Annotated in this window: 37 protein-coding genes (1 of these 37 cut by a window edge); 20 read left to right on the top strand and 17 right to left on the bottom strand. The window is 70.7% G+C overall.

Going from position 1 to position 40,476, the window contains the following annotated elements:
- The first annotated feature begins 303 nt into the window (after positions 1 to 303).
- The 3 genes from tauA to AC07RM_RS34415 are packed head-to-tail and all read left to right on the top strand — an operon-like array spanning position 304 to position 3,006.
- Entirely contained in the window at positions 304 to 1,320 is a 1,017-nt protein-coding gene (tauA, locus tag AC07RM_RS34425) for a taurine ABC transporter substrate-binding protein (protein ID WP_093340345.1), read from the top strand.
- 26 nt (positions 1,321 to 1,346) lie between these two features.
- Entirely contained in the window at positions 1,347 to 2,135 is a 789-nt protein-coding gene (locus tag AC07RM_RS34420; protein WP_057595008.1) for a taurine ABC transporter ATP-binding protein, read from the top strand.
- A complete protein-coding gene (locus AC07RM_RS34415; protein WP_495337345.1) occupies positions 2,128 to 3,006 on the top strand; it encodes an ABC transporter permease subunit in 879 nt (292 codons plus the stop codon). The genes AC07RM_RS34420 and AC07RM_RS34415 overlap by 8 nt, the downstream gene beginning before the upstream one ends.
- On the opposite strand, the gene AC07RM_RS34410 is transcribed toward AC07RM_RS34415, so the two are convergent.
- Entirely contained in the window at positions 2,924 to 3,949 is a 1,026-nt protein-coding gene (locus AC07RM_RS34410; protein WP_495337344.1) for a LysR family transcriptional regulator, read from the bottom strand. The two genes, AC07RM_RS34415 and AC07RM_RS34410, sit on opposite strands and share 83 nt — an antisense overlap.
- A 182-nt stretch (positions 3,950 to 4,131) precedes the next feature.
- Between AC07RM_RS34410 and AC07RM_RS34405 the strand changes: the two genes are divergently transcribed.
- The 4 genes from AC07RM_RS34405 (at position 4,132) to AC07RM_RS34390 (ending at position 9,056) form a co-directional block, all read left to right on the top strand.
- Positions 4,132 to 5,175: an SAM-dependent methyltransferase gene (locus AC07RM_RS34405; RefSeq protein WP_093341227.1), complete on the top strand. Its 1,044-nt coding sequence runs from the start codon at positions 4,132 to 4,134 to the stop codon at positions 5,173 to 5,175.
- A gap of 10 nt (positions 5,176 to 5,185) precedes the next feature.
- On the top strand, positions 5,186 to 5,992 hold the full coding sequence (locus AC07RM_RS34400; RefSeq protein ID WP_495337343.1) for a DUF1295 domain-containing protein: 807 nt from the start codon (positions 5,186 to 5,188) through the stop codon (positions 5,990 to 5,992).
- Entirely contained in the window at positions 5,989 to 6,654 is a 666-nt protein-coding gene (locus AC07RM_RS34395; protein WP_495337342.1) for a DUF6134 family protein, read from the top strand. The genes AC07RM_RS34400 and AC07RM_RS34395 overlap by 4 nt, the downstream gene beginning before the upstream one ends.
- Before the next feature lie 413 nt (positions 6,655 to 7,067).
- Positions 7,068 to 9,056: a DUF2891 family protein gene (locus AC07RM_RS34390; protein WP_495337340.1), complete on the top strand. Its 1,989-nt coding sequence runs from the start codon at positions 7,068 to 7,070 to the stop codon at positions 9,054 to 9,056.
- A 13-nt stretch (positions 9,057 to 9,069) separates the two neighbouring features.
- Here the strand turns inward: AC07RM_RS34390 and AC07RM_RS34385 are convergent, their stop codons facing one another.
- Entirely contained in the window at positions 9,070 to 10,401 is a 1,332-nt protein-coding gene (locus AC07RM_RS34385) for an amidohydrolase (protein ID WP_495337339.1), read from the bottom strand.
- 123 nt (positions 10,402 to 10,524) lie between these two features.
- Between AC07RM_RS34385 and AC07RM_RS34380 the strand changes: the two genes are divergently transcribed.
- Positions 10,525 to 11,424 (top strand): LysR family transcriptional regulator, encoded by a 900-nt coding sequence (locus AC07RM_RS34380; RefSeq protein WP_495337338.1) that lies wholly within the window; start codon positions 10,525 to 10,527, stop codon positions 11,422 to 11,424.
- Here AC07RM_RS34380 and AC07RM_RS34375 read toward each other — a convergent pair.
- On the bottom strand, positions 11,421 to 12,320 hold the full coding sequence (locus tag AC07RM_RS34375; RefSeq protein ID WP_495337337.1) for a LysR family transcriptional regulator: 900 nt from the start codon (positions 12,318 to 12,320) through the stop codon (positions 11,421 to 11,423). The genes AC07RM_RS34380 and AC07RM_RS34375 overlap by 4 nt on opposite strands.
- A gap of 175 nt (positions 12,321 to 12,495) precedes the next feature.
- On the opposite strand from AC07RM_RS34375, the gene AC07RM_RS34370 reads away from it, so the two are divergent.
- Together AC07RM_RS34370 and AC07RM_RS34365 are read left to right on the top strand one after the other, a co-directional pair.
- Positions 12,496 to 13,830: an aspartate aminotransferase family protein gene (locus AC07RM_RS34370; protein ID WP_093340332.1), complete on the top strand. Its 1,335-nt coding sequence runs from the start codon at positions 12,496 to 12,498 to the stop codon at positions 13,828 to 13,830.
- 16 nt (positions 13,831 to 13,846) lie between these two features.
- Positions 13,847 to 14,749, top strand: a complete 903-nt coding sequence (locus tag AC07RM_RS34365) for a transporter substrate-binding domain-containing protein (protein ID WP_495337335.1) — start codon at positions 13,847 to 13,849, stop codon at positions 14,747 to 14,749.
- On the opposite strand, the gene AC07RM_RS34360 is transcribed toward AC07RM_RS34365, so the two are convergent.
- Positions 14,728 to 15,708 (bottom strand): AraC-like ligand-binding domain-containing protein, encoded by a 981-nt coding sequence (locus AC07RM_RS34360; RefSeq protein ID WP_495337333.1) that lies wholly within the window; start codon positions 15,706 to 15,708, stop codon positions 14,728 to 14,730. The two genes, AC07RM_RS34365 and AC07RM_RS34360, sit on opposite strands and share 22 nt — an antisense overlap.
- Before the next feature lie 163 nt (positions 15,709 to 15,871).
- On the opposite strand from AC07RM_RS34360, the gene AC07RM_RS34355 reads away from it, so the two are divergent.
- Together AC07RM_RS34355 and AC07RM_RS34350 are read left to right on the top strand one after the other, a co-directional pair.
- Positions 15,872 to 16,225, top strand: coding sequence for a DUF6616 family protein (locus AC07RM_RS34355; protein WP_495337331.1), 354 nt, complete (start codon positions 15,872 to 15,874; stop codon positions 16,223 to 16,225).
- A complete protein-coding gene (locus AC07RM_RS34350) occupies positions 16,222 to 16,902 on the top strand; it encodes a DJ-1/PfpI family protein (protein ID WP_495337329.1) in 681 nt (226 codons plus the stop codon). The genes AC07RM_RS34355 and AC07RM_RS34350 overlap by 4 nt, the downstream gene beginning before the upstream one ends.
- Before the next feature lie 36 nt (positions 16,903 to 16,938).
- On the opposite strand, the gene AC07RM_RS34345 is transcribed toward AC07RM_RS34350, so the two are convergent.
- From AC07RM_RS34345 to AC07RM_RS34335, 3 genes are all read right to left on the bottom strand, one after another.
- Complete coding sequence (locus tag AC07RM_RS34345; protein WP_495337327.1) at positions 16,939 to 18,057, bottom strand: class II histone deacetylase; 1,119 nt, start codon at positions 18,055 to 18,057, stop codon at positions 16,939 to 16,941.
- 90 nt (positions 18,058 to 18,147) lie between these two features.
- The gene (locus AC07RM_RS34340) at positions 18,148 to 19,467 is read right to left on the bottom strand and encodes an MFS transporter (RefSeq protein WP_093340324.1); all 1,320 of its coding nucleotides are present in this window, start codon (positions 19,465 to 19,467) and stop codon (positions 18,148 to 18,150) included.
- A 76-nt stretch (positions 19,468 to 19,543) separates the two neighbouring features.
- Positions 19,544 to 21,193, bottom strand: coding sequence for a GMC family oxidoreductase (locus AC07RM_RS34335; protein ID WP_495337326.1), 1,650 nt, complete (start codon positions 21,191 to 21,193; stop codon positions 19,544 to 19,546).
- Positions 21,194 to 21,288: 95 nt separating this feature from the next.
- Here AC07RM_RS34335 and AC07RM_RS34330 point away from each other — a divergent pair, with 95 nt between their 5' ends.
- Both AC07RM_RS34330 and AC07RM_RS34325 read left to right on the top strand, forming a co-directional pair.
- Complete coding sequence (locus tag AC07RM_RS34330) at positions 21,289 to 22,101, top strand: IclR family transcriptional regulator (protein WP_093340321.1); 813 nt, start codon at positions 21,289 to 21,291, stop codon at positions 22,099 to 22,101.
- 93 nt (positions 22,102 to 22,194) lie between these two features.
- The gene (locus tag AC07RM_RS34325) at positions 22,195 to 22,683 is read left to right on the top strand and encodes a DUF4124 domain-containing protein (protein ID WP_495337325.1); all 489 of its coding nucleotides are present in this window, start codon (positions 22,195 to 22,197) and stop codon (positions 22,681 to 22,683) included.
- A gap of 10 nt (positions 22,684 to 22,693) precedes the next feature.
- Here AC07RM_RS34325 and AC07RM_RS34320 read toward each other — a convergent pair whose 3' ends face one another.
- Positions 22,694 to 23,662, bottom strand: coding sequence for a DUF2272 domain-containing protein (locus AC07RM_RS34320; RefSeq protein ID WP_495337324.1), 969 nt, complete (start codon positions 23,660 to 23,662; stop codon positions 22,694 to 22,696).
- Between the two features lie 157 nt (positions 23,663 to 23,819).
- Here AC07RM_RS34320 and AC07RM_RS34315 point away from each other — a divergent pair, with 157 nt between their 5' ends.
- Complete coding sequence (locus tag AC07RM_RS34315) at positions 23,820 to 24,410, top strand: NADPH-dependent FMN reductase (RefSeq protein WP_093340313.1); 591 nt, start codon at positions 23,820 to 23,822, stop codon at positions 24,408 to 24,410.
- 21 nt (positions 24,411 to 24,431) lie between these two features.
- A complete protein-coding gene (locus tag AC07RM_RS34310; RefSeq protein WP_490879998.1) occupies positions 24,432 to 24,821 on the top strand; it encodes a VOC family protein in 390 nt (129 codons plus the stop codon).
- Here AC07RM_RS34310 and AC07RM_RS34305 read toward each other — a convergent pair.
- Entirely contained in the window at positions 24,808 to 25,809 is a 1,002-nt protein-coding gene (locus AC07RM_RS34305) for an AraC-like ligand-binding domain-containing protein (RefSeq protein WP_495337323.1), read from the bottom strand. The two genes, AC07RM_RS34310 and AC07RM_RS34305, sit on opposite strands and share 14 nt — an antisense overlap.
- A gap of 174 nt (positions 25,810 to 25,983) precedes the next feature.
- Between AC07RM_RS34305 and AC07RM_RS34300 the strand changes: the two genes are divergently transcribed.
- Together AC07RM_RS34300 and AC07RM_RS34295 are read left to right on the top strand one after the other, a co-directional pair.
- Positions 25,984 to 27,240 (top strand): acyl-CoA dehydrogenase family protein, encoded by a 1,257-nt coding sequence (locus AC07RM_RS34300; RefSeq protein WP_495337322.1) that lies wholly within the window; start codon positions 25,984 to 25,986, stop codon positions 27,238 to 27,240.
- Positions 27,241 to 27,313: 73 nt separating this feature from the next.
- Positions 27,314 to 28,552, top strand: coding sequence for a DUF2252 domain-containing protein (locus AC07RM_RS34295; RefSeq protein WP_495337321.1), 1,239 nt, complete (start codon positions 27,314 to 27,316; stop codon positions 28,550 to 28,552).
- Here AC07RM_RS34295 and AC07RM_RS34290 read toward each other — a convergent pair.
- The 8 genes from AC07RM_RS34290 to AC07RM_RS34255 all read right to left on the bottom strand — a co-directional run bounded on the left by AC07RM_RS34290 (position 28,515) and on the right by AC07RM_RS34255 (position 37,933).
- Positions 28,515 to 29,309: a sulfite exporter TauE/SafE family protein gene (locus tag AC07RM_RS34290; RefSeq protein WP_057594980.1), complete on the bottom strand. Its 795-nt coding sequence runs from the start codon at positions 29,307 to 29,309 to the stop codon at positions 28,515 to 28,517. The genes AC07RM_RS34295 and AC07RM_RS34290 overlap by 38 nt on opposite strands.
- Positions 29,306 to 30,823: an AMP-binding protein gene (locus tag AC07RM_RS34285; RefSeq protein ID WP_495337320.1), complete on the bottom strand. Its 1,518-nt coding sequence runs from the start codon at positions 30,821 to 30,823 to the stop codon at positions 29,306 to 29,308. Before AC07RM_RS34285 ends, AC07RM_RS34290 begins: the two co-directional genes overlap by 4 nt.
- 2 nt (positions 30,824 to 30,825) lie before the next feature.
- Positions 30,826 to 32,274 (bottom strand): acylating sulfoacetaldehyde dehydrogenase, encoded by a 1,449-nt coding sequence (sauS, locus tag AC07RM_RS34280; RefSeq protein ID WP_495337319.1) that lies wholly within the window; start codon positions 32,272 to 32,274, stop codon positions 30,826 to 30,828.
- Between the two features lie 50 nt (positions 32,275 to 32,324).
- A complete protein-coding gene (locus tag AC07RM_RS34275) occupies positions 32,325 to 33,317 on the bottom strand; it encodes a tripartite tricarboxylate transporter substrate binding protein (RefSeq protein ID WP_208509767.1) in 993 nt (330 codons plus the stop codon).
- Positions 33,314 to 34,105: an IclR family transcriptional regulator gene (locus tag AC07RM_RS34270; protein ID WP_495337318.1), complete on the bottom strand. Its 792-nt coding sequence runs from the start codon at positions 34,103 to 34,105 to the stop codon at positions 33,314 to 33,316. The genes AC07RM_RS34275 and AC07RM_RS34270 overlap by 4 nt, the downstream gene beginning before the upstream one ends.
- 269 nt (positions 34,106 to 34,374) lie before the next feature.
- A complete protein-coding gene (locus AC07RM_RS34265; protein WP_495337317.1) occupies positions 34,375 to 36,102 on the bottom strand; it encodes a cobaltochelatase CobT-related protein in 1,728 nt (575 codons plus the stop codon).
- 12 nt (positions 36,103 to 36,114) lie between these two features.
- The gene (locus AC07RM_RS34260) at positions 36,115 to 37,089 is read right to left on the bottom strand and encodes an AAA family ATPase (RefSeq protein ID WP_431509978.1); all 975 of its coding nucleotides are present in this window, start codon (positions 37,087 to 37,089) and stop codon (positions 36,115 to 36,117) included.
- A gap of 22 nt (positions 37,090 to 37,111) precedes the next feature.
- Positions 37,112 to 37,933, bottom strand: coding sequence for an IclR family transcriptional regulator (locus tag AC07RM_RS34255; RefSeq protein ID WP_495337316.1), 822 nt, complete (start codon positions 37,931 to 37,933; stop codon positions 37,112 to 37,114).
- Between the two features lie 184 nt (positions 37,934 to 38,117).
- On the opposite strand from AC07RM_RS34255, the gene xsc reads away from it, so the two are divergent.
- Positions 38,118 to 39,929 (top strand): sulfoacetaldehyde acetyltransferase, encoded by a 1,812-nt coding sequence (gene xsc, locus AC07RM_RS34250; protein ID WP_057597042.1) that lies wholly within the window; start codon positions 38,118 to 38,120, stop codon positions 39,927 to 39,929.
- Positions 39,930 to 39,945: 16 nt separating this feature from the next.
- Positions 39,946 to 40,476, top strand: the 5' portion of a protein-coding gene (locus AC07RM_RS34245; protein ID WP_495337315.1) for an acetate/propionate family kinase. It continues 660 nt past the right edge of the window; only the first 531 of its 1,191 coding nucleotides appear in the window; its start codon is at positions 39,946 to 39,948; its stop codon lies beyond the right edge, outside the window.

Here is a 40,476-nt window from a genome sequence, read left to right as displayed (position 1 = left end):
GGGTCGCCTTCTTTTGCTTACTTTTCTTGGCGAGACAAGAAAAGTAAGTCGCCCGCCGGGGCGAGACCCGGCCAACGGCCTCACCAAAGAAACCAACCTCCCAAACAAACCACAAACCACAAACCACAAAACAAAAAACGCACCTCCCCCGTGCCCCCAAGCACCAAACAAGGGTAAGTCCCAGTCCACTGGCACCTCCCCCCTCCCACCCCTGGCACTTTGCACCCCACCCCCAACCATGCACAGTACCCCTCGCACCGAAGCCTCGGCCAGCGCCGCCCGCAACAGACAAGGAGAACCCGGATGAACACGCGTCGATCCCTGCACCGTGCAATCGCAGCCACAGCGCTGCTCGTGCTGGCCACCACCGGCACCGCCTTCGCCCAGAAGGCCAAGGAACTCACCTTCGCCCACCAGGACATGCTCGTCCCGCTGCGCCTAGTCATGGAGTCGGGCGAGGTTGAAAAAGCCACCGGCTACAAGATCAACTGGCGCATGTTCTCGGGCGGCGGCGACGTGATCCGCGCCATGGCCTCGGGCGACGTGCAGATGGGCGAGACCGGCTCGAGCCCGCTCACGGCCGCGGCCAGCCAGGGGCAGGACATCAAGCTGTTCTGGATCTCGGCCGACATCGCCGACGCCGAGGCACTGGTGGCGCGCAATGCCTCGGGCATCGCGAGCCTCAAGGACCTCGCGGGCAAGAAGGTGGCCACGCCCTTCGTCTCCACCGCCCACTACCAGCTCATGGCCGCGATGAAGATGGAAGGAGTCGACGCGAAGAAGGTCAACGTGATGAACATGCGTCCGCCCGAGATCGCGGCGGCCTGGGAGCGCGGCGACATCGACGCCACCTTCATCTGGGACCCGGTGCTCTCCAAGATCCGCTCCAGCGGCAAGGTGATCGCCACCTCGGGCAGCATCGGCAAGCGCGGCGCGCCGACCTTCGAGGGCATCGTGGTCAACGCCAAGTGGGCGGCCGAGAACGAGGCCTTCATGGTGGCGTTCGTGAAGGCGCTCAACCGCGCCAACGACGAGTACAAGGCCTCGGGCAAGAGCTGGACGCCCGACTCGCCGCAGACCAAGGCGATGGCCAAGTGGACCAAGGCCGATCCGAAGGACGTGGGCGCGGCGATGGCGCTCTACAGCTTCCCGACCCTGTCCGAGCAGCTCTCGCCGACCTGGCTCGGCGGCGGCGCGGCCAAGGCGATGGCGAACACGGCGGCCTTCCTCAAGGAGCAGGGCCGGGTGCAGGAAGTCAAGCCCGACTACTCGGCCTACGTGACCACCACGTACGTCGAGAAGGCCCTGGCGGCCAAGTGAGCGCGGTGCAGTAAGCAAAAAAGCCCATGCCCACGCTCGACATCCGCGACCTCACGGTCAACTACGCCGTCAAGGGCGGCACCCTGCAGGCGCTGGCGCCGGTCAACCTGCGCATGCACGACGGCGACTTCGTGGTCGCGCTCGGCGCCTCGGGCTGCGGCAAGACCACGCTCTTGAACTGCATCGCGGGCTTCCTGCCGCCGTCCACCGGCGAGATCCTGCTCGACGGCCAACCCGTGGCCGGCCCGGGTGCCGACCGCGGCGTGGTGTTCCAGAAGCATGCGCTCATGCCCTGGCTCAACGTGCGCGACAACGTGGCGCTGGGCTTGCGGCTCGCGGGCGTCGACCGCGCCACGCGCGACCGCGTGGCGGAAGAAAAGCTCGCGCTGGTCGGGCTGCAGAAGTACGCCGACCGCGCGGTGTACGAGCTCTCGGGCGGCATGCAGCAGCGCGTGGGCATCGCGCGCGCGCTGGCCAGCGATCCGGCCGTGCTGCTGATGGACGAGCCGATGGGCGCGCTCGACGCCTTCACGCGCGAACAGGTGCAGGAGATCCTGCTGCAGGCCTGGTCGACCTCGAACAAGATGGTGTTCTTCATCACCCACTCGGTGGAGGAGGCGCTGTTCCTCGCCACCCGGCTGATCGTGATGAGCCCGAGCCCGGGGCGCATCTCGCACGTCTACGACGAGGTGCCGTTCTCGCGCCAGTACCTCTCGCACGGCGATTCGCGCAAGGTGAAGTCCGAGCCCGAATTCATCCGCATGCGCGAGGAAGTGCTCTCCATCATCCACCACCGCGAGGCCGCCCATGCCTGAGGCCAGCATCGCATCGGTCGCCATGACGCCTCCCACCAAGCCAGCAGTCGTCCCGCCGCCCGCGCCCGGCGCCAAGCTCAAGACCAGCGCCTTCAAGGTGCCGGGCGAGGGCTCGAGCTTCACGATCAGCGTGGTCACGGTGCTGACGCTGATCGCGCTGTGGTTCCTGGTCACCAACATGGGCTGGGTCAAGCCGCTGTTCCTGCCGACGCCGCAGGCGGTGTTCCAGCAGTTCTACGAATACCTGACCGGCCAGGCCAACGACAAGCCGCTGTGGCAGCACTTCCTCGCGAGCATGTTCCGCGTGTTCTCGGCCTTCCTGCTGGCCTGCGTCACGGCCATCCCCGTGGGCATCGCGATGGGCATGAGCCGCTTCTGGCGCGGCATCTTCGATCCGCCGCTGGAGTTCTACCGGCCGCTGCCGCCGCTGGCCTACCTGCCGCTGATCATCATCTGGTTCGGCATCGACGAGCTGCCCAAGGTGCTGCTGATCTTCCTGAGCTGCTTCGCGCCGCTGGCGCTGGCCGCGCGCTCGGGCATGCGCAGCGCCTCGCAGGAGCAGATCAACGCGGCCTACTCGATGGGCGCGAGCTACCTGCAGGTGATCCGCCACGTGATCCTGCCCTCGGCGCTGCCCGACATCCTGGTCGGCATGCGCATCGCGATCGGCTTCGGCTGGACCACGCTGGTGGCCGCCGAGATGGTGGCGGCCAACATGGGGCTGGGTCAGATGGTGCTCAACGCGTCGAACTTCCTGCGCACCGACATCGTGATCATGGGGATCGTGGTCATCGGGGTGGTGGCGTATCTGTTCGACCTGCTGATGCGCTGGCTCGAGCGGCGTCTGGTTCCCTGGAAAGGGCGCATGTAGAAGAAGGCGCGGCGGGCGGCGAGACCGGCACGGCCGGCGGCATGGTCGAGGGCAGGGCGCCGCCCGGCCCCATCGACTGCTCGAGGAAATCGAGCATCGCGCGCATCGCCGCGCTGTTGTGGCGCCGCTGCGAATAGGCGGCATAGAGCCAGTGGTCGTGCGGCATGTGCTCGCGCAGCACCGGCACCAGCGCGCCGCGCTCCAGGTGCGACTGGGCCAGCGGCTCGGGCACGTAGGCCACGCCCACGCTGCGCAGCGCCAGCTCGATCAGCGCGACCGCGTCGTTGGCCTCCATGCGGCTGTGCACCGGCACCTCGTAGGCCTCGCCTTCGGTCTCGAAGGGCAGGTGGGTGGTCGAGGCGGCCGAATAGCTGAGCACGTCGTGCCGGCTCAGGTCGGCCGGCACGCGCGGCATGCCGCGCAGCGCCCAGTAGGCCGGGGTGGCGCAGACCACCATGTCGAACTGCACCAGCCGCCGCACGATCAGGTTCATGTCGTCGATGCGCCCGCCGGTCAGGTGGATGTCGATGCCCTCGCCGATCAGGTCGACCGCGCTGTTGGTGAAGACCAGGCTCACGTAGACGTCGGGATAGCGCTTGATGAACTCGGCGATCACGTCCGAGAGCCAGCCGGCGATCAGCCCGTGCGGCGCGCTCATGCGCAGCCGGCCGCGCGGGTGGGCGCCGTGGGCCTGCAGGTCGTTGAGGGTGTTCTCGGCCATGTCGACCAGCTGGGTGCTGCGCTCGAGCAGCACCTCGCCGGCGTCGGTCAGGCTCAGCGAGCGGGTGGAGCGGTTGAGCAGCCGCACGCCGCTGCGCTCCTCGAGTTCGGCCACGTAGCGGCTGACGGTGGCCTTCGACATGCCCAGCGACAGGGCCGCGCGCGAGAAGCTGCGCCGGAACGCGACTTCGCGAAATGTCTTGATGAGATCGAGTCCGTCCATGAGAGTGGGCGCATTGTTCCAGTTCGGCCAGAGGCCCGCGCCGGCGCAGGGGCATGGTGCAACCTTGGTTTGCGCCCACCGGACGCATCCGGTTGCATCCGGATCGCCGCCGGCTGCGTACAGGGGGTGATCGGTCCCGGACGGCGGGGCCCGCCAACATGCACGAGAAGGAAGAAGAAGCCATGCCGCAGGACATCGCGTTCGCCATCCGCTGGGTCGAGAAGGGCCTGGTGCCCGATACCGTGGTGCGCCGCGGCATCCGGCGCCTGCTCAAGGACCGGCTGTCGGAGTTGTATGCCGGCAACACCCCGGCCGTGGCCGAGCTGACGCAGGAGTTCGTCGGGCGCATGCGCTCGGCCAGCCTGGCGCCGCTGCCCGAGAAGGCCAATGCCCAGCACTACGAGGTGCCGGCCGCCTTCTTCGGCCAGGTGCTCGGCAACCACCGCAAGTACAGCAGCTGCTACTGGCCCGAGGGCACGCGCACGCTCGAGGAGGCCGAATCGGCCGCGCTGGCCAGCACCTGCGAGCGCGCCGGGCTGGACAACGGCCAGGACATCCTCGAGCTCGGCTGCGGCTGGGGCTCGCTCACGCTGTGGATGGCCGCGCACTACCCGGGCAGCCGGATCACGGCGCTGTCGAACTCGGCCTCGCAGCGCGAATACATCGAGGCCGAGGCCGCGCGGCGCGGGCTGGCCAATGTGCGGGTGCTCACGCGCGACATCAACGTGTTCGACACCGAGGAGCGCTTCGACCGCGTGGTCTCGGTCGAGATGTTCGAGCACCTGCGCAACTGGCCGCAGGCCTTCGCCAACGTGGCGCGCTGGCTGCGGCCCGGCGGGCGCTTCTTCATGCACGTGTTCGTGCACCGCGAGGCGCCCTATCCCTTCGAGGTGCGCGACGCCAGCGACTGGATGAGCGAGCACTTCTTCTCGGGCGGCATGATGCCCAGCGACGACCTCGCGCTGCACTGCCAGGACGACCTGCGGCTGCTGCGCCGCTGGCGCTGGGAAGGCCGCCACTACCAGCGCACCGCCGAGGCCTGGCTGCGCAACATGGACCAGCGCCGCGAGGCGCTGCGCCCGCTGTTCCAGGCCACCTACGGCGACCAGGCCCATGTCTGGTGGACGCGCTGGCGCCTGTTCTTCATGTCGGTGGCCGAGCTGTTCGGCTACGAGCACGGGCAGCGCTGGTGGGTCAGCCACTACCTGTTCGAGCGGCGCGCCTGAAGCCGGACCGATGAGATTCAGCCCGCTGGAAGCCGCCTTCGCCGGCCTCGCCTTCACCGCCGCGGTCGCGCTGGTGGTCTGGCTCGAGAGCCTGGCGCGGCGCGACGCGAGCCTGATCGACCGCTTCTGGCCGCTGCTGATCGCGGGCGCGGGCCTGGTCTACCTGGTGCTGCTGCCGAACGCACCGCTGCACGACCCGCGCGGCCTGGCCATGGCCGTGCTCGCGCTGCTGTGGGGGCTGCGGCTGGCGCTCTATGTGGCGTCGCGCAACTGGGGCCACGGCGAGGACCGGCGCTACGAGGCGATCCGCGCGCGCAACCAGCCGGGCTTCGGCCTCAAGAGCCTGTACCTGGTGTTCGGGCTGCAGGCGGTGCTGGCCTGGATCGTCTCGGCGCCGCTGTTCGTCGGCATGGCGGGCGCGCGGCCGCTGGGCTGGCTCGACATCGCGGGCGGCGCGCTGGCGGCCTTCGGCATCGGCTTCGAGGCCATCGCCGATGCCCAGATGTCGCGCTTCAAGGCCGATCCCTCGCAGCGCGGCCAGGTGATGGACCGCGGCCTGTGGCGCTACAGCCGCCATCCCAACTACTTCGGCGAAGCCTGCGTCTGGTGGGGGCTGTGGCTGATGGCGCTGGGCGCGGCCGGCCTCGACGGCGCCTGGAGCGTGGTCTCTCCACTGCTCATGACCTGGCTGCTGCTGCGCGTGTCGGGCGTGCGCCTGCTCGAGGCCGACATCGGCCACCGGCGGCCGGCCTACCGCGACTACATAGTGCGCACCAACGCCTTCGTGCCGGGGCCGGTGCGCCGGCCGCCGAAATGAGGGTGGTGCGCCATGCCGGCACGGCGCTGGCGTGCGCACTGGCCTTCGCGGCGGGCGCGCAGCCGGTGGCCTCGCCCGCCACGGGCGAATGGAATTTCCGCGTGCTGCTCGACGACGCGCCGATCGGCGAGCACCGCTTCGTGCTCACGGCCGCGGGCGACGAGCGCCGGCTGAGCAGCGAGGCCGCATTCGCGGTCAAGCTGCTGGGCGTCACGGTCTACCGCTATCGGCATTCGGCGGTCGAGCACTGGCGCGGCGACTGCCTGCGCCGGCTCGATGCCGACACCAACGACGGCGGCGACCGCTCCGAGGTGCGCGCCGAGCGCGAGTCGGAGGGCGACGGCCCCGCGCTGGTGGTCGTCACGCCACGCGGGCGCAGCGCGATGCCGGGCTGCGTGATGAGCTTCGCCTACTGGAACCCCGCGATGCGCGCGCAGCAGCAGCTGCTCAATGCTCAGACCGGCAAGCTCGAGCCGGTGCGCATCGCCGCGCTCGACGAGGGCCGCGTCGAGGTGCGCGGCCGCGGCGTGGCGGCCCGGCGCTGGCGTGTGAGCGGGCCCGAGCAGCCGATCGACCTCTGGTACGCCGTGGCCGACGGCGAATGGCTGGGCCTCGATGCCCAGGTGCGCGGCGGCAAGAAGCTCAGCTACCGGCTGAAGTAGTCGGCACCGCCAGGCCGTCGAGGCTGGCGCTCTCCCTTCGATCCGCGATCCGCCATGCAGGGTTTCCACGCGTGCTCGCCCTTGCTTTGTTGGGCAATATGAAAATATTGTTCAACAAAAATAAGAAGCAAAGGCCTCGATTGGAATGGATTGCTCAATGATTGGCCCGGGCTTTGCTTTCCGATGGCGCACGCGACGGGGCATGCCCGCCGTGCGGATGTCATCGATCAGGGAGATGCAATGAACACGATTCCGACGCAGTAGCCGGCGGCGCTCGCCGCCGTTGCGCAGCCCCTTTCCGGCCTGGCCTTTCCATCGCGCCGCCGCCCGTCGGTGTGCGATGCGATGGCGCGCGCGTGCCGTGGCCGAGCGGTCCTTTCTTTCTTCACCACGTACCAGGGAGTTCTAGAACCATGAGGAAAACGCTGTCCGTCGTCTCGAAATCAGGAACCATCGTGGCCTCGGTCGCGCTGCTGGCCGCCCTCGCGGGCTGCGGCGGCGACGGCGGCGGCGGGCCGCCGGTGTTCGTGCCGGTCGCGGTGCCGGTCGCCGCCGCGCCGCCGCCGGCACCCGTCGACCCGGTGCCGCCCGATCCATTGCCCGCGCTCGGGCCGCTGTTCGAGGAACAGCGCGCCGACATGCTGAAGCAGCTGGCGCCGCCGATCCTCGACTGCCTGCCGAGGGTCGACGACGTCAATCCGAAGAGCCCGATGTTCCATGGCTGCGTCGACTGGCATTCGGCCGTGCATGCCGCCTATTCCCTCTATGCCATCCACAGGCACACGGGGGACAGGAAGTACCTCGAGGCGGTCGAGGCCGTGCTGCGGCCCGAACTCGTGCAGCAGGAGCTGGCCTACATGACCAACATGCAGGGCACCACCGGCGACAGTGGCGTGTTCGGCAACATCGCGGAGGACTTCTACGGGCTCTCGTGGTTCCTGGCCCTCGCGAAGGAGCGCGAGCTCGCGACCGGCAACAAGGACTTCCGACCGCTGGGCGATGCGGCCGCGAAGCGCATCAAGGAACTCGTCGCCCGGCTCACGCCCGAGGAGATCGAGCTGCGCACCGTCACCTACGACCGCGCCAAGTTTCCCTTCGAGTCCTACACGGCCCACAACTACGCCAACCTGCCATGGGCGCTGGTGCATCTGAAGCTCTGGGGCGACTGGGTCCGCGACGAGTCGCTGTCGACATTCGCGAAGAACTTCGTGGCCTCGAACCTGATGAAGCCGGAGTTCGACCAAAGCTGTCCCGTGAGCAACGACGCCGGTCGCCCGGAGGAGTTCTTCGCGCCGTGCCTGATGCGCCTGGCCGCGGTGGCGCGGGTGCTCGGCAGCGAGCAGACCGAATGGCTCAAGGCGCGCGTGCCCGACAGCTTCTACGTCGAGCCGATCAACGTGACCTCGGATTCCTCGTGGCACATGACGGCACAGAACTGGTCGCGTTCGTTCGCCCTGTGGTGGATCCACCAGACCACGAACCAGAAGACGCTGCGGGCCATGGCGATCCGGCTGCTCGGCGATCAGTTGCTCTACCGCGACCGCTGGGACAAGCAGTTCGACTACATGCTGTCGCACTGGATCGCGCAGTTCGCGGTGCGCATGATCGATGCCACCTACGAGCCCAATGCCCCGCTGGAGGGCGCGCAGGAGATGCCGCTGCAGATCGCCGCCGGCGATGCCTGGGCGCTCGGCGGGCAGGGCCTGGCACCCGACGCGAATGCCTACGGCGCGCTGCTCAACAAGACGCTCGCGTCGCAGCAGGGCGGGCCGGTCCGCTACGTCAACAACGCCAAGTCGGCGGCGATGGGCTTCGATGACAACCGCGCCACGATCCAGAACCTGGTCGAGAAGCGCCTGCCCTATCTGCTCGAGCTGATCGCGGCCTACCAGCGCGACCCCTCCGAAAAGGTGCGCAACCCGCGCGCCATCACCGTGCACGAAGGCTACGAGGTGGGCTTCGCCTTCCTCAAGCCCTCCACACGGCCGGACAACCTGCAGCGCTACCTGGTGCTGCAGGAGATCGATGCGATCCGTTCGACCGAGGGCGACTGGGTCGTGGTGCGCGCCTATCTGCAGTCGATCGTCTCGCAGCTCAAGGCGGCGGCACCGAAGAGCCCGATCGTGCTGGGCACCTACGACAACCCGTACCGGGCCTGCAAGCTCGCCGAGGGCGCGCAGGAAACCCGCCAGCTGGTGGACGACTACCTCGAGGGCGGCGGCCGGTTCGCCAAGGGCCTCAACGACGTGATCCGCGAAGTCGCGCGCGACAACGGCGTGCAGGTGGCCGAGGTCTACGGCAAGCTCGCGCCCGAGGACTGGAGCACGGACTGCGACCTGCCCAATGCCTCGGGCCAGAAGAAGCTGGCCGAGGCTTTCCTGCCGCAGATCCGCATCGATTGAGCGAAAGAAGGCCTCAGCGCTTCGGCGCCAGCGCGCTCAGCACCGCCGCCGTCATCGCCTGCACGCCGGTCGTGATCGAGGGCTCGGGCACCGGCGCGAAGAAGGGCGAATGGTTGAAGGGCAGGGGCTTGCCGCCTTCCTTCTGCGACTCGGCGACCTCCTTCGGATCGTTCACGCCGATGAAGAAGAAGAAGGTGGGAACGCCCTCCACCGCGAACTCCGAGAAGTCCTCGCTGGCGGTGATCGGCGGCACCTGCACCACCTTCGCGTCGCCGAGCTGCGCCTTGAGCGCGGCCACGGTGCGCTGCGCCAGCGCCTGGTCGTTGATCACCGCGCCGTTGCCGCGCGCCGGGTCGAGGCCGATGGCGGGTTCGGGCGCGCCCGCCATCGCGGCCGAGGCCAGCGCGGTGCGGCGCACGCCGTCGATCAGCTGCTTGCGCACCTGCGGCTTGTAGCTGCGGATGGTGCCGCGCAGCAGCGCCGAGTCGGGAATGATGTTGCCGGCGGTGCCGGCCTGGATCGCGCCCACCGTCACCACGCCGAACTCGGCCGGGTCCTTCTCGCGGCTCACCACGGTCTGCACGTCGGTCACGAAATGGGCCGCCTGCACGATCGGGTCGATCGCGCGGTGCGGTGCCGAGCCGTGGCCGCCGCGGCCCTTGAAGTCGATCTCGAAGCCGTCGGAGGCCGAGGTGATCGGCCCCGCGCGGTAGCCGACGTAGCCGTAGGGCGAGGCCGAGGTGTGCAGCGCGAAGGCGGCATCGGGCTTGGGGAAGCGCTTGTAGAGCCCGTCGGCCAGCATGCCCTTGGCGCCGCCGCTGGCCTCCTCGGCCGGCTGCGCGACGAACACCAGTGTGCCCTGCCACTGGTCCTTGAGCGCGAGCAGCGTGCGCGCGGTGCCGACCCAGCTCGCCATGTGCACGTCGTGGCCGCAGCTGTGGGCGACGAAGGTCTCGCGGCCCTGCCAGGTGGCCTTGGCCTGGCTCGCGTAGGGCAGGCCGGTCTTCTCCTGCATCGGCAGCGCGTCGAGCTCGGTGCGCACCAGCACCGTGGGGCCGGCGCCGTTGCGCAAGACCGCGACCACGCCGGTGCGGCCCACGTGCTCGGTCACCTCGAAGCCGAGGGCGCGCATCTGCTCGGCCAGTTTGGCGGCCGTGCGCACCTCCTGGAAGCCGAGTTCGGGATGGGCGTGGATGTCCTTGTAGAGCGTGTCGAGCTGCGGATAGGCCTCGCGCGCGAGCGACTCGATGCGCTGGGCGTTGGGGGCGGCGCCTTGCGCCATGGCGGCGGGCACGGCGGCGCAGGCGAGGCAGGCGGCGAGGGAAAGCTGGCGAAGTGAATGCATGAAGGGACCTGTCTCCTGGGTGAGGTGTCTTTGCTTGTTCTGGAAAGGGACCGGCCGCGAATCTAGGCAATGGCTTGCCAGGCGTCCAATGCATTGTTCTATCCACAGCCATAATTCCAATGCATGAACAGGCCCCTCCATGCCATGACCTTCGTGCAGCTGCGCCACTTCCTCTCGGTGGCCGAGACGGGCTCCTTCACGCGCTCGGCCAAGGCGCTGTCGATCACGCAGCCGGCGCTGAGCCGCAGCATCCATGCGCTCGAGGAGGTGCTCGGCCGCGCGCTGTTCGACCGCGTGGGCCGGCGCAGCGAGCTCTCGCATTTTGGGCGCGAGATGCTCGAGCGCGCGCGCCACCTGGTCGGCGATGCGCAGGAGCTCGTGGCCAGCGCGCGCGGCGGCGGCGGCGCCCACCTGCGCGTGGGGCTCGGCGCCGGGCCCGGCGCATTGCTGGCCACGCCGCTCTTGCAGCGCATGGCCTACCGTGGCGCGCCGGTGCGCATCGACATCCTGCGCGGCGACACCGACCGGCTGGTGCAGGCGCTGCGCCAGCGCACGCTCGACGCCGCGGTGGTCGAGTTCCGCACCGTCACGCCGAGCATCGACCTGCGCGTCGAGCCGCTGGTGGAGATGGGCGGCGCCTTCATGTGCCGGCGCGGCCATCCGCTCGCGCGCAAGCGCGGGCCGATGACGTTCCAGAGCCTCAAGGACTATCCGCTCGCGTCCACCGGTCTCGGGCGTGACGTGGTGCGCGCGATGGTCGATGCCTACGGTCCCGAGGCGCATCCCGACCAGTGCGTGACCCTGCGCTGTTCGGAGCTGTCGAACCTGGTCGAGCTCGCGCGCGACAGCGACGCGATCCTGCTCGCGGTGCGCGCGGTGGCGCCCGACCTGGTCGCACTGCCGGTGCACCCGCCGCTGGGCCGCGCGCGCTTCGGCCTCGTGACCCTGGCCGGCCGCAGCGAGGCGCCGGCCTTGCCGCTGCTGCGCGAGGTGATCGCCGAGCGCATGCCGGCCGAGGCCTAGGCGGGCAGCGCGTCGGCTCCGATGCGCTCCCACAGCCGCGCGACCGCGGGCCGCGCATTGAGCCGCGCGCGCCAGGCCACGATCGCGACCTCCACGTCCCAGGCACCGTCGCCCACCGGCACCAGCTCGCCGAGCCGGCCCGCGACGAAGGAGCTGTCGGGCAGCCAGGCCATGCCCATGCCCTGCTGCGCGAGGTCGCCGAGCACGTCGGTCATCTCGGACTCGAAGGCCCGGTAGCCGGCCAGCGGTTGTGCCGACTGCTCGATCGCGGTCGCGACCACGCGCGCGAAGTAGCCGCTGGGCGAGTACATCAACAAGGGCACCGGGCTGGCCGCGCTGCCCGGCAGCGCGAAGCGTTCCGAGGCGGCGAGCGCGCGCGACACGTAGGGCCGCACGCGCTCGAGGCCGAGCTCGCGGCGCTCGAAGCGCGCGGCATCGAGCTGCAGCGGATGCGCGGCCTGGTGGAAGCCGATCAGCACGTCGGCCGAGCCCGCGCTGAAGGCCGTCAGCGTGTCGTGCACGTTGCCGACCTCGAGGCTGCAGCTGAGGTCGCCCGCGCCCGACCAGCGCGCCCACCAGGCCGGCAGCCGCGTGCTGGCCAGCGCATAGGTCGAGGCGATGCGCACGTGGTTGCGCGCGGGCGCGTCGCCGATCTCGGCGCGCGCATCGGCGATCTGGTCGAGCAGGCCCGCGGCCACCTTGCGGAAGCGCTCGCCCGCGGGCGTGAGCCGCGTGGGATAGGCCGCGCGATCGATCAGCTTGGCGCCCAGCCATTGCTCGAGCGCCTGGATGCGGCGGCTGAACGCGGCCTGCGAGACGTTGCGCATCTCGGCCGCGCGCGTGAAGTTCTGCACCTCGGCCAAGGTGACGAAATCCTGAAACCAGCGTGTGTCCATCGCGACCTCTGTTCCTTTGCGTGCGGCGCATTCTGCAAGCCGCGTGCCCATCGCTTGCGTGCATGGGCGATGCGTGCGGCGCATCGCGCCCGGATGCAAACTCGACATTGGACCGCGTGCGCGGGCCTCGCGACCATTGGCGAATCCACTCACCACTTCAGCAAAGGATTCGGACATGAGCGAACAACTGCGCGCGGCCGCCAAGGAATACATGGTGCGCTACGGCGGCGACACCTTCCCCAACCTGTTCCGCAGCGCCCGCGGCGCGGTGGTGGTCGACGACACGGGCCGCGAGATCCTCGACTTCACCTCGGGCCAGATGTGCGCCACCATCGGCCACAACCATCCGGCGATCGTGCGCGCGGTGCACGAGGCCGGCGAGAAGGCCTTCCACCTGTTCAGCGGCATGATCCCCGAGGTGGTGGCCGAGCTGGCGCAGAAGATGGCCACCGACTGGATGCCCGCGCCGCTGAGCAAGTCGCTGTTCGTGAACACCGGTTCCGAGAGCAACGAGGTCGCGCTGCGCATGGCGAAGATGTACACCGGCGGCTTCGAGATCCTGGCCGTCGGCGGCTCCTGGCATGGCGTGACCGGCGGCACCAGCGCGGTGTCGTTCGCGAGCGACCGCAAGGGCTATGGCGTGCACGTGCCCGGCGTCTACCTGATGCCCGAGCCCAACGCCTACCGGCCCTACATCCGCGGCATGTCGGGCGAGGAGTCGGCGCTGGCCTGCCTCGAGCTCGGCCTCAAGATGTACGACATGGCCTCGACCGGCCGGCGCGCCGCGATCATCATCGAGCCGATCATCAGCGCGGGCGGCGTGCTGGTGCCGCCCAGGTCGTACATGCAGGCGCTGCGCCGCGCCGCCGACGAGCGCGGCATGCTCTTGATCTTCGACGAGGCCCAGACCGCGTTCGGCCGCATCGGCCACCGCACGGCCTCCGACTTCTACGGCGTGGTGCCCGACATCATGTCGGTGTCGAAGACCATGGGCGGCGGCCTGCCGCTGGCCGCCGTGGCGACCAGCCCGCGCATCGAGCAGGACGTGCACGAGAAGGGCTTCACCTTCTACACCAGCCATGTCTCCGACCCGCTGCCCGCCACCGTCGGCCTCGCGGTGCTCGACACCATCCGCAGCGAAGGCCTGATCGAGCGCGCGCGCACCACCGGCGCCTACCTGCGCGGGCAACTGCTCGAACTGCAGCGGCGCTACGAGGCGATCGGCGACGTGCGCGGCGAGGGCCTGCTGCTCGGCGTGGAGCTGGTGCAGGACCGCGACTCGCGGCTGCCCCATCACGAGCTCGGCGCGCGCACCACGAAGAAGTGCTTCGAGCTCGGCCTGAGCATGAACATCCGGCGCCGGCCCGAGCGCGGCTCGGTGTGGCGCATCGCGCCGCCGCTCAACGTGGCGCACGAGCAGATCGACCGCGCCATCGAGATCCTCGACCGCGCGCTGCGCGAGAGCCTGGACGAGATCGCCCATCCCGCGCCGGTGGCGCTCGCGGCCTGACGCGCCGGAGGACGCCATGAAGACTCCGAACCGGATGCTCGCCGGTGCCGTGCTCGCGGCCGCCGCGCTGGCCGCCTTCGCGCAGGAACCTGGCGGCACGCTCGCCAAGGCGAAGGCCGCCGGCACCCTCGTGATGGGCGTGCGCGAGGCCTCGCCGCCGCTGTCGTACGCGGTGGGCGGCGGCTACGTCGGCTACCACGTCGAGCTCTGCGAGCAGATGCTCGCGAAGCTGCTGCCCGGCGTCGCGGTGCGGCCGATGGTCGTGACCTCGCAGAACCGCGTGCCGCTGCTGCAGAACGGCACCGTCGACATCGAGTGCGGCTCGACCACCAACAATGCCGCGCGCCAGCAGCAGGTGGCCTTCGGCAGCACCACCTACATCACCGAGGCGCGCTTCGCCGTGCGCGCGGCCAGCGGCATCGAGTCGGCGGAGCAGCTCAGGGGCAAGACCGTGGTCACGACCGTGGGCACCACGCTCGTGCAGCGGCTGCGCAAGCTCGAGCAGGACAACAAGGGCATGGCGCTGAACATCGTGCTGGCCAAGGACCATGCCGAGAGCTTCCTGCTGCTCGAGAGCGGCCGCGCCGATGCCTTCGCGATGGACGACAACACGCTCGCGGGCAACATCTCGAACGCGCGCAACCCGGCGGACTTCCGCATCGTCGGCAAGCCGCTGGGCATCGAGCCGATCGCGATCATGATCCGCAAGGACGACCCGGCCTTCAAGCGCGCGGTCGACGGCTACCTCGCGAACGCGATGGCCTCGGGCGCGCTCGAGAAGCTCTATGCGCGCTGGTTCATGGCGCCGATCCCGCCGCGCAACGCCGTCATCAACATCCCGCTGAGCGATTCGCTCAAGGCGGCCTTCCAGTCGCCCAACGACCGGCCGGCCGAGGCCTACGAGGAGCGGCTGCCCTGAGCCTGCGCCCGCAGGCCGCGCCGCAGCCGCGCGGGCGACTGGCCGTAGCGCGCGCGGAACATGCGCGCGAAGTGGGCATCGCTGTTGAAGCCGTTCTCGAAGGCGATCGACGAGACCGAGCGCGCGTGGTTGCGCGCATCGCGCAGCGCCTCGTGGCAGCGCTCGAGCCGGGTCTGCCAGATCAGCCGCTCGGGGCTCGCGTCGCTGCCGTCGAAGGCCTTGTAGAGGTAGCGCCGCGAGCAGCGCAGCGCATGGGCGATCGCATCGACCGAGAGCGTGGCCTCGCTCGCATGCAGCCGCACGTACTGCACCGCGCGCAGGCGCACGGCGGCCAGCGCATCGACCGGCGCGCGCGCATGCGGCCGGCCGCTCGACAGGGTGGTCGCGAGCAGGCCGATCGAGGCCTCGGCCAGCAGGTGGGCGGCATCCTCGGTGACATGCGCGAGCTGCGTGTTCAGCGTGCGCAGGTGGCCGCCGAGGATCGGCGCCATGCCGCTGTCGGCCAGCGCCTCGTCGCGCGAACACACCAGTGAAGGCAGGGCCAGCGCCGCGAGGCGCTCGCGCGGGATCTGCAGCCCGAACAGCGAGGCCGGCGCGGCCGATTCCCAGGTGTAGGGCAGGCGCTGGTCGAGCATGATCCAGTCGCCCGGCCCCAGGTGCACCGTGCGGTTGGCCGCGTGCACGTCGGCGGCGCCGGCGATCTGCATCGAGAGCTTGAAATAGCCGCCGCCGCTGTCGAGCGCGTCGCGGGCCTCGCGCGTCACGCGCGAGAGCGGCACCTGCATGCGCACGGCGCCCAGGCCGCCGACGTCGTAGATGTCGCAGCGGGCCTCGAAGTCCGGGCCGCCCGCATCGTCGTCGCCGCGCAGCCGGCCGAAGTAGGGCGCGATCGCGCTTTCCCAGTAGCGCATCCGCTGTGCGGCGGGAACGTCGAGCGTGGAACAGGACTGGGCGTGCATGGTCCGGGCATTACAGCCGGTCTGGCGGCGCGCCACAAGCAAGGCGGGGCCGTGCGGGCCCACGCCGTGCACGCTGGTGCAAGACACGGTGCACCGGCAGTCGTGCCGCGCGCGCTGCGCTGGCTATCGTCGGCCGGCCCCTTCATCCAACCCGAGGAATCCCATGAGCAGCAAGCATCTCTTCATCGAACAATGGACGCCCAGGCCGGCCTGGATCGCCCGCACGCCCGCCGAACGCCGGGCCTTCGCCGACGCCGTGCTCGGCGCCATCGAGGCCATGAAGGCCGGCGGCATCCGCACCCTGGGCTGGGGCGTGGCCGACCGCGGCGTCGACCATGCCGATCCCGCCGTCTCGTTCTGGGCCGTGTGGGAGATGGACAGCGCCGAGGCGGTCGCGGGCTTTTGCCAGGGCGTCGAAGCCTCGGGCTGGTACACGCTGTTCGAGCAGCACAACACCACCGGCGTGGCCCAGACCCCGGCCCAGGTGCTCGAACTGCTGGCGGGGCTCCCGTCATGAGCTTCAAGGTGCTGTCGCTGGTCTTTCCGGGCATGACCCTGATCGACCTCGCGGGTCCGCTGCAGGCGCTGTCCTTCATCCCCGGCTTCGAGTCGCAGCTCGCCTGGAAGCACACCGGCGCGCTGCCCTCGGATGCCGGTGTCAGCGTGGTCGCCACGCACGGCTTCGACGACTGCTGGGAGGCGCCCGACCTGCTGTTCGTGCCGGGCAACACCAAGGCGCTGTTCGCGCTGCTCGAGGACGAGCAGACCAAGGCCTTCCTCGCCCGTGTCGGCGCGCGTTCGACCTGGATCACCAGCGTGTGCAACGGCTCGCTGCTGCTGGCCGCGGCCGGGCTGCTCGACGGCTACCGCGCGGGCTGCTACTGGTATGCGCGCGACCGGCTCGCGCTGCTGGGCGCGATCCCGAGCCCGGGCCGCATCGTGATCGACCGCAACCGCATGACCGGCGGCGGCATGACCGCGGGCATCGACTTCGGCGTGCGCGTGGTCGGCGAGATCGCCGGCGAGGCCACGGGCCGCATGGTGGAGCTGCTGATGGAGTACGCGCCGCAGCCGCCCTATGGCACGGGGCGGCCCGAGCTGTGCGACGAGGCCCTGGTGGCCGGTGCGCGCGAGGCACTGCGCGAGCTCATGCCGCTGGGCACCATCGAGCGGGTCGCGGCGGCGCGCAGGTAGTCGGCGCGAACGAAGCCGCCCGGCTTCGTTCGTGGTTCAGCGCTGCAGCCCGTGCAGCGCCGCCAGCTCCTCGATCAGCCCGAGCTGGAAGGCATCGAAGCGCGCCGAGGGCTGCATCAGGCCGAAGAAGGGCGTGAGCGGATCCTCGACCTCGGTGCGGTGGCCCGACAGCTCCTCGAGGATCGCGAGGCCGCAGAAGGGCACCGCCACCTCCGAATAGCCGCCCTCGTGCACCATCACCAGCCGGCCGCCCGCATGCCGCTCGGCGAGCGCCATCGCATGCCGGGTCATGAGGCGGAACGACTCGGGATGCAGCAGCATGCGCGCGAGCGGATCGACGCCGCTGGCATCGAGGCCGCTGGCCACCACGATCAGTTGCGGCGCGAAGCGGTCCACCGCGGGAATCACGATGCGCTCGAAGGCCTGCATGTAGGCGTTGTGGCCGCCACCCGGCTGCAGCGGGATGTTGATGTTGAAGCCCAGCCCCGCGCCCTCGCCGCGGTCGTGCGCGCCGCTGTAGCCCGGCGGAAAGCAGTGCTCCTGGTGCAGCGAGATGGTCAGCACGTCGCCGCGGCCGTAGAAGAGCTGCTGCGTGCCGTTGCCGCAGTGCACGTCCCAGTCGATCACGGCGATGCGCTCGATGCCGTGGCGCGCCTGGACGGCCTCGATGGCGATCGCGATGTTGTTGAGGATGCAGAAGCCCATGCCGCGGTCGGCGCCGGCATGGTGGCCCGGCGGGCGGCAGAAGGCATAGGCATTCGGATGCTTGCCCGCGACCACGCCATCCATGGCCGCGATCGCGAGGCCCGCCGACAGCGCGGCGATCTCGTAGCTGCCCGGGCCGTAGGGCGCGAGATCGCCCATGTCGCCGCCCGCGGCATCGCTGCCGGCCTTGAAGCGCGCGAGGTAGTCGCGCGTGTGCACGCGCAGCAGCTCGTCCTGCGAGGCCGGCGGCGCCGACTGCACCTCGAGCCTGTCGCTGAGGCCCGAGACGTCCATCAGCGACTTCAGCCTTCGCTTGGTGTCGGGCGCCTCGGCGATGCCGACGCCCGCCATCGGCTGCACCCAGCGGTCCACGGGCAGCATCAGGGCATGGGGTGCCCCGGCGATGTGCCAGAGCGTTCTCTCGTCGTGGAAAAAGGCGGTGCGCTTCATGCGTCGTGGCTCCAGGGTGAAAGCCACGAAGGTAGCGGCCGCCGCGCGCCGGTGTCTGATCCACCGTGCACGGCGGCTTGCCCGAGCGCGTCAGCGCGCGGGCGCCACCACCGGCGCGTCGGCCGGCGAGGGACTGCGCCCGATCAGCCAGGCACACAACGCCGACACCACGCCCGCGAACAGCACGTACAGGCAGATCTGCCACGGCTCGCCGCCGCCCGACTTGAGCAGCGCGGTGGCGATGATCGGCGTGATGCCCGAGGCGAAGATGCCCGAGAACTGGTAGACGAAGGAGATGCCGGTGTAGCGCACCTTGGCGTCGAACAGGTCGCAGAACAGCGCGGCCTCGGGGCCGTAGACCGAGGCATAGAGGATGCCGAAGGGGATCACGATCGACAGCCACACCAGCAGCACGTTGCCGCCGCTGTGCGTCATCAGCCAGAAGCCCGGGAAGGCCGACACCGCGGTGATCAGCGAGCCCCACATGTAGACCCGGGGCCGGCCGAGCCGGTCCGACAGCCGGCCGAAGAAGGGGATGGCGAAGCACATCACGATGGCCGCGGCCATCACGCCCAGCAGCGCATCGGTGCGGCTGAGCTTGAGCGTGCCCGTGAGGTAGGCGATGGAGAACACGCCGAAGATGTTGAAGAACACGCCGTCGATGTAGCGCGCGCCCATGCCCTTCAACACATTGCCCGGATAGCGGCGCAGCATGTCCATGAACGGGATGCGCAGCTCGGCGTTGCGCGCCTTCACCGCGGCGAACTCGGGCGTTTCCTTCACGTGCAGCCGGATGTACATGCCCACCCCGACCATCAGGCCCGAGATCAGGAAGGCGATGCGCCAGCCCCAGGCCATGAACTGCTCGTCGGTCAAGAGCCACGACAGCAGTGCCACCACGCCCGAGGCCAGGCACAGGCCGATGGCCAGCCCGATCTGCGGCAGCGAGGCATAGAAGCCGCGCTTCTCCTTGGGCGCGTACTCGTAGGCCATGAGCACCGCGCCGCCCCATTCGCCGCCCAGGCCGATGCCCTGCGCCACGCGCAGCACCAGCAGCAGCAGCGGTGCCGCGATGCCGATCTGCGCATAGGTGGGCACCAGGCCGATCAGGAAGGTGGCCACGCCCATGATCATCAGCGTGATGATCAGCATGCTCTTGCGCCCGATCTTGTCGCCGAAGTGGCCGAAGATCACGCCGCCCAGGGGCCGCGTGACGAAGCCCACGGCGAAGGTGGTGTAGGCCAGCAAGGTCGCCACCACCGGGTCGCTGCCCGGGAAGTAGAGCTTGTTGAACACGATGCCGGCCACCACCCCGTAGAGGAAGAAGTCGTACCACTCGATGGTGGCGCCCACCAGCGCCGAAATCACCACCCTGCGAATCGTTTTCTCGTCGTCGCGTGCACTGCTCATGTGTTGTCTCCGATGAGTGTTGTCGTGGCGGCCTCTTGGTCTTCGGTCTCGGCGGGCCGTGCGGGATGCGTTGCTGCTAGTGCGCGGCCGAAGCCGCCCTGTGGTCCTCTCTGATCATGTCGACGGCCTTCTCGGCCATCATCACCGCGGGGGCGTTGGTGTTGCCCGACACCAGCGTGGGCATGGCCGAGCAGTCGACCACGCGCAGGCCGCCGATGCCGTGCACGCGCAGCCGCGCATCGACCACCGCGAGCGGGTCGTGCCCCATGCGGCAGGTGCCGGTGGGATGGAAGATGGTGGCGCCGTTGTTGCGGCAGAACTCGAGCAGCTCGGCATCGCTCGAGGCCTGGGCGCCGGGCTTCACCTCGCGCTTGACGTAGGGCCGCATCGCGGGCGCCTCGGCGATGGCGCGCGCGGCCTTCACGCCGGCCACGGCCGTGGCGCGGTCGAGTTCGGTCGCGAGGTAGTTGGGCTGCATCTCGGGCGGCTCGGCCGCGTCGGTGGAGCGGATGCGGATGTGGCCGCGCGACTCGGGCCGCAGCTGGCACACCGAGAAGGTGAAGCCCGAGTAGGGATGCACCTTGCCGCCGGCCATGTCGGCCGACAGCGTGGCCACGTGGAACTGGATGTCGGGCGTGGCGGCCACGGGACGGCCGGCCTCGTCCTTGAGCGCGCGCATGAAGCAGCCGCCCTGGTTGATGCCGATCGCGAGCGCGCCGCTGCGGTGCAGCAGCCATTCGAGGCCCAGGCCGAGCTGGCCGGCCCAGGAGTTGAGCTGGTCGTTGGTGGTGATCGGCTTGGTGCACTCGTAGCCGAGGCGGATCTGCAGGTGGTCCTGCAGGTTCTCGCCCACGCCCGGCAGTTCGTGCACCGGTGCGATGCCGAAGCGATCGAGCAGCGCGCGCGGGCCCACGCCCGAGAGCTGCAGCAACTGCGGCGACTGGATCGAGCCGGCCGAAAGCAGCACCTCGGCGCGGCAGCGCGCTGTCTTCTCCACGCCGCCTTGCCGATAGCGCACGCCGGCCGCGCGCCGGCCCTCGAACACCAGGCCGGTGGCCAGCGCCTCGGTCTCGATGCGCAGGTTGGAGCGATGGCGCGCCGGCGCGAGGTAGGCCTTGGCGGTGCTGCAGCGCAGGCCGCGGTGCGTGGTGAGCTGGTAGTAGCCCGCGCCTTCCTGCGCGGCGCCATTGAAGTCCTCGGTGCGCGGCACGCCGGTCTGCCGCGCGCCTTCGATGAAGGCCTCGATCAGCTCGTGCCGCGCGCCGATGTCCGACACCTTGAGCGGCCCGTCGCCGCCGTGGAACTGGCTCGCGCCGCGCTGGTTGCCCTCGGAGCGCACGAAGTAGGGCAGCACCTCGTCGTAGCCCCAGCCCGGGTTGCCGAGCGCGGCCCAGTGGTCGTAGTCCTCGCGCTGGCCGCGGATGTAGATCAGGCCGTTGATCGAGCTCGAGCCGCCCAGCGTCTTGCCGCGCGGCCAGTAGATGCGGCGGCCATTCATGTTGGGATCGGGATCGGTCTCGAAGCGCCAGTTGTAGACCGGGCTCCACATGGTCTTGCCATAGCCGATCGGCAGGTGGATCCATGGCGAGCTGTCGCGCGGCCCGGCCTCGAGCAGCAGCACGCGCGTGGCCGGGTCCTCGCTCAGGCGCGCCGCCAGCACGCAGCCGGCCGAGCCGGCGCCCACCACGATGTAGTCGAAGGCTTCTTCACTGCGAGAGTCAGGCATGCGTGCGGTCCGGCGATGGAACAATGGCCTCGGTCCGCCGCATCCTAGGTTATTGATTTTCGGAACGCAATGTTCCACTTTAGAGGTTTACCCGCATGCCCCGTCCCGCGCGTTCCGCTGCCGCCCCTGTTGCCGCGCCCGTGGTTGCCCCCGTCGAGGAACCCGTTTCCGGTTCCTCGGCCGAGCGCAGCCTGCGCCTGCTCGCGCTGCTGGCCCACGAGGGCCGCGCGCTGTCGCTGGCCGATCTCGCGGCGCAGCTGGGCCTGCCCAAGGGCACCGCGCACCGCATCTGCACCCAACTGCTGGCCACCGGCTTTCTCGCGCGCGACCTCGACGAGCGCTCCTTCGTCGTCGGCCCCGCGCTGCGCCAGCTGGCCTTCGACACGCTGAACCACGGCAGCGTGCGCGGCCTGCGCCACGAGGTGCTGGCCGCGCTGGTGCAGGAGGTCGGCGAGACCTGCAACCTCACGACGCTCGACGGCGCGCGCGTGCTCTACCTCGACCGCGTCGAGGCCCAGTGGCCGCTGCGGCTCACGCTCGACGTGGGCTCGCACGTGCCGCTGCACTGCACCGCGAGCGGCAAGCTCTTTCTCGCGCAGATGCCGAAGAAGGCGCGCGACGCGATGATCGACGGCCTGCCGCTGCCGCGCATGACGGCCAGCACCCTCACCGACCCCGCCGCATTGCGCGCCGAGTGCGACGCGATCGCGCAGGACGGCTTCTCGCGCGACCGCGAGGAGTTCATGGCCGGCCTGGTGGCCGTGGCCGTGCCGGTGCGCGACGCGGCCGGCGAGGTGCGTGCCGCGCTCGCGGTGCATGCGCCGACCGCGCGCATGTCGATGGCCGATGCCGAGCGCCGCATCGATGCGCTGAAGGCCGCGGCGCTGCGCATGGGCGGCTTGCTGTGAGCGACGGGGCCTGGGGCGCTTGGCGGGCCGCGACAAAGCGCACAGAATGAACCTGCCCGTGCGTCGTTCCGGCGCGGCCTCCTTCTCATCTTCATGCGAACCCCTCTGCTCGCCGTCACCTCGTTGCGCACGCTGATCGTCTCGGCGGTCTTCGTGCTGGGCGCATCGGCGAGCTCGGCCGAGGTGGTGCGTTGCCTCGATGCCAATGGCGCCACCGTCTACACCGACGGTGCCTGCCCGAGCGGCACGCGTTCGTCGCGGCCCGTACAGATCGCCGAGCCGCCGCCGCCTTCGGCCCTGCAGCCGGCACCGCCCGCGCGCGCGCCCGATTACGCGCCGCCGCCGAGCGCCGCCGCGCCGGCGCCGCCCTCGAACCCGGGGCTGTCGATCATTCCGCGCTATCCCGACGAAGGGCGCGCGGCGCAGGCCGATCCCGAGCCGGTCTATCTCTGGGGGCCCGATCCCTATCCCTACCCGCCGCCGCGGCGTCGCGTGCAGCCTCCGCCGCCGCATGTGCACGACCCCGGTCCGGGTCGCCGGCCCTGCGCCCACATGGCGGGGCTGCGCCGCAACAACTGCTGAGGCGCCCGCTTCAGCGCCACTGCAGCAGCAGCGACCAGGGCTGCCGGCTCATGTGCCGATCGATGCATCCCGCCGCGTCCGCCGCGCAGCCTTCGGGCAGGTAACTCGGATCGAGCGTCCGCATGCCCCGCGCGAAGTCCAGCCGGCGCAAGCTGACCGACTGCAGCACGTTGCCGCCGACCGCGTCGAAACCGCGCGTGTCGACGGCCGTCACCACGTCGCAATGCATCGGCAGCGCCGCGCCGCCCGTGGGTCGCGTCGCGAGCACGGTGCCGATCTTCGCGAAGCTGTCGAGCGCCGAACGCGCGCCGCGTGTCTGGCACACCAGGTCGCCCACGCGCGGCGGCGTGAGCGCGAGATCGCAGGCCCGCAGCGCGAAGCGCGTGGCACGGCCCGCCGCTTCGTCGACGCCGGCCTTCCAGGCCGCGCCCGCGTAGTCCACGTGCGCCTCGGAGAACACGAACTCGTCCGCGCCCAGTCCCGCCTGCCGCGCGAGCCAGCTGATGAAGGCGGCCGACCAGGGCGTGTCGATCACCGCGACGCGGTTCACCGCGGTCGCCATCGCATGCAGCTCGGCCGCGTCGAGGCCCTGGTCGGGCCCGACGCCCAGCCCCATCAGGCGCGAAGCACTGGCCTGGTTCAGCGCCTCCAGCAGCAGCGTGCGATCGGCCGGCCGCAAGGCACCGAAGCGCACCAGCGAGGGCAGCTTCACGCGCGGCTGGTCCACCGCGTCCCAGTAGCCGAGCACGCGCTGCCACGGCGCGGGCGCGAAGCGCGAGACGCGTCCGTCCTCGGCCTCGGAACTGCCCGCGTCGACCATGCGGCCTTCGGCATCGAGGGTCTGCGCGCCGAAGGCCTCGTGCTCGCGCTGCGCGGCGGCGGCCATCGCGAGGGCGCGTGGTGGCGAAGGGGCTTCGGCCGTCATCAGGCAGGACGTCGCGGCGAAGGCCGGTGCGCCGATGAACAGGCACGCGGCCATGAGCCAGGAGCGAAACGAAGGAGAAGGGCGGCGAAGCAGCGGCATGCCGGGCAAGCATAGCCCGGCATGCGGGTGGGCGAAGCATCGGGGCGCCATGTGGGCGCGTTACCCTTCGCTCCGAGGCCGCACCCCGGTGGCCCTGCGAAACGGAGCGACGATGGCAGACAAGATCCTGGTGTTCTACGGTTCCTACCGCGCCGACCGCATGGGCGTGCGGCTCGCGGACTATCTGGTCGAGCGGCTGGCCGCGCGCGGCGCCGAGGTGGAGCTGATCGATGCCAAGGCCGTCGACCTGCCGATGCTCGACCGCATGTACAAGGAGTACCCGGCGGGCACGGCGCCCGAGGCGATGGAGACGCTGGCGCGCAAGATCCGCGCGGCCGACGCCTTCGTCTTCGTGACCGGCGAATACAACTGGGGCCCGCAGCCCGGCCTCAAGAACCTCACCGACCACTTCCTCGAGGAGTGGTTCTGGCGGCCCGCGGCGATCGCGAGCTACTCGGCCGGCCGCTTCTCGGGCGTGCGCTCGGGCACGGTGTGGCATTCGATCCTCTCCGAGATGGGCATGATCGTGGTGTCGAGCACGCTGTCGGTCGGCCCGATCTCGCAGACGCTCGATGCGCAGGGCCAGCCCACCGGCGCGCCCGGCGCCTCGCTCGACCGGGCCTTCGGCCGCTTCGCCGACGACCTCGCGTGGTGGACCGAAGCGGCGCGCGAACAGCGCGCGCGCAAGGCGCCGCCCTATTGACCTTCTTCGAGGAGACCCGCCATGCGGCTCACGCCCTTCCTGATGTTCACCGGCCAGGCCCAGGCCGCGATGGACTTCTACCTCTCGCTGTTTCCCGAGGCGCGCATCACCGAGATCGAGCGCTACGGCCCCGCGGGCCCGGGCGCCGAGGGCACGGTGCTCAAGGCGCGCTTCGAGCTCGGCGGCCACAGCCTGCTGTGCATCGACAGCCCGCCCGTGCATGCCTTCGGCTTCACGCCCTCGATCTCGCTGTTCATCGACTGCGACGACGAGGCGCAGCTGCGGCGGCTGTTCGACGGGCTCGGCGAAGGCGGCCAGGTGCTGATGCCGGTCGATGCCTATCCGTTCAGCCGGCTCTACGGCTGGGTGCAGGACCGCTTCGGCGTCTCGTGGCAGCTCAACCTGCCCTGAGGCGCGGGCTGCTTTCGTCGCCGGGGCCGTGGCCCCCGTGCCGCAGGCGATAGGCCGAGGGCGTGCAGCCGAAGGCCGCGCCGAACGCGCGCGTGAAATGCGGAATGTCCTGGAAGCCCCAGCGCAGCGCGATGGCCGAGACCGGCCGCCGGTCCGCGGGGTTCGCGAGGTCCTGCGCGCAGCGCGCCATGCGCTGCGCGCGGATCCACGCGGCCGGCGTGCTGCCTTCGTGCGCGAAGGCCAGGTGCAGGTAGCGCACCGAGACGCCGAAGCGCCGCGCGATCGAGGGCACGTCGAGCTCGGGTGAATCGAGCGCCTCGAGCACATGGGCCTTGACCCGGCGCACCAGCAGCTGCCGGTGCGCATCGCGCATCGGCAGCGCAGGCGCCACGCCGGCATCCGCCGCGCGCGCCGACTCGGCCACCAGTTCGCACAGCAGCACCGCCAGCCGCTCGGCCGCGGGCCCCGCGGGCAGCCCGCCGCCCTCCATCAGCGACTGCATGAAGCCCGAGGTCGCGCGCCCGATGCCGGCCGGCCCGCCGAGCGCGCGCGCGAACAGGGCGCGCGGCTCGCTGACGCGCGGCAGCAGCAGCTCGCGCGGCACGCGCAGCGACAGCACTTCGAAGCGCTCGTCGAAATGCAGCGTGTAGGGCCGCGCCGTGTCGACGATGCTGAAGGCGCCGGGCGTCACGCGCGTCTCGCGGTGGCCCTGGCGCACGATGCCCTGGCCCGCGACCTGCAGGTTGACGAACAGCCGGTCCTGCGGATCGCGCCGGATCTGCGAGAAGTCGCGCACCACGGTGTGGGCCTCGGCGCGGATGCGCGCCACGTTGATGGCGCCGATGCCTTCCATGTCGACCCGGCTCGCGAAGCCCGCGCCGCGCTCGGCCGAGCGCGGATCGAGCGCCGCGAAGGCCTCGCACACCACCTCGCGCCAGTAGGCGAACTGCTCGGGCGCGGCGACGGCTTCGGTGGACCAGGACTTCATGTGCGCACCTGTGGGCGGGCGGTTGGGATACGCATCATCGCGACGGCACGCGGGCCTTGCAAGCCGCGCGCCCGTGCTGCGCGATCCGGCAAGGCGCCGTGCACGAAACGACAAGGCCGCCCGGGGGTGGCGCGGCCAGACTGCGGCCCCACCCATCACTCGACCGGATTTCCCATGACCATCGACTTCACCCTCGACCCCGCGCGCCGCGCGCTCCAGCTCGATGCGCGGCGTGCCGCCAGCGAGGTGCTCTCGCAGGTGCGCGCCGCCACGCACGCGCTGCACACGCCCGGCGAGCGCTTCCGCGCCACGCGGCCGATGTACGAGGAGATCATCCGCCGCGGCTTCCTGCGCCGGCTCATGCCGCAGCCCTTCGGCGGCGAGGGCACGGGCATGGTCGACCTCGCGATCGTGGCCGAGGAATTCCATGCGGTCGACTGCAATGTCTCGCTGACGCTGTTCGCCAACCTGCTGGGCCTGGCGCCGCTGTTCATCGCCGGCACGCCCGAGCAGCATCGGCGCCTGCTCGCGCCCTTCCTCGCCTGCGAGGGCGCGCCGCTGGCCGCGCTGGCCAACAGCGAGCCGGGTGGCAGCGCGAACTTCGCCGCGCCGCGCCCTGGCGAGGGCGTGCGCACCACGGCTGTGCGAGACCAAGGTGGCGAAGGCGGCTGGCGCATCCACGGCACCAAGCAGTGGGTGTCGGCCGCCACCGGCTGGGACGGCGAGGGCGCCGACCTGCTCAGCGTGGTCTGCCGCACCGACCCCGAGGCGCCGCCCGAGGCCGCGCTCTCGATCCTCGTGGTGCGGCGCGGCGCGCCGGGCCTGGTGCCGCTGCACGACATCGATGCCATGGGCCACCGCGCTCACCTCGTGCCGCGCTTCCGGCTCGACGGCGTGGCCGTGCCCGACGCCGACGTGGTCGGCCCGGTGGGCGGCGCACGCGACATCGTCGAGGCCAGCTTCTCGGGCACCGCGGCGCTGGTCGGCATCATGGGCGTGGGCCTGATGCGCGCGGCCTTCGACGTGGCGCTGCGCTTCGCGAAGACCGAATGCCGCGGCGGCGCGCTGCCGATCGTCGAGCACCAGGCCGTGGGCTATGCGCTGGCCGACGCCAAGACCACCATCGAGGCCGCGCGCGCCCTGGGCTGGAAGGCCTGCGATGCGATCGATCGCCAGCTGCCAGGCGCGCTCGAGCTCGCGCTGCAGTCGAAGATCTTCGGCTCCGAAGCCGCCGTGCGCGTCATCACCGACCTGATGCGCGTGGTGGGCATCGACAGCTACGACCACGAACTGCCGCTCGCGGGCCTGCTGCAGGATGCGATCGCGCTGCCGCTGTTCGACGGCGGCAACATGGGCGTGCGCCGGCGGCAATTGCATGCGCTACTGCGCGCACCGGACTACGACCCCCTCACGGCCGCCGGGATCGCCTGAGCACGCCGGTCAGCTTCGGCTGGGCTTGGGGCCGCAGAATCCCGTCACCAAGAAAGCGGGAAGCCGAAGCACCATGCCCAATGTCGTCAAGACCGTCCGCGCCTTCAACGCGGACCGCGATCCCGAACGCCTGGCGATGAAATACGCCAACCTGCGCTCGAGCCCCTTCGTCTTCCTGCGTGGCACCTGCCACCTGTTCTACGACCGCCTGCCGTCGGGCGCGCTGTTCGCCAAGGCGCCGCTGGCCTGGCTGTGCGGCGACGCGCACCTCGAGAACTTCGGCAGCTACAAGGGCGACAACCGGCTGGTCTATTTCGACCTCAACGATTTCGACGAGGCCGCGCTCGCGCCCGTGACCTGGGAACTGGTGCGCTTCCTCACCAGCATCCTCGTGGCCGGCGATGGCCTCAGCCGCAGCGCCGCCGAGTCCGCCGCGCTGTGCAGGGTCTTCCTCGACGCCTATGCGGGCGCGCTCGCGCTCGGCAAGGCCCGCTGGGTCGAGCGCGACACCGCGACCGGCCTCGTGCGCGAACTGCTCGACACCCTCAAGGCGCGCACCCGCCCCGCCTTCCTCGACCGGCGCACCGAGCGCAAGGGCCGCCGGCGCCTGATCCGCAGCGACGGCAAGCACGCGCTGCCGGCGAGCGACGCGCAGCGCGAGCGCGTCGTCAAGCTGGTCGATCGCTTCGCGGCCTCGCAGCCCAACCCGGGCTTCTTCGAGGTGCTCGACGTGGCGCGCCGCATCGCCGGCACCGGCAGCCTCGGCGTGGAGCGCTACATCGTGCTGGTCGAGGGCAAGGGCTCGCCCGATGCCAACTACCTGCTCGACCTCAAGCAGGCGCTGCCGTCCTCGCTCGCGCCGCACCTGAAGAAGACGGCGCAGCCCGCCTGGGAATCGGAGGCGCACCGCGTGGTCGCGCTGCAGCGCCGCATGCAGGCCGTGTCGATGGCCTTCCTGCATCCGATCGTGACGCGCAAGAGCTCTTATGTGCTGCGTGGCCTGCAGCCCAGCGAGGACCGCGTGAGCCTCGACGTGCACCGCACGCGGCCTGCCGACATCCGCGCGGTGCTCGACGACATGGGGCAGCTCATGGCCTGGGCGCAATTGCGCAGCGCGGGCCGGCAGGGCTCGGCCATCGCGGATGCCCTGGTCGACTTCGGCGCCTCGGCGAAGTCGTGGCGCACGGACCTGCTCGACGCCGCGCAGCAGTGCGCCGCGCAGGTGGCGACGGACTGGGCGGTGTACTGCGAGGCCTACGATGCGGGCGCGATGGTCACCCGACCAGCCCGACCACCGAGCGCACCACGCTGACCGCCGCCAGCACGATCAGCAGGTTCAGCACATGCCGCCTGAACTGCTCGGGCGACACCCCCTTGAACGAGCGCTGCCCCCACCAGATGCCGGCCAGCATCGCGGGCGCGAGCCACAGCGCCCACTTGAAGGTGTCGGGCCCGAGCAGCCGGCCGGTGGCATGCGCGGCCGGCATCAGCGCGGCGCTCGCGAGCGAGACTACGTCGCTGAACAGCAGCAAGGCGATCAGCGTGGCGCGCAGGGCGGCCGGTGCCATCGCGGTGGTGCTCAGCAGCACCGCGATGGCGATGCCGCCGATGGCCGCCACGCCGTTGATGAAGCCCGAGGCCAGGCCGGCGCCGAAGCGCACCGCGCGCGTGGGCACCAGCGTGGCGCGCGCACCGCTGCGCAGCAGCAGCGCGGCGGCCATCAGCAGCGCGCCGATCAGCAGGCGCAGCGGCGTCTCGGGCAGCCAGGCCAGCAACGCCACGCCGAGCGGAATGAACAGCAGGTTGCCGAGCATCAGCCAGCCGAGCCAGGGCATGTCGACGTCGCGCGCGATGCCGCGCAGCTGGCTCAGGCTCGCGAGGATCTCGAGCATGAAGATCGCGGGCACCACCAGCGCGGGCGAGACCACGAGCGACATGCCGGCCACCGTGATGGCCGAGAAGCCGAAGCCGGCGAAGCCGCGCACCACGCCGGCCGCGAACACCACGCACAGGCTGTAGGCGAGCAGCAGCGGCGCCAGCGGCGGCGTCAGCAGGTCGGCCGGGTTCATGCCGCGAACAGCGGCAGCAGCTTGAGCCGCTGCACCTTGCCCGAGGGGCCACGCGGCAGGTCGGTCACGAAGCGGTAGTGGCCCGGCGCCTTGTAGCGTCCGAGCGCCTCGGCGCTGAAGGCGCGCAGCTCGTCCTCGCCGCAGGCGCAGCCCTCGCGCAGCACGATGCACACGCCGACCTCCTGGCCATAGTGGCGGTCGGGCACGCCGACGGCCGCGGCCTCGAGCACGGCGGGATGCCGCAACAGGGCCTCGTCGATCTCGCGCGGCGCGATGTTCTCGCCGCCCTTGATGATCAGTTCCTTGATGCGGCCGGTGACGAAGAAGAAGCCGTCGGCATCGCGGTGGCCGAGGTCGCCGGTGCGCAGCCAGCCGTCGGGCGTGAAGCTGGCGCGCGTGGCCTCCTCGTTCTTGTAGTAGCCGCGCATTACGTTGGGCCCGCGGATCGCGAGCTCGCCGGTGCTGCCGTCGGGCACTTCGGCGAGTGACGCGTCGATCACGCGCGCCGCGCAGCCCGAGGCGCGGCCGACCGAGCCCAGCTTGCGCTGTGCCGGATCCAGCGGGTTCGAGAACGAGGGCGCGGCGGTCTCGGTGAGGCCCATGGTCTCGACGATGCCGATGCCGAACAGGCGCTCGAAGGCGCGGTGGTGCTCGGGCGGCAGCGCGGCCGAGGCCGAGCGGCAGAAGCGGATGGCCGCCGTGCGTTCGCGCGCCGGCGCCTCGCCCTCGAGCAGGTACGAGATCATGGTCGGCACCACGTTGATCCAGCTGCAGCCGGCCTGCGCGGCCTGCTCCCAGAAGCGGCCGGCCGAGAACTTCGGCGGCATCGCGAGGCTGCCGCCGTGCGCGAGCGGCGCCAGCATGGTCACGCAGAAGGCATTGATGTGATAGAGCGGCAGCACCGCGAGCACGCGGTCGGCGCTTCCCAGTTCGTGCTCGGCGCTGATCGCCTGCGCATTGGCCGCGAGGTTGCGCTGCGTGAGCATCACGCCCTTGGGCTGGCCCGTGGTGCCCGAGGTGTACATCAGCAGCGCGACCGCGTCGGGCGAGGGCGCGGGAAGCGACGTCGCTTCGCCTTCTCCCGGCAGCGCGAGCCCGTCGGGATCGGCCACCAGCACCGACACCGGCCGGCCGATGTCCGCGAGCATCGCGCGCACGCGCTCCTCCCACTCGGGCGCCACGCAGACCACGCGGCAGTCGGAGTGCGCGAGCACGTAGCGCATCTGCTCGGGCTGCGACAGCAGGTTGACCGGGTTCACGACCATGCCCGCATGCATGGCGCCCAGCAGCAGCCGCAGCGTCTGCAGGCCGTTGGGCATCACGACCGAGACCGTGTCGCCGGGCCGCGCGCCGGCCGCCTGCAGCGCACCGGCCACGCGGCGGCAACCGAGCGCGAGCGCGGCGCAGTCGATGCGCGCCTCGCTCTCGGTGGACAGCGCATACACCGCGCCCGGCTGGCGCGCGGCGACCTGCTCGATCAGGCCATGGACGGTGTCGCCGTCGCCCGCCGCCATGCTCAGTGCGCTCCGTGCTGCGCGAAGAAGGCGCCGAAGATCTGTTCCTCGCTCGGCACCTGCTCGGCGATCGGCCGCGACACGCGCGTGATGTTGAGGTAGTGCCGGTAGTTCATGTTGTCGGAGAAGTTGTTGCGGCCCCAGGTGCCGCAGCCCATCGAGAGCGAGAACGGCAGGCCGTTGTCGAAGCTGCCGCCGGTGGCGATGCAGTGCGCCTGGTCGACGATCACGCGCGACACCGGCAGCGACAGGCCGAGCTCGAGCGCGCGCTCGGGCACGGCCGAATGCAGGCCCACCGAATGGCCCGCGCCCTCGTAGCCGTAGATGCGCTCGACGATCGAGGCCGCATGCGCGAAGTCGCGCGCCGCATAGACCGCGAGCACCGGGCTGAGCTTCTCGCCCGAGAACGGATGGTCGTGGCCCACGCCGTCCTCGGCCACCATCAGGATGCGCGGATCGGCCTCGGCGATCGCCTGCCAGGCCGCGCGGTTGGCGCCGTCGACCTCGGCGGCGCGCTCGGCGATGGCGCGCGCCGACTGGCCGATGACCGCGGCCGAGAGCTTGCCCTCGGGCCACATCAGTTTTTGCAGCGTGGCCTTCTGCGCCTCGCCGAGCATCACGGCGCCGCGGTCCTTGAGGGCCGCGAGCAGGCGCGCGCGCACCGCGTCGACGACCACCAGGCTGTTCTCCGACGAGCAGCTGGTCGCGTTGTCGAAGGTCTTCGAGCGCACGATGCGATCGGCCGCGGCTTCGGTGTCGGCCGTCTCGTCGACGATGCCCGCGACATTGCCGGCGCCCACGCCGAAGGCCGGCGTGCCGCTCGCATAGGCGGCGCGCACGTTGGCCTGCGAGCCGGTGGCCACCACCAGGTCGCACAGCCGCATCAGCTCGGCCGTCGACTGCTTGTTGACCGGCGCGGGCAAGAGCTGCACCAGGTCGCGCGGGGCGCCGATGCGGTCGAACTGCTGGTGGATGAATTCGATCAGCCGCGCCGCGGTGCTCCAGCCCTTGGGCGAGGGCGCGACGATCACCGCGTTGCGGCCCTTGAGCGCATTGATGATCTTGTTGGCCGGCGTCGCGCCCGGGTTGGTCGAGGGCGTGATCGCGCACACCACGCCAACCGGGCGCGCGATCTCGACGATGCCGCGCGCCGGGTCCTCGGCGATCACGCCGACCGAGCGCGCACCCTGCAGGTCGCGCAGCAGGCCGAAGGTCTTGCGGTGGTTCTTGCGCACCTTGTCCTCGACGTTGCCCACGCCCGTGTCGGCCACCGCCAGCTCGGCCAGTTCGCGGTTGCGCGCGGGTTCGATGAGGGCCCAGCCGGCGGCCGTGACCGCCATGTCGACCTGGGCCTGCGACCAGGTCTCGTAGATGCGCTGCGCCGCGCGGGCGCGTGCCACCAGTTCGACGATGGGGCCCGAGGCTTCTGAGGAGGATGCGGAGGTGTTCATGGAAATCGCTCGGCGCCCGTGGCGCCGTTCATCAAGAGGAGAAAGAAAAACTAGTCGACGCGGATGTTCGCTTCCTTGGCGAGCTTGCTCCAGCGCACGAGTTCGGTCGACACCACCTTGCCGAGCTGCTCGGGCGTGCCGCCCACGCCTTCGCTGCCCTGGGCCAGCAGCTTGTCGCGGATGTCGGGTTCCTTCACGACCGTGTTGATCACGCGGTTGAGCCGGTCGATCGCGGGTTGGGGCGTCTTCGCGGGCACGAACACCGCGTACCAGGAGTCGACGTCGAAGTCGGGGATGCCGGCCTCCTGCATCGTCGGCACGTCGGGGAAGGCGGCGCTGCGCTTGGTGGTCGACACGGCCAGCGCCTTGAGCTTGCCGGCCTTCACGAACTGCGCCGCGGCGGGAATCGACACCCACAAGAGCGGCACCTGGCCGCCCATCACGTCGGTGACCGCCGGGCCGCCGCCGCGGTAGGGCACGTGCGTCATCTGCGTGCCGGTGCGCAGCTTCAGCAGCTCGCCCGCGAGGTGGCCGGGCGAGCCGTTGCCCACCGAGGCGAAGGAGATGCTGTCGGGCCTGGCCTTGGCCATCGCGACCAGCTCGGCCACGGTGCTGGCCGGGAACTGCGGGTTCGCCACCAGGATCTGCGGCAGCGAAGCCACCAGGCCCACGGGCGCGAAGTCCTTCGCGGTGTCGAACGAGAGCTTGTTGTAGATGGCGGGGTTGATGGTGTGCGAGGACAGCGTGAACAGCACCGTGTAGCCGTCGGCCGGCGACTTGGCGACCAGCTCGGTGCCGATCGAGCCGGCCGCGCCGCCGCGGTTGTCGATCACGACCGGCTGGCCCAGCAGCGTCTGGAAGCGCTCCTGCACGATGCGCGCGATCACGTCGGTGCCGCCGCCGGGCGGGTAGGGCACGATCAGCTTGATCGGCTTGCTGGGGTAGTCGCTCCCGTTCTGCGCGACCGCGGCCAGCGGCGATGCCAGCGCCGCGGCGGCCAGCAGCCCCGCGCGCAACCAGGGGGCGGACAAGGACAGTCTCATGCAGGTCTCCTTCTCGTTGGGGTGGCGGGGGCGGTGGCGGGGCGGTAGCCCAGCGTGGCGCTGGCGTCTCGCGCGCAGGCCATGATGCGATCGGAGAGTTCGCGCGCCTGGGTGCGCGCGAAGCGGATGGAGGGCACGCTCATGCCGACGGCGGCCACGGCCGTGCCGCGCGCGTCGAACACCGGCACGCCGAGGCCGCAGACGCCCAGGCGCCATTCCTCGCGGTTCTCGGCATAGCCGCGCGCGCGGCTGCGCTCGAGCTCGGCCTGCAGCGCATCGAAGTCGACGATGCTGTGCGGCGTGTGGGGTTGCAGCGTGCCGAACAGCGCCCGCAGCGCGGCGACGTCGAGCCGCACGGCCGCCAGCATTGCCTTGCCCGAGGCCACGCAGCAGGCCGGCGCGCGGCCGCCGATGCGCGAATAGGCGGCCACGGGCAGCGGGCTGTCGAACTTGTCGAGGTAGACGATCTCGGCGCCGTCGAGCACCGCGAGATGGATGGTCTCGCCGCTGGCCTGCGCCAGTGCCGCGAGGTGCGGGCGCAGCAGCGCGCCGATGTCGGCCGCCTCGGAGACCATGGCGCCGAGTTCGAACAGGCGCAGGCTCGGCCGGTAGGCGCTGGTGTCGGCGTCCTGCACCGCCCAGCCGCATTCCACCAGCGTCTGCAGCGTGCGATGGGCATTGCTGCGCGCCATGCCGAAGGCAAGGGCGACGTCGGTCACGCGGCAGGCGCGTGCCTGGCGTGCCATCCATTCCATGACGGCGAGGCCTTTGGCGAGCGTGGAATCCATGCGTCTCCGTTGTCCCGACGCTTTCGATGAATTCCAAATATTGGAACAGCGTTCGGATAATTGAAACTCAATGTACAAACGCGGCCTGCGCTTGTCAACGCGACACTTTCGGCTGACATGGGCTCTGGGAGGCTGTCGAATGCGGGCAGCCGAACGCAGAAGGAAGACCAAAGTTGCGCAGAAGTCGCAGAAGAAGACCAAAGAAATTTTTTTGATTTTTTCTGCGACTTCTGCGAAACCTTCGCGCCCTCTGCGTTCTGCCCCCGTATTCAGTGCCTATGCCGCCCCGCCATCAGCGCGATCACCTCGCGGAAGATCGCATTGCCCGTCGAGGCCGCGAGGTCCAGCACGTGGCTGTGGCTGTAGTAGGGGCTCAGGTCCAGCCCCACGCCGATGCCCGCGATCGCGATGTCGCGCTGCTGCTCCTGGCGCGCCAGCACCTCGCGCAGGTGGTGGTCGAGGTAGTGCGGATCGTTGGCGAGATGGGTCGCGCTGTCCATCGGCGAGCCGTCGGAGATCACCAGCAGCAGCTTGCGCTCCTCGCTGCGCGCGCGCAGCCGCGTGCAGGCCCAGTCCACGGCCTCGCCGTCGATGCCCTCGCGGAACAGCTCGGGCCGCAGCAGCGCGGCCATCGGCGCGCGCGCGCGGCGCCAGGGCGTGCCCGCGGCCTTGAACACCAGGTGGCAGCGCTCGTTGAGCCGGCCCGGGTGCGTGGGCCGACCCGCGCGCAGCCAGTCGCGCTGCGCGCGGCCGCCGTTCCAGGCGCCGGTGGTGAAGCCCAGCACCTCGCTGGCCACGCCGGCCTGCTCGAGGGCGCGCGCGAGCACGTCGACCAGCATCGCGACCGATTCGGCATGCTCCTTCATCGAGCCCGAGCAATCGATGAGGAAGCTGACCACGCAATCGGCCAGCGGCTCCTCGCGCTCGATGCGGAACAGCCGCCGCTCGGCCGGCGAGGCCACGAGCTGGGCGAGCCGGCGGCCGTCGATGCGGCCTTCCTCCTGGCCGCCGTCCCAGCCGTCGCGCTCGGGCACGGCCAGCAGCGCGCGCAGTTCGCGCGCGAGCCGCGCCAGGTTCACGCCCTGCGCCGCGATGCGGCGGTCGAGCCGTTCGCGCAATTCGGCCAGCAGCTCGCGGCGCACCAGCGTGGCGGCCTCGTGCTCGCGGTCGTGCTCGGTGGTGAACACGCGGTAGGCGGCGCCGGCCTCCTCGAGCAGCCGGCTGCGCCCGGATTGCGCGCTGACGTGCTGCTCGACGATCTCGCGGTCCATCTCGGCGACCAGGCTGAACACGCTGCGCTTGTCGTCGGTGTCGTTCTGGCGCGTGTCGGGTGCTTCGTCATCGCCGCCGGCCTCGTGCAGCATCGCGGCGACCGTGCGCGCGATCGCCAGCGCATGCACGGCATACGCGGCCTGGTCGAAGCGATCGCGCCGCAGCCCGCCGAGCGCATGGCCGATGCGCGGCGCGAGCGCGAAGCGCGTGGCCTCGAGCATGTCCTCGGTCTCTTCGACCACCTGCTCGCCGCTCACGCGGGCACGGCAGATCTGCGCCACCGCGTACAGCAGCAGGCCGCGCGCGGTCTCGGTCAGGCCCGAGTGGTGGAAGGCCAGCGACCACTGCGCGTGGCGGTGGCGCAGGTTGCGCCGCATGCCGGCCATGGCCTCGGGCACCAGCGCCTCGGCGCGGAACTGCTCGAGCATCTCGAACAGCATGCGCTCCACCGGCTCCTCGGGCTGCAGCGTGCGGTGCAGTGCGGCGTCGGAGCCGGCGATGCGCAGCGCGAGGCCGTCGGCCACGCCGCGGAACGATTCGAAGTCGTCGGTCTCGGGCGAGGGATGCAGGTGCGGCGCGAACCACGGCAGCGGCACGCGGCCGCGGTGCAGGCGCCGGCCGCGGAAGTGCAGGTCGCGCTCGCCGCTGAAGGCGCGCACCACGCCCGCGCAGAGTTCGGCGACGCGCTCCTCCTGCCGAACCTTGCGGATGTCCTGCTGCGTCATGGCGCGCCGCGCTCAGCCGTCCGCGAGCCGGTGCGATTCCGCGAGCTCGCGGTCGAAGCAGCGCTGGAAGTACTCGGCCACCAGCGGCCGCTCGGCCTCGTCGCACTTGTTGACGAACGAGAGGCGGAAGGCCAGCGCCACGTCCTTGAAGATCTCGAGGTTCTCGGCCCAGGTGATCACGGTGCGCGGCGACATCAGCGTCGACAGGTCGCCGGCCGCGAAGCCCTTGCGCGTGAGGTCGGCCACCGCCACCATCGCCGCGACCGTGGCGCGGCCCGCCGCGTCGGCCAGCGAGGGCACGCGCGCCTGCACGATCGCGATCTCCTCGGCCGTGGGCAGGTAGTCGAGCGAGGCGACGATGTTCCAGCGGTCGATCTGCGCATGGTTGAGCCGCTGCGCGCCGTGATACAGGCCGTTGAGGTTGCCCAGGCCGACCGTGTTGGCGGTGGCGAACAGCCGGAAGAAGGGGTGCGGGCGCAGCACCTTGTTCTGGTCGAGCAGCGTGAACTGGCCGTCGCGCTCGAGGATGCGCTGGATCACGAACATCACGTCGGGCCGGCCCGCGTCGTACTCGTCGAAGATCAGCGCCACCGGCCGCTGCAGCGCCCAGGGCACCATGCCTTCCTGGAACTCGGTGACCTGCTTGCCGTCGCGCAGCACCACCGCGTCCTTGCCGACCAGGTCGAGCCGGCTGATGTGGCCGTCGAGGTTGAGCCGCACGCAGGGCCAGTTCAGCCGCGCCGCCACCTGCTCGATGTGGGTCGACTTGCCGGTGCCGTGCAGCCCCTGCACCATCACGCGCCGGTCGCGCATGAAGCCCGCGAGGATCGCGAGCGTCACGTCGGGGTTGAAGCGGTAGACCGCGTCGATCTCGGGCACGTGCGCGTCGCGTTCGGCGAAGGCGGGCACCTGCAGGTCGGCGTCGATGCCGAAGGTCTCGCGCACGCCGACGAGGCGCGTGGGGTGGAGGGCGGCGATGTCGTTCATGGGGCGGGTGGGTGTGGGGGTGTCAGGCCTGGGCGCGGCGTGCGGGCGTCGCATCGGCGTCGATGCGGCTCAGCGCGAGCGCCGCGCGCTGCAGCGCGGGCAGCAGCCTCTTGGCCTTCGCGATGTCGAGCCGCATCACCGGCGCCTGCACCGCGATGCAGAGGTTCGACGGGCTGTCGCCCGTGGCCGGCACCAGCGCGGCGATGCACAGCAGGCCGGGCAGGAACTCCTCGTTGTCGATCGCGAAGCCGTTCTTGCGCACGCGCTGGATCTCGGCCTCGAGCGCCGCGGCATCGGTCAGCGTGCTCGCCGTGTAGGCCTCGAGCGAGGCATTCGCCAGCAGCCGGCGGCGCTGCGCCTGGCCCATCTGCGCGAGGAACATCTTGCCGCTGGCCGAGCAGTGCACCGGCACGCGCGAGCCCGGGTGCAGGTAGAAGCGCAGCGGCGCCGCGGTCTCCACGCGGTCGAGGTAGACCACCTCGCTGCCCGACAGCGCCGTGAGGTTGCAGCTCTCGCCGATCTCCTCGACCAGCTGGCGCAGCACCGTGTGGCGCGCGCCGTGCAGGCTGTCGTTGAACAGCAGGTTCTCGGCCAGCCGGCGCAGCCGCGTGCCCATGCCGTAGTGGCGCCCGTCGCCCTCGCGCTGCAGCAGGCCCGCGCCCTCCATCTGCTGCAGCATGCGGTGCAGCGTGGGCTTGGGCAGGCCGGTCTCCTCCACCAGGCCCTGCAGCGAATAGCGCTGGTCCTTGGCGGCGATCACCTCGAGCAGCGCGAACAGCCGCATCGCCGGGGTGTCGGCGCCCGGGGCCTCGGCGGAAGGCGGGAGCGACTTGACGATCTTCATGGCGGCGGATCATAGTCCTTTTGCAAAAAATAGAACATTCCGTACCGTTTTTTGGAATTTGTTTGACGCGGCACTGCACCCGTCCTATAGTCCGCCCGATTCGCCAACCCCGAAATACGGAACTTCCCGTTCCGTCTTTTTGCAGTCCGCCGTCCAGCCCTTCATCCGCAGGAGACACCGACCCATGAGCAAGCAACCCACCCGCGAAGCCGTCACCGGCGTGCAGAAGATGACGCCCTCCGAGGCCTTCGTCGAGACCATGGTCGCCAATGGCGTGACCGACATCTTCGGCATCATGGGCTCGGCCTTCATGGACGCGATGGACATCTTCGCGCCCGCCGGCATCCGCCTCGTGCCCGTGGTGCACGAGCAGGGCGCGGCCCACATGGCCGACGGCTATGCCCGCGTGTCGGGCCGCCACGGCGTGGTGATCGGCCAGAACGGCCCCGGCATCAGCAACTGCGTGACCGCGATCGCGGCCGCCTACTGGGCGCACAGCCCGGTGGTGATGATCACGCCCGAGACCGGCACCATGGGCATGGGCCTGGGCGGCTTCCAGGAGGCCAACCAGCTGCCGATGTTCCAGGAGTTCACCAAGTACCAGGGCCACGTGAACAACCCCAAGCGCATGGCCGAGTACACCGCGCGCTGCTTCGACCGCGCCATCTCCGAGATGGGCCCGACCCAGCTCAACATCCCGCGCGACTACTTCTACGGCGAGATCACGACCGAGATCCCGAAGCCGATGCGCGTGGAGCGCGGCGCCGGCGGCGAGAACAGCCTCAATGCCGCGGTCGAGCTGCTGGCCACCGCGAAATTCCCGGTCATCCTCTCGGGCGGCGGCGTGGTCATGGGCGACGCCGTGGAAGAGTGCAAGGCACTCGCCGAGCGCCTGGGCGCGCCGGTGGCCAACGGCTACCTGCGCAACGACTCCTTCCCCGCGAGCCATCCGCTGTGGGCCGGCCCGCTGGGCTACCAGGGCAGCAAGGCCGCGATGAAGCTGATCGCGCAGGCCGACGTGGTGCTCGCGCTCGGCTCGCGCATGGGCCCGTTCGGAACGCTGCCGCAGCACGGCATGGACTACTGGCCCAAGGAGGCGAAGATCATCCAGGTCGAGGCCGACCACACCAACCTGGGCCTGGTGAAGAAGATCACCGTCGGCATCCACGGCGATGCCAAGGCCACGGCCAAGGCCCTGCTCGAGCGCCTCGCGGCCAAGACCCTGGCCTGCGACGCCACCAAGGCCGAGCGCGCCGCGAAGATCAAGGCCGAGAAGGAGGCCTGGGAGAAGGAGCTCGACGCCTGGACCCACGAGCGCGACCAATTCAGCCTCGACGTGATCGAGGAAGCCAAGGGCGAGAAGACGCCCACCGGCGGCACCTACCTGCATCCGCGCCAGGTGCTGCGCGAACTCGAGAAGGCGATGCCGCCGCGCGTGATGGTCTCGACCGACATCGGCAACATCAATGCCGTGTCGAACAGCTACCTGCGTTTCGAGGAGCCGCGCTCCTTCTTCGCGCCGATGAGCTTCGGCAACTGCGGCTACTCGCTGCCCACCATGATCGGCGCCAAGTGCGCCGCGCCCGACCGCCCGGCCGTGGCCTATGCGGGCGACGGTGCCTGGGGCATGAGCATGGTCGAGATCATGACCGCCGTGCGGCACGACATTCCCGTGACCGCGGTCGTGTTCCACAACCGCCAGTGGGGCGCCGAGAAGAAGAACCAGGTCGACTTCTACAACCGCCGCTTCGTTGCTGGCGAACTCGAGAGCGAGAGCTTCGCGGGCATCGCCAAGGCCATGGGCGCCGAGGGCATCGTGGTCGACCGGCTCGAGGACGTGGGCCCGGCGCTCAAGAAGGCCATCGACCTGCAGATGAACCAGCGCAAGACCTGCGTGATCGAGATCATGTGCACGCGCGAGCTCGGCGATCCGTTCCGCCGCGATGCGCTGTCGAAGCCCGTGCGCTTCCTCGACAAGTACAAGGACTACGTCTGATCGGGCGGCGCCGCGCATGACCGACCAGCTGCTCACGCTCAACGCGGGCTCGTCGTCGATCAAGGTCGCGCTGTTCGACGCGGCCGGTGCCGACGGCGGCCTGCCCGCCGCGCACTGGTCGGGCCAGGCCGATGGCCTGGGCGCGGGCCTCGATGCGCGGCTGCGCATCCGCGATGCGCAGGGCCGCACGCTGCACGACGCGAAGCTCGAGGGCGATGCGCGCTCGCACCGCGGCGCGCTGGCCGCGCTGCTCGACTGGCATGCGCAGCAGGGCGGCGCCGGCCGCATCGCGGGCGTGGGCCATCGCATCGTGCATGGGGGCATGGACTTCGTGGCGCCGGTGCGCATCGACGACGCCGTGCTCCGGGACCTGGCCGCGCTCGAACCGCTCGCGCCGCTGCACCAGCCGCACAACCTCGCGGGCGTGCGCGCCGCGATGCAGGCCTTCGCCGGCGTGCCGCAGGTGGCCTGCTTCGACACCGCCTTCCACGCGGTGCAGCCCGAACTCAACCGCCGCTTCGCGCTGCCGCGCGAGCTGCACGACGCG

The organism is Variovorax sp. GW821-FHT09B05, assembly GCF_059418265.1.
The sequence above is the reverse complement of the archived record's forward strand: the minus strand, read 5'-3'. Positions and strand labels throughout refer to the sequence as shown.

Bases quoted from the DNA above. Each gene is read 5' to 3' on its own strand.
- tauA (WP_093340345.1), top strand. From the start codon at position 304: ATGAACACGCGTCGATCCCTGCACCGTGCAATCGCAGCCACAGCGCTG.
- AC07RM_RS34420 (WP_057595008.1), top strand. From the start codon at position 1,347: ATGCCCACGCTCGACATCCGCGACCTCACGGTCAACTACGCCGTCAAG.
- AC07RM_RS34415 (WP_495337345.1), top strand. From the start codon at position 2,128: ATGCCTGAGGCCAGCATCGCATCGGTCGCCATGACGCCTCCCACCAAG.
- AC07RM_RS34410 (WP_495337344.1), bottom strand. From the start codon at position 3,949: ATGGACGGACTCGATCTCATCAAGACATTTCGCGAAGTCGCGTTCCGG.
- AC07RM_RS34405 (WP_093341227.1), top strand. From the start codon at position 4,132: ATGCCGCAGGACATCGCGTTCGCCATCCGCTGGGTCGAGAAGGGCCTG.
- AC07RM_RS34400 (WP_495337343.1), top strand. From the start codon at position 5,186: ATGAGATTCAGCCCGCTGGAAGCCGCCTTCGCCGGCCTCGCCTTCACC.
- AC07RM_RS34395 (WP_495337342.1), top strand. From the start codon at position 5,989: ATGAGGGTGGTGCGCCATGCCGGCACGGCGCTGGCGTGCGCACTGGCC.
- AC07RM_RS34390 (WP_495337340.1), top strand. From the start codon at position 7,068: ATGAGGAAAACGCTGTCCGTCGTCTCGAAATCAGGAACCATCGTGGCC.
- AC07RM_RS34385 (WP_495337339.1), bottom strand. From the start codon at position 10,401: ATGCATTCACTTCGCCAGCTTTCCCTCGCCGCCTGCCTCGCCTGCGCC.
- AC07RM_RS34380 (WP_495337338.1), top strand. From the start codon at position 10,525: ATGAACAGGCCCCTCCATGCCATGACCTTCGTGCAGCTGCGCCACTTC.
- AC07RM_RS34375 (WP_495337337.1), bottom strand. From the start codon at position 12,320: ATGGACACACGCTGGTTTCAGGATTTCGTCACCTTGGCCGAGGTGCAG.
- AC07RM_RS34370 (WP_093340332.1), top strand. From the start codon at position 12,496: ATGAGCGAACAACTGCGCGCGGCCGCCAAGGAATACATGGTGCGCTAC.
- AC07RM_RS34365 (WP_495337335.1), top strand. From the start codon at position 13,847: ATGAAGACTCCGAACCGGATGCTCGCCGGTGCCGTGCTCGCGGCCGCC.
- AC07RM_RS34360 (WP_495337333.1), bottom strand. From the start codon at position 15,708: ATGCACGCCCAGTCCTGTTCCACGCTCGACGTTCCCGCCGCACAGCGG.
- AC07RM_RS34355 (WP_495337331.1), top strand. From the start codon at position 15,872: ATGAGCAGCAAGCATCTCTTCATCGAACAATGGACGCCCAGGCCGGCC.
- AC07RM_RS34350 (WP_495337329.1), top strand. From the start codon at position 16,222: ATGAGCTTCAAGGTGCTGTCGCTGGTCTTTCCGGGCATGACCCTGATC.
- AC07RM_RS34345 (WP_495337327.1), bottom strand. From the start codon at position 18,057: ATGAAGCGCACCGCCTTTTTCCACGACGAGAGAACGCTCTGGCACATC.
- AC07RM_RS34340 (WP_093340324.1), bottom strand. From the start codon at position 19,467: ATGAGCAGTGCACGCGACGACGAGAAAACGATTCGCAGGGTGGTGATT.
- AC07RM_RS34335 (WP_495337326.1), bottom strand. From the start codon at position 21,193: ATGCCTGACTCTCGCAGTGAAGAAGCCTTCGACTACATCGTGGTGGGC.
- AC07RM_RS34330 (WP_093340321.1), top strand. From the start codon at position 21,289: ATGCCCCGTCCCGCGCGTTCCGCTGCCGCCCCTGTTGCCGCGCCCGTG.
- AC07RM_RS34325 (WP_495337325.1), top strand. From the start codon at position 22,195: ATGCGAACCCCTCTGCTCGCCGTCACCTCGTTGCGCACGCTGATCGTC.
- AC07RM_RS34320 (WP_495337324.1), bottom strand. From the start codon at position 23,662: ATGGCCGCGTGCCTGTTCATCGGCGCACCGGCCTTCGCCGCGACGTCC.
- AC07RM_RS34315 (WP_093340313.1), top strand. From the start codon at position 23,820: ATGGCAGACAAGATCCTGGTGTTCTACGGTTCCTACCGCGCCGACCGC.
- AC07RM_RS34310 (WP_490879998.1), top strand. From the start codon at position 24,432: ATGCGGCTCACGCCCTTCCTGATGTTCACCGGCCAGGCCCAGGCCGCG.
- AC07RM_RS34305 (WP_495337323.1), bottom strand. From the start codon at position 25,809: ATGAAGTCCTGGTCCACCGAAGCCGTCGCCGCGCCCGAGCAGTTCGCC.
- AC07RM_RS34300 (WP_495337322.1), top strand. From the start codon at position 25,984: ATGACCATCGACTTCACCCTCGACCCCGCGCGCCGCGCGCTCCAGCTC.
- AC07RM_RS34295 (WP_495337321.1), top strand. From the start codon at position 27,314: ATGCCCAATGTCGTCAAGACCGTCCGCGCCTTCAACGCGGACCGCGAT.
- AC07RM_RS34290 (WP_057594980.1), bottom strand. From the start codon at position 29,309: ATGAACCCGGCCGACCTGCTGACGCCGCCGCTGGCGCCGCTGCTGCTC.
- AC07RM_RS34285 (WP_495337320.1), bottom strand. From the start codon at position 30,823: ATGGCGGCGGGCGACGGCGACACCGTCCATGGCCTGATCGAGCAGGTC.
- sauS (WP_495337319.1), bottom strand. From the start codon at position 32,274: ATGAACACCTCCGCATCCTCCTCAGAAGCCTCGGGCCCCATCGTCGAA.
- AC07RM_RS34275 (WP_208509767.1), bottom strand. From the start codon at position 33,317: ATGAGACTGTCCTTGTCCGCCCCCTGGTTGCGCGCGGGGCTGCTGGCC.
- AC07RM_RS34270 (WP_495337318.1), bottom strand. From the start codon at position 34,105: ATGGATTCCACGCTCGCCAAAGGCCTCGCCGTCATGGAATGGATGGCA.
- AC07RM_RS34265 (WP_495337317.1), bottom strand. From the start codon at position 36,102: ATGACGCAGCAGGACATCCGCAAGGTTCGGCAGGAGGAGCGCGTCGCC.
- AC07RM_RS34260 (WP_431509978.1), bottom strand. From the start codon at position 37,089: ATGAACGACATCGCCGCCCTCCACCCCACGCGCCTCGTCGGCGTGCGC.
- AC07RM_RS34255 (WP_495337316.1), bottom strand. From the start codon at position 37,933: ATGAAGATCGTCAAGTCGCTCCCGCCTTCCGCCGAGGCCCCGGGCGCC.
- xsc (WP_057597042.1), top strand. From the start codon at position 38,118: ATGAGCAAGCAACCCACCCGCGAAGCCGTCACCGGCGTGCAGAAGATG.